Here is a 56472-nt window from a genome sequence, read left to right as displayed (position 1 = left end):
TTCAACCCGGTTCACCGTATGCCGCTGGTTGAAATCGTCCGTGGGGCCAAAACTTCCAAAAAAACGCTGTCGCGCATCGTCTCTTATGCTCTGAGCATGGGGAAAACGCCAATTGTGGTGAATGACTGCCCGGGCTTCTTCGTCAACCGCGTGCTGTTCCCTTACTTCGCGGGCTTCAGCCTGCTGCTGCGCGACGGCGCGGACTTCCGCCAAATCGACAAAGTGATGGAGAAGCAGTTCGGCTGGCCGATGGGCCCGGCTTACCTGCTCGACGTGGTGGGTATTGATACCGCGCACCACGCCCAGGCCGTCATGGCGGCAGGCTTCCCGGACAGAATGGCGAAAGACTATCGCGATGCGATCGACGTGCTGTTTGATAACCAGCGCTTTGGGCAGAAAAACCAGCTGGGCTTCTATCGCTACAGCGAAGACAGCAAAGGCAAGCCGCGCAAAGAGAATGACGAGCAGGTGGATAAGCTGCTGGCGGGCCAAAAAGCCGAGTTCGCGCCGGATGACATTATCGCCCGCATGATGATCCCGATGATCAACGAAGTGGTGCGCTGCCTGGAAGAAGGCATTGTCGCCAGCCCGGCCGAGGCCGATATGGCGCTGGTGTACGGCATCGGCTTCCCTCCGTTCCACGGCGGCGCGTTCCGCTATTTGGACACGCTGGGCACCGCCGCGTACCTGAAACTCGCCGAACAATATTCGCATCTGGGTGCGCTGTATCAGGTGCCAGAGGGTTTACGCGCTAAAGCGAAAACCAATGACACTTACTATCCGGTCGCAACTCCGCTGGAAGACTTCAGCACCGGCACTCAGGCATAAGGACCGAAATCATGGAAAACGTAGTCATTGTTGATGCAGTCCGCACCCCGATGGGCCGCTCCAAAGGCGGGGCGTTTCGCAACGTGCGTGCTGAGGACCTGTCCGCGCACCTGATGCGCGCCATCGTCAGCCGCAATGCGGCGCTCGACCCGAAAGAAATTGATGATATTTACTGGGGCTGCGTCCAGCAGACGCTGGAACAAGGCTTCAATATTGCCCGTAACGCCGCGCTGCTGGCGGAGATCCCGCGTAATGTGCCCGCTACCACGGTGAACCGCCTGTGCGGATCTTCCATGCAGGCGCTGCACGACGCGGCACGCGCCATTATGGTGGGCGATGCACAGGTCGGCCTGATTGGCGGCGTTGAGCACATGGGCCACGTGCCGATGAACCACGGGGTAGATTTCCATCCGGGCCTGAGCCGCACCGTCGCCAAAGCGGCAGGAATGATGGGGCTGACCGCCGAAATGCTGGCGAAAATGCACAATATCAGCCGCGAAATGCAGGATGAGTTTGCCGCACGCTCTCACCAGCGCGCTCACGCGGCGACCTTAGCCGGGCACTTCGCCAATGAAATCATTGCCACCGACGGCCATGACGCCGACGGCGTGCTGACCAGCTATAGCTATGATGAAGTGATCCGCCCGGAAACCACGGTAGCAACCCTGTCTACACTGCGCCCGGCGTTCGACCCAGTGAATGGCACCGTGACGGCAGGCAGTTCGTCGGCGCTGTCCGATGGCGCTTCGGCGATGCTTATCATGAGCGAGTCCAAGGCCAAGTCTCTGGGTTTACAGGCTCGCGCACGCATCAAGTCGATGGCAGTGGTCGGCTGCGACCCTTCAATCATGGGTTACGGCCCGGTTCCGGCAACGCGTTTGGCATTGAAACGTGCCGGATTGAGCGTGCAGGACATCGGCCTGTTCGAGCTGAATGAGGCATTTGCCGCGCAGGCGCTGCCATGCATGAAGGATCTGGGCTTGCTGGAAACCATGGAAGAGCGAGTGAACCTCAACGGCGGCGCGATTGCCCTCGGCCACCCGTTAGGCTGCTCCGGCTCGCGTATCTCCACCACCCTGCTCAACCTGATGGAACGCAAAGACGTGCAGTTCGGCGTCGCCACCATGTGCATCGGTTTGGGTCAGGGGATCGCCACGGTATTCGAAAGAGTCTGATAATCTGATGAAAAGCAAAAAGCGGGCAATAGCCCGCTTTTTTAATGACGATTTGATGCTCATTCCTGTTGTATCAAGGCGGCAACTGAGAGAACCCCAGGAGCTTACATTAGTAAGTGACTGGGGTAAGCGAAGGCAGCCAACGCCGAGACAGCACGAAGGATGACTCAATCTCTTTCCCTAAATCATTCGTGTTGTATCAAGGCGGCAAATAAGAGAACCCCAGGAGCTTACACAAGTAAGTGACTGGGGTAAGCGAAGGCAGCCAACGCCGAGACAGCGCGAAGGATGACGGGAAAATTAGATGAAAGAGAAAGCGTCTCCAAACATCCGGTCTTCCTGCGCTGCGCGCTCGGCAACAAAACGCTCGCGAGCGATTTTCGCCATTTCAAAACGTCCGGCAATGTAGATATCGTGACCCGCCAGCGAGGAGAAGTCCTGTAAAACGGCGCTCAGGACGGTGCCGCTTCGGCCCTGCCAACCTGCTTCCGGCTGCTCGACCACCGGGATCACTTTCAGATTCGGGTGATTCACGCTCAGCGCTTCCAGCTCGCCCAAGTCATAAAGATGCTTCAGCTCGCGGCCACCCCAGTAGATGGAGATATCACGGTTTGGCTGCTGCTCGAGCGCGGCGACCAGAATGGAGCGCGCATAAGAGAAGCCCGTGCCACCGGCAATCAGCACCAGCGGACGCTCGCCGTCTTCACGCAGCCAGGCATCACCGTGGGGAATATCCACGGTAATAGATTTCTCTTTCAGGATGCGATCCATTACTGCCATGGCATACAAATTCAGCTCGGAGGCACCGATGTGTAACTCGATATCGCTCCCCTCGCCCGGCGTAGAAGCCAGAGAGAACGGGCGCTTGTCGCGCTCGTCCATCACCACCATCAGATACTGACCGGCACGGAAAGAAAAAGGCGTTTCCGGCGATAACCGAACCCGATACACAGTATCAGTAATGGCCTCAACCGAGGTGACTTTACAGCTCAATGTGGTCATGCATTCCCTCTGTGGGTCATTTTGCAAAGCGTTAGGGCGCGGCGAGAGTGATCACCAAGCCGCAACCTGCGTTATTTTTTAGGCTTAGGCGCTTTATGCGCGTATTTCTCGTCAGCGAAAATACCCAAGTCATCCCAAATCGCGTCTACTCGCGCAGTCACTGCGGGATCTTTCACAATCGGACGTCCCCACTCGCGCTGCGTCTCACCCGGCCATTTGTTGGTGGCATCAAGCCCCATCTTGGAGCCGAGCCCGGAAACCGGAGACGCAAAGTCGAGGTAGTCGATTGGCGTATTTTCTACGAGCACCGTGTCGCGCGCAGGGTCCATCCGCGTAGTGATTGCCCAGATAACATCATTCCAGTCACGAGCATTCACATCGTCATCACAGACGATAACAAACTTGGTGTACATAAACTGACGCAAGAATGACCAAACACCCATCATGACGCGCTTGGCATGGCCTGCGTACTGTTTCTTCATCGTAACGACAGCAAGGCGGTAAGAGCAACCCTCTGGCGGCAGATAAAAATCAACAATTTCTGGGAACTGCTTTTTCAGAATGGGCACGAAGACTTCGTTTAGCGCCACACCCAGCACTGCTGGCTCATCCGGCGGACGGCCGGTATAAGTCGAATGGTAAATCGGGTTTTTACGCTGCGTGATGTGCGTGATCGTAAAGACCGGGAAGCTGTCTACTTCATTATAGTAGCCCGTGTGGTCGCCATAAGGCCCTTCGGGTGCCGTTTCGGCTGGGTCAATATAGCCTTCAAGCACGATTTCAGCACTGGCGGGCACTTCGAGATCGTTGGAAATACACTTCACGACTTCGGTTTTATTGCCGCGCAGCAAGCCCGCAAAGGCATATTCTGACAGGGTATCTGGCACTGGCGTGACCGCACCGAGAATGGTGGCCGGGTCGGCACCCAAGGCGACGGAAACCGGGAAACGCTGCCCCGGATTTTGCTGGCACCACTCTTGGAAGTCTAACGCGCCGCCTCGATGGGACAGCCAGCGCATAATGACTTTGTTCTTGCCCAGCACCTGCTGGCGATAAATACCCAAGTTCTGGCGCTGCTTGTGCGGGCCGCGAGTGACCGTCAGGCCCCAGGTGATCAGCGGCGCGGCATCTTCTGGCCAGCAGTGCATAACCGGAATGCGCGTCAAATCAACGTCATCCCCTTCCCAAACCTGTTCCTGACAAGGTGCTGAGTGCAGCACCTTGGTCGGCATATTCATCACTTGTTTGAATTTGGGCATTTTGTCGTAGAAATCGCGGAAGCCGCGCGGCGGCTCAGGCTCTTTCAGAAACGCCAATAATTCACCGACTTCGCGCAACGCACTGACATCCTCCTGCCCCATCCCTAACGCGACGCGCTCGGGGGTGCCGAAAAGGTTGCACAGCACCGGCATGTCGTAGCCTTTAGGATTTTCAAACAGTAATGCAGGGCCACCGGCACGCAGGGTGCGGTCTGCAATTTCAGTCATTTCCAGATAGGTATCGACAGGCTGAGTAATGCGTTTCAGCTCGCCTCGCTTTTCAAGTAACGAGATGAAGTCTCGTAAATCACGGTATTTCATGCTGATTTTTATCGCCAAATTGAAGGAGAGCATTATAGAGCCTCTCCAGGGTTGTTGCTGCCTTTTTGTTATCAGTAGGTAAAAAGTAATAACAAAAAGGCAGTGTAACCGTCAGTCAGCAAGCTGGCTAAACTGACGGTGCGAAAATTTCATGCGCCTAGCCTATTAGAGACATTCAAATGGAACCAGTGCGCTAAGTGCCTTGGTGTCCTGATATTCCTGCGTCTCGTGGCCATGGCGGAAGACTTTAAAGCCCTGACCTTTGGCGCTGAAATAGCTCAGTTGATCACCCGACACGTGTAGCAGGCTGCCTTCACGCAGCGCCACCACGGACTCACTTGGGTTTACCGCGCAGAACTCGGCAAGACGCTCGTCGCGCGTCTCGCCCATGTGACCACTTAGGTGGGCATCTATGTAGTGCGGATTGATTTGCACCGGAAACAGGCCCAGCGCGGGCAGCACGACGGAGTTGCTGACGGGCATATCATTGGTGGTGCGAATGCTTGGCGTAGCCACGTTGCAGCCCGCACTCCAGCCAATGTAAGGCACATTGCGCTCACGCACGGCGCGCTGGATCGGCACGATCAGGCTGTTGGCGTGCAGCATATGGTTCAGCATCCAGGTATTCCCGCCGCTAATCAAAATACATTCCGCGCTGGCGATAGCCTCTGCGGGGGAATCAGCGTGATGAATACTTTGCACTTGGATACCCAGCGCCTGCTCGAGATCTTGCGCTCGGGCGTCGTAATCGCTGCGGATTAAGGCGTAAGGGATAAGGATGGCTGAGGAAATCTTGCGGGCTTTCAACATCGCCTGAATGTGTTCGCTAGCGTAACCTAACAGGGTTGACTCATCTGAAAGCTTACCGTTACTCAGCAAAAACAACTCCATGATGCTTCTCCGTATTGTCATTTGATTCAGAATGTAGAGACCAGATCTCGCGAGTTGGCGAGGCATCTGTCTATCGCTAGCCACTTTTGCTATGCTTCATGGCTAAGTTTGAAGGCGTATGAAACTATGGAATCCTGGTACTTATTATATTGCAAACGCGGTCAGCTTCTGCGCGCTAAAGAACATTTAGAGCGCCAACAGGTTAACTGTTTAACTCCAATGATCACACTGGAAAAAATGGTGCGTGGCCGCCGTACTCCGGTCAGTGAACCCCTGTTTCCAAACTACATGTTCATCGAGTTTGACCCAGAGAGCATCCATACCACGACCATTAGCGCCACGCGCGGCGTTAGCCACTTTGTTCGTTTTGGCAACCGACTGGCGACGGTACACCCCGAGGTTATCAAACAGTTGATGACCCAGCCTATGCCGGATGTGCAGGACCCTGATACCCCTCACCCCGGTGACGTGGTGGTTATCACCGAAGGGATGTTCGAAGGTCTTGAAGCCATTTATACCGAACCGGACGGCGAAGCCCGCTCGCACCTCTTGTTGAATTTGATTAACCAGCAAGTGAAGCAAAGTTTAGATAACAAACACTTCCAAAAACTCTAACCAGCTCTAAGGCGCATGATTGCGCCTTTGCCTCGATTACAGGCCAAACAGGCCGCGCGCATTACTCTCTGTTTTCTCTGCCAGCCACGCTGGATCCTCTCCGCGCCACGTCGCGACCTGCTTAATGATATGCGGTAAGAACGCTGGCTCATTGCGGCGGTTCTTCGGCTTTTCGGGCATATCACGAGGTAATAGATAGGGCGCGTCGGTTTCCAGTAATAGCCGGTCAGCAGGAATGCAGCCGAGCATGTCGCGCAGTTCCAAACCGCGCCGCTCGTCGCACACCCAGCCCGTGATGCCGATATACAGCCCCAGCGATAGATAGAGCTCCAGCTCTTTCTGGCTGCCGGTAAAGCAGTGAACCACCGCGCCGGGAATTTTTCGCAGCCAAGGGGTTAACAGTTCAGCAAAGCGCGGATGGGCATCGCGGCAATGCAGAAACAGCGGCATGCTCAGCTCCGCGGCTAAAGCCAACTGGGCGCTAAAGGCAGACTCCTGCTGGTCGGCCGGGGAGAAGTTACGGTTGAAGTCCAAACCACACTCACCCAAGGCGACCACCTGCGGCTTAGCGGCAAGCTCCCTTACGGCTTCTTCAGTTTGGATGTTCCATTCACTGGCCTGATGGGGATGAACCCCCGCCGTCGACCAGCAAAAGTCAGGATACTGCGCGGCAAGCCGTTGAGCCTCAAGGCTCTCTTCGGCCGATGTCCCGGTGATTAACATCCCAGAAAGCCCAGCCTGTCTTGCTCGCGCAACGACATCATGGCGGTCTTTATCAAACTGATTGCTGGTCAGGTTTACGCCTATCTCAAACATATAACGTCCTAAAAAAGAAACCGCCCTGCTGGGCGGTTTTTTACTTCAATGATTCTGTTACGATGCTGAGTCTTGCTCATCATCTTCGACGTCTGAACGACGGCGTTTACCCACATAGAAACGGGCAAAGAACACGCCGATTTCAAACAGCAGGTACATCGGGATCGCCAGCAGCGTTTGCGAGAAAACGTCCGGTGGCGTCAGCAACATACCGACAACGAAAGCACCTACCAGCACATACGGACGCTTTTTCTTCAGATCTTCCGGCGTGGTCACGCCGCTCCAGCACAGCAACACGATAGCAATCGGCACTTCAAACGACACGCCGAAGGCCATAAACAGCGCCATGACGAAATCGAGATAGTTGTTGATGTCGGTCGCTATCTGCACGCCGGCCGGGGCCGTTTTCGCAAAGAAAGCGAAAGCCAGTGGGAAGACGATGAAGTAGGCGAAAGCCATACCGAGATAGAAGAGCGCGGAGCTGGAAAACAGCAGCGGCATCATCAGGCGGCGTTCATGCTTGTAAAGAGCCGGCGCAACAAAGCCCCACACCTGATACAAGATGAAAGGGGCAGACACGAACACCGACACAATCATCGTCAATTTTATTGGCGTGAAGAATGGCGATGCCACGTCGGTGGCAATCATGCTGGCGCCCAGCGGCATCTGTTTGATCAGCGGAGCAGAAACCAGATAGTAAATGTCGTTAGCAAAGTAGGCCAACGCCAAGAACACCACCAGAATACAGATGATGGAGTTCAGCAGACGCTTACGCAGTTCTATCAGATGGCTGATAAGCGGTTGGGTATCTTCAACAGCCATGTTTTAACGTTCGCCTGTAGATTGAGTGGAAGGAGCCGGTTTAACCGTGGCGGCCACTTCTTCAGTAGCGACTGGGGTTTCAACCGTTTTTGGCTTATCCGCAGGGGCTTCTGGTGAAGCTTCTGGCGCGTGAGCCGCCTGATGTTCAGCAGCTTGCGCGGCATGCGCCGCCTCAGCCTGTTGCACAGGTTTATGCGAGGCTACGGCAGCTTCAACGGCATTGCTTGGAGCCTGTGCCGGAGCAGAAGCCATGTGTTCCGCCGTCGCAGGTGAGATACCTTCGTCATGCAGCGCTTCTGCTTCCTGAACAGCCGGATTGTGAATGGTATTGCCTGCGGACTTAGCAGCCTCGATAGATTGCTCCAGCTCGCTCTTTTCCGTGGCGAAAGAGCGTTTCATTGACTCAGCGGCTTCTTTCAGCTCATCCATTGAGGCTTTGATTTCTGGCGTCAGATTCTTAAGACCGGCTTCTTCAGCTTTCTTAAGGCTATCCTGCAATTCCTGAAGTTTCAGTTCTTGCGATAACTCATTCTGTACAGAGGCGGCCATGGCGCGCAGTGCGCGGATCCAGCCAGCGACTGTTCTGACGGCCACTGGTAAACGTTCCGGCCCCAGTACTACCAGGCCAATCACCAATACCAGTAACAGTTCACTAAATCCAATGTCGAACACGGCTTATACCTGCTCTTTGTTTTGGCTCTTGGTCTCTTCTGCTTTAACTTCCGGTTTTACCTCGATAGGTTTTGCCGTGAAGTCAGCATCAGCACTCTTTATATCGCTCTCTTTTTGCGCTTTGGTGGTGGTGTCATCGTCATTCATGGCTTTCTTAAAGCCTTTGATTGAAGACCCCAGGTCCGAGCCCAAGCCACGCAGTTTTTTGGTACCGAACAGAAGTACCACGATCACCGCGATGATCAGAAGTTGTGTAATGCTAATACCGCCCATTTTCTTCACCTCAATATGAAGGGAACTACATCCATTACCGCCAGAGGCGGCGCTTAATTTCACAATCGAAGAGTTACCGCGCGCGAAACTCAGTTAGCGGCTGCGTCTCCAGCCGATAATCCATGAAACGACTCCTGCGGCGATAAGCCAGGCAGGATAAACCTCTACTTTACCTAGCAACAGCGCAGTACCGCTAAGCAGCAGGGTGGCACCAATACCCAAAAGATATCTTGATTGCCCCTGCCTCACTCCCTGTTGTTGCATCTGCGTAGAGAGTTTTTCGAGGTTGAACTGCAAAAGCTTGTGCTGCTGAAGGCTTTGGTACACCAGGTCTGGAAGTTCCGGCATTTTCTCTATCCAGAATGGCGCTTTCTCTTTGAACGCTCGCAGCATGGCGGGTAAACCCACCTGGTCTTTAACCCAACTTTCAAGGAAGGGTTTTGCCGTGGTCCAAAGATCGAGCTGAGGATAAAGCTGACGCCCTAAGCCTTCAACATACAGCAGTGTTTTTTGCAGAAGAACCAGCTGCGGCTGTACTTCCATATTAAAGCGGCGTGCCGTGTTAAACAGGTTTAACAAGACATTACCGAAAGAGATTTCCGCCAGCGGCTTCTCGAAGATAGGTTCACAAACGGTACGAATAGCGAACTCGAACTCTTCGACATTGGTATCACGAGGAACCCAGCCAGAATCGACATGTAACTCTGCCACTTTACGGTAGTCGCGGTTAAAGAACGCGATAAAGTTCTCAGCCAGATAACGTTTGTCATCTTTGTTCAAAGAACCAACTATGCCGCAATCAATGCCTATGTAGCAAGGGTCTTCCGGCGTGTCGTAGCTGACGAAAATGTTACCGGGATGCATATCAGCATGGAAGAAACTGTCGCGGAAAACTTGTGTAAAGAAGACCTGCACGCCGCGTTCTGCCAGCAGTTTCATATTGGTACCCTGCTTTTCTAATGCAGCAATGTCAGAAACCGGGATACCGTAAATACGCTCCATGACCATCAAGCGCTCGCTGCAATAATCCGGATAGACTTCCGGTACATAGAGCATCGGGCTGCCGCTGAAATTTCGGCGCAGTTGAATGGCGTTAGCCGACTCGCGCAGCAGGTTCAACTCATCCAGCAGCGTCTTTTCATATTCACGCACCACTTCACGCGGTTTAAGGCGACGGCCATCAGGCAGCAGGACCGGCACCCAGCCCGCCAAGCGCGACATCAGGCGAATATCGGCCTTAATGATTGGCAATATATCCGGGCGAATCACTTTCAGCACCACCGGCTTGCCATTCTCTTTCAGCGTGGCGGTGTGCACTTGGGCAATAGAGGCTGATGCCAGAGGAGTTTGGTCGAAATCGTCGAACCAATTTTCCAGCGGGCCACCCAAGGCCACCTCAATTTGCTTACGGGCCAAGGCACCGTCGAATGGCGCAACGTGGTCTTGCAATAGCGCCAGTTGGTCAGCGATATGAGGAGGGAAGAGGTCGCGGCGAGTCGAGAGCATTTGGCCGAACTTGATCCAAACCGGGCCAAGCTGCTCCAACGCCATACGCAGACGCGTGCCCAGCGGCTTATCTTTGTGGCGATGGGGCAGCCAGAAGAACAGGTATCTGCCTAAACGTAACGGCAGCGTGAGGCGAATCTTGGGGATTAGCTCATCCAGGCCGTAAGTCAGAAACATGCGAATGATCAGGTACAGGCGTCGCATTTCACCTGGAGTCATAGTTTGTCCTCCAGTTTTTCGAAGCGTTTATCCAGCGCGTCCAGTTCGCGGGTTAATGCAGAGACTTCTTCACTAAACCAGACGACTTCTAACGGGCCGGGCGCCAGCTTCCACTCTTCCGTCAAGGTCTGAGCAACATAGCTTTGCTGCTGCTTAACGCCATGACGCAGAAAACGTAAACCACCGCTGATAGCTTGCGAAATGCCCTGAGCCGCAACATCCCCCAGATAAGGAGCCAGCAGCTCGGCAGGCTCCCACTCGACCAGTTCAAACAACGCAGAAAATTGCTGCACGACGGAGATATCACCTTCAACGATAAGCTCGCCGCTGCGCATGAGAGGAGAAAGCTGCTGTCTGTCGCGCAGTTTTTGCAGGACGGAGAGCTTTGTTGACACGGTGCAATCCGCCTCGCCGTCCCACTGCCCGAGCACATCGATTTTCTGCTCGCTGAACACGAAGGTCAGCGGAGCATTCAGCTCTTGCAGCTCAATTCGCAGCACTTTTCCTACTAAGCGAGTGCGTGCAGCCTTCAGCCCACGCTCTCTGAACAGCAGATAATTCAGCGAGGTTTCAATCCCAGCGGTCAGTAACGGCGTCAACAACATCGGCTTATCCATCTTAGAACTTGAAACCACGGTGCAGAGCTACGATGCCGCCAGTCATGTTGCTGTAGGTCACATTCTCGAAACCGGCATCCGCCATCATCCCTTTCAGAGTTTCCTGATCAGGGTGCATACGGATAGATTCCGCCAGATAGCGATAGCTTTCCTCGTCCTGAGCAACCCATCCGCCAATACGCGGTAAAATATGGAAAGAGTAGGTGTCATAGGCTTTGCTCAATGGGGCCAGCAGGGGCTTGGAGAATTCCAGCACCAGCAGGCGGCCACCTGGCTTCAGCACGCGGAACATCGAGCGCAGAGCTTTTTCTTTTTCGGTGACGTTACGCAAGCCGAAAGAGATGGTGATGCAGTCAAAGTAGTTGTCTGGGAACGGCAAGGCTTCGGCGTTGGCCTGCACGTAATTGACGTTACCGACGATGCCCAGATTGCGTAGCTTCTCACGTCCCATTTTCAGCATAGAGTCATTGATATCAGCCAAAACGACTTCGCCCTGCTCGCCCACTAAGCGCGAGAACTTGGCCGTCAGATCGCCGGTACCGCCAGCTAAATCCAACACGCGCTGGCCGCGACGAACACCGCTGCTATCAATGGTGAAACGCTTCCAGATACGGTGGATGCCGAAGGACATCAGGTCATTCATCAAGTCATATTTAGCGGCAACGGAGTGAAAGACCTCTGCGACCATTTCTGCTTTTTCATCTTTGGCTACGGTACGAAAACCGAAATGGGTGGTTTCCTGCGTCTGCTTTTCCATATTTTATGCCCGCTTATTCAGTCAAACTGTTGGGGAAAGTGTACCAGAACCCCAAGGAAAGCCCCATCACCGATGCTGATAGAAAAGCCAAAGATATTCACTAATCGCATCCTTGGCTAATAGCAGTGAGTGAAGCCGTTATTCGCGCGCCGGGAAGTTCTCCTCCGGCTGCTGGTCTGAACGACTCAATGGAAGATTGTTTTCGTCATCGGCCAGCGGCTCGTCGAGAGCCTCCGTGGCTTCTGGCTCATGCTCAGAAACAGCCTGTTCAGCCAGAGAAGGGCTGATGGGGCGCTTAACTTCCACACCCAGGGTACGGAAACTTTCCACCTGCCCGACCAGATTGCCCCTGCCCTGCGCCAATTTATTCATAGCCAGTCGATAACTGCCCTGCGCTTTCTCAAGGCTTTGACCAATAGACTCCATGTCATCAACAAATAGCCGAAGTTTGTCATAAAGCTTGGCGGCGCGGTCGGCGATGCGTTTGGCATTCTGACTTTGATGCTCGTAGCGCCACAGGTTGCTGATGGTGCGCAGGGCCACCAGCAGGGTGGTTGGGCTGACCAGCATAATATTGTGCTTGAGCGCCTCGCTGATAAGCTCCGGCTCGCGGTCAATCGCCAGCAGGAACGCCGGCTCCACCGGGATAAACATCAAGACGTAATCCAGACTGCGTAGCCCCGGCAGCTGCTGATAATCTTTACGGCCCAGAAGGCGAATGTGCCCGCGCACCGAAGCAATATGCTCGTTCAGGGCGATTTCACGCTCGGTGTCGTCCTGACTGTTGAAGTAGCGCTCATAGGCTACCAGCGTCATTTTGGCGTCAATCACCACGTCTTTGTTTTGTGGCAAACGGACAATCACGTCCGGCTGCATGCGGCTGTTGGTATCAACCTGCACGCTGACCTGCGTTTGGTACTCATAGCCTTCGCGCAGGCCAGAGGCTTCGAGCACCCGGCTGAGTACCACTTCACCCCAGTTACCTTGCGTTTTATTGTCGCCTTTTAAGGCCTTGGTGAGGTTGATAGCTTCGCGCGCCATCTGCTCATTCAGCTGCTGGAGGTTGCGAATTTCATGGGAAAGGGTATGGCGCTCGCGCGCTTCCTGCCCAAAGCTATCCTGCACCTGACGGCGGAACCCATCGAGCTGTTCGCGCAGGGGCAGCAGAAGCTTATCGAGGCTCTGCTTGTTTTGCTCGTCGGCCCGACGCCCATTGTGTTCAAAGATACGGTTAGCCAGATTTTCAAACTGACTGGTGAGGCGTTGTTCACTGTTGATCAGCAAACGCTGTTTATCTTCCGCGGCCATGCGGGTTTCATCCAAACGGGTAGAAACTTCGCGCAGCTCCGCCTCTTGGGCGCTGTTAATTTCGCGCTGGGCGCGTAGCTCCTGATTGAGCTGCTCACACTCACTTTGCCAGTGAGCCAGCCCTTGCAGCTTTTCACGGTTAGCCGCGACTTGGCTATGCAGTTGGCGAAGCTCAAGCTCGGCCTCGCGCTGTTGCTGCTGCGACTGCTGGCGCTCGGCTTTCAGCTGGTCGATCTCCGCCTTTTGCTGGTCAACGGTTTGCTGAATCAGCCGACGCTGAGTCTCATGCTCACTTTGATTCTTTTGTTGGCGCAAACTGGCAATCAGCCAGCCTAATAGCAAGCCCGCCAAAGCCCCGCCCACGAGGTATAAAATGCTGATATCCACGCGCTCTCCATCTCAATCGATTCTTGCGGTCAAGGTAATGTCACACTGTATGCATGTCCAGCACATTATGCATCAGTGAGAAGCTTTGCGAGGCGTCTCGCAAGAGTGGATTTATCCCACTCTTCCCTCTTGTGCCGCAGCATTCCCGACGGCAGGATTAGAACCAGTGACTGAGCCACTGGATGCCAAAAGCGCCCGGCGCCAGCACGCCAAAGGCCCAAATCAGTGCTGATGAAATGTTGGCGATTTGGAAATAACGTTGCGGCATGCCGCAAATTCCCGCCACCAGCGGCACCACGGCGCGCAGTGGTCCGAAGAAGCGGCCAATAAAGGCCCCCGGCATACCCCACTTTTCAAAGAAGGCGTGCCCGCGTACCAGCATTTGCGGGTGTTTGGAGAAGGGCCAGAAGTTGCCGACGCGATCCTGAAAATGTGCGCCAACCCAATACGAGAGCCAATCGCCGAAGAAAGCACCGGCGGCCGCAGCTGCCCAAATCGGCCAGAATGGGATGCCGCTTTCGCCAATCAGCGCCCCAAGCCCGAGCAAAATCACCGTGGCAGGCAAAAGCAGTGAGAGGAAGGCCAATGACTCACCGAATGCCAGAAAGAAGACAATGGGTATGGCCCACGGCTCGTGCGCCCGAACAAACTCAGTAGTGAGGTGGATTACGTCATTAATGGTCAAAGGGCTTCCTTGTGAGTATCGTCAGGCAATATCAATAATATCAGCAAAATAGAGGCAGTTACTCGAGATAACGGTCGCGCAGGTTCTGGCGCAACTCAGCCGTTAATCCGTACTCTTTCTCTAACCAAAGGTCGGTTGAGCCATAGAGGTCATCAATGGATTTTAACGCCGTGTCCATAAACGCTTCCCGCACGGAGAGGACATAACCGAACTTCTCCAGCGCCTTGTCATTCAGTTTTATCGACATTTTGTTGAGCATGTAGGTGCGGAAAGGCGTGAGGGTGGTTTCTGTCAGCAGATAATCTTCCAGCACCGTGTTGCGATCGGCCCCCAGCGCGAACAGCACCAGCGCCGAGCCTATGCCCGTGCGATCTTTACCCACGGCGCAGTGCTGAACAATCGCGCCGCCGTTTGGCTGGGTCAGCAGGGTTGCCAACTGCTGATAAGCCGGATTATTAAAAGGCAAGCGACGATACAGCTCGAGCATAAAGGTTTCAGGGTCGAAGGCGTCGATGGTCTGCTGGGTCAAATGTTCGAGGTTGGCGCTCACTTCGTGACTCAGAGGGTTGGCGGGCGCGTGGTGATACTGGACACCTTGCCAAAGCACGTCGGGCTTGGCCGCCACTTCGTCGGCGTCGCGATAGTCGAGAATATGGGCCACCGGCACCTTGCTTAAGAAGTCGCAATCTTTCGGCGTGAGTGAGTCGAGGGAGCCTGAACGATAGAGCCAGCCGCGCTTGATGCGTCGGCCATCGGCAGCCGTGTTGCCGCCAAGTTCGCGAAAGTTAATGCCTCCCTCAAGAGGAGTCAGCGAAGGATGAAGCAGGATAGTTGCTGTCATAACAGGCCCTTTTGTTGGAATTTTTCTTCCCAGACCTTAACAGATTCGGTTTATAAGATAAAAAAATGGGCCGCCGAAGCAGCCCATAGAAATGTTACATTTCGCTTAGATCAGGCGACGTGCAGCTTCAACAACGATTTTAACCGCGTGGCTCTCGGTCTTTTTCATGGTTTCAGCATTTGGGATCTCTTGCTGAGTACGGTTGACGATAACGCCCGCCACCATACCGGCACGTAAGCCCTGACTTGCACACATGGTCAGCAAGGTGGCTGATTCCATTTCGTAGTTCATCACGCCCATCTCCTGCCACTCTTTCATCGACTCTTTAAAGCGACGAACCACGCGGCCGGAGTAGGTGTCGTAACGTTCCTGACCCGGATAGAAGGTGTCAGAAGAAGCCGTCACGCCAATGTGAGGTTCAGCGCCCACTTCTTTGGCTGCTGCCACCAGCGCAGTGGTACAGGCGAAATCAGCCACCGCTGGGAATTCCATTGGTGCAAAGTGCAGGCTCGCGCCATCAAGACGGACAGCCGCGGTAGTCACCAGTACGTCACCGACATTGATGTGTGGCTGAATGGCACCCGTAGTCCCGACACGCAGGAAAGTACGGATACCCAGCTGGGCCAACTCTTCAACCGCGATAGAAGTGGATGGGCCACCGATACCAGTAGAACACACGATCACTGACTTGCCATCCAGCTCGGCACGCCATGAAGTAAATTCGCGATGAGAAGCCAGACGCACAGGGTTCTCCATCAGGTTGGCGATTCTTTCAACGCGCTCAGGGTCACCTGGGACGATTGCCAAGGTAGCGCCATTCAAATCTTTTTTGGTCAGGCCAAGGTGGAAAACATCAGATTGAGACATAACAAACTCCTCTTATTTAAGGTCATCTTTTCGCAGGAGGACACCCAGCTACTCTACCGTTCATTGTGACGCTTTTTCGTGACAAAGGTCACTTTGATGTAATAACCAAAACATCGCATACATTAAAAATGTGATTAAAATCACATTAGAGAGCTGATTTGATGATTTTTCAAACGGCGTCAGACACTGCATCCAGACAAACAATTAAGGCATTGGCGTTAGCCGCCAATGCCTTGTCCTTGTAAAACAGAGAGTATAGAGATCTTAATGCTAGAAATCAGGCTGGAACGCTTTCAGCCTTAGCACTTCTGGACCAAATGCGGTGTTTTGCCATCTCTTGCAGGAAGCTTTTTAGTAACGCCCCCTCGGCTTTATTCGCTTCTACTATCCCCTCTTCCGCCGCCTTATCTTCAAGACCCAGCAAAGGTTTGAAGCGACGAGCATCACCACTTAAACCAATGACTTTCAGGTGCTTATAAGCCTCGAGGACATAATGGCGCGCATCACCACTCATCAGCAGCGCATCAATATGACCATGTGGCACCAGCACGGCGTCAACGGTAATGGACGGCGAACCGGCAAAAGTGGCATCAATCGGCAAGGTTGAGCCATCGTCCGCAACAATATTGCCTAAGTGACTGGCTAACAGTTTCGGATGTACGCCCTTGGCCTGAAGAGCCTGCAACGCATTGAGCACGTCGGCGGCATTCACGCCGTCGCTGAGCAGAATCGCCACCTGACGCCCTTTGATCACCCCTTTGCCACTGGCATACAGGCTGAGCGATTCATCCTTGGTCAAACCATTAACCGGCTTCGGCGGCTGAGTCTTCAACGCGTCGTCAGACAGCGCGATACCCAGATTTTTCGCCACTTTTTGTGCCAGCGTGACATCAATGCGGGTCAGCAAATCGACCACGCGTTCGCGAATATAAGGCCGGGCCACTTTGGATAACTCAAAGGAGAACGCCGCGACAATGTGATCCTGCTCGGTTGGCGTCTGGCTAAGCCAGAACAGGCGCGGCTGTGAGTAAAACTCGGCAAAGGATTCGCTGCGCTGGCGCACTTTGTCGCCATCGACTCGCTCATGGTAGCTCTCAAAACCGCCACCTTTAGCCGCCGGAGGGGTTTCGCGCGGCCAGTTGTCATTGAGTGAATTCGGCTCGTAGTTGGCCGGATTGGTATCAATGTCCTGCCGATGCATGCCGTCGCGCTGGAAGTTGTGGTACGGGCAGGTCGGGCGGTTAATCGGGATTTCGTGGAAATTCGGCCCGCCAAGTCGGCTGATTTGGGTGTCGGTGTAAGAGAACAGACGCCCTTGCAGCAGTGGGTCATTACTGAAATCGATGCCCGGCACTACGTGGCCTGGGTGGAAAGCCACCTGCTCGGTTTCCGCAAAGTAGTTGTCCGGGTTGCGGTTGAGCACCATTTTGCCGACGATTTCGACTGGCACCAGCTTCTCAGGGATCAGCTTGGTGGCGTCGAGCAAGTCAAAATCAAATTTGAATTCATCCTCTTCCGGGATCAGCTGCACGCCCAGCTCATACTCTGGGTAATCCCCGGCTTCAATGGCTTCCCACAGATCACGGCGATGGAAATCAGCGTCTTTCCCCGCCAGCTTCTGCGCCTCATCCCACAGTAGCGAGGCTTTACCCGCCAGCGGCTTCCAGTGGAATCGCACGAAGGTCGATTTCCCTTCGCCATTGACGAAGCGGAAGGTGTGAATGCCAAAGCCTTCCATGGTGCGATAGCTGCGCGGGATACCGCGATCTGACATCGCCCAGAACACGTTATGCAAGGTTTCAGGTTGCAGAGAGATGTAATCCCAGAAGCTGTCGTGGGCGCTGGCCCCCTGTGGGATTTCGTTGTGCGGCTCGGGTTTAACCGCGTGGACGAAATCGGGGAATTTGTGCGCATCCTGAATAAAGAACACCGGCGTGTTATTGCCGACTAAGTCATAGACGCCTTCTTCGGTATAGAACTTAGTGGCCCAGCCGCGAATATCGCGCACTGAATCCGCCGAGCCGCGCGAGCCTTGTACCGTGGAGAAACGGACAAAAACCGGCGTTTTCTTATTAGGATCGGAGAGGAAATCCGCCTTGGTGACATCGGCAAGGCTGCGATAAGGCTGGAAATAGCCGTGAGCCGCCGCGCCGCGCGCGTGAACGATACGCTCGGGGATGCGTTCGTGGTCAAAATGGGTGATTTTCTCGCGCAGGATAAAGTCTTCGAGCAGCGTCGGCCCGCGCGAACCTGCGGTTAATGAGTTCTGATCGTCAGAGATTTTGGTGCCTTGGTTGGTGGTCAGGGCACGCTTTTCACCATTCTTACGGTGGACTTCAAGGGAATCTAATTTTGCGTTGCTGTTCTCAGGGCTTTTGGCACTGCCGGGAGCAGTGGGTTCTTTTCCTGGCGGTGTAGGTTTAGCGCTGGGCTTCTGTGAGCCGTCAGCCGGGGCAAGGCTTCCTAGACCGGGTTGTGTAGATTCAATGCCCGTGGCGGGGGCGCGGCTGACCTGTTTCTTCTCACTCTTTTTATTAGATGTAGATTTCGACATTGAACATGACTCCTCTTGTTTCGGCTTCTATTCGTTCGGGATTTGTGAGCACCTGTCTTGAGACTTTTTTTGCTCAATCTCTAACTATAGGATATGTCTAGTACCTTGCCGTCGTAGGTTTGCAGCTATAGTTTAAAAACAATAGCGCCACTCATTAGATAAGAAATGCATGGAGACCGAGATGAAGAACGACGATTTACCTGTACCCACTCCACAAGTAAAACAGGCTCCAACAAGCTTCGCACCTGCCGTAACTCCCGTGGCCAGCACCACGCTACACACAGATACTGAAGGGCTGCACGCCGGGCAAACCACTATTCCCTCTCAAGGAGAGGACATGCCGGCCTATCTGGCGCGCCCGGAAAACTACACCGGAAAATTACCTATCGTGCTGGTGGTACAAGAAATTTTTGGCGTCCACGAGCACATTCAAGATATTTGCCGCCGACTGGCGAAACAGGGCTATATGGCGATCGCGCCTGAGCTTTATTTCCGTCAGGGCGACCCGCGTGACTACACCGAGGTCAGCGATATTATCAGTAAAGTGGTCGGCAAAGTGCCGGACAAACAGGTGCTGGCTGACCTCGACCACACCGCGCACTGGGCCACTCAGCACGGCGGCGACAAGTCAAAACTGGCGATCACCGGCTTCTGCTGGGGCGGTCGCATCACTTGGCTGTATGCCGCACACAACCCGCAGCTGAAAGCCGGCGTGGCGTGGTACGGCAAGCTGGTGGGCGATAAAACCCTGACAAGCCCGAGCCATCCGGTTGATAAAGCAGTGGATTTGAGTGCGCCAGTGCTGGGCCTCTACGGCGGCGCGGATGCGGGTATTCCACTCGAAAGCGTAGAAACCATGCGTCAGGCATTGCGCGCGGCAAACGCCACGGCTGAAATCGTGGTCTATCCAGAAGCAGGTCACGCTTTCCATGCTGACTATCGCCCAAGCTACGACGCAGAAGCCGCCGCCGATGGCTGGCAGCGTATGTTGCAGTGGTTCGCGCAATACGGAATCAAGTAAAACGTGGGAAGGGCTGCCCGCCGGACAGCCCTATTAACCAGATTAAGTCACCTGATTAAGCCTGCTGCGGCTGGCCGTTGGAGGCCATCAGGCCACCATCGACCGGCAGGTTAACCCCGGTAACAAAGCGCGCATCGTGGCTTGCCAGGAAGGCAATCACGTCGGCAATCTCTTCTGGCTCGGCGCCGCGCCCCATCGGAATGCGTTCTGCAAATTTATCCAACAGCGGCTGGTTGTCTTTAATGTCTTCAGCCATATCGGTAAAGGTCAGCGACGGACATACCGCATTGACCCGCACGCCGTCTTTGCCGTGGTCCATCGCAATTGAGCGCGTGAAGTTGCTCACCCCGCCTTTCGCCGCATTATAGAAGCTCATGCCCCAGTCGCCGCCCATGCCCGAGACCGACGAAATATTCACAATATTGCCCCTGCTCTTAATAAGCGCTGGCATGAAGAAGCGGGTGCAGTAAAAGACGCCGCTGAGATCGATTTCAATCACCTTATGCCAGTCTTCGAGGCTGGCCTCGGTGACTTTACCCTGCGCCACCACGCCCGCGCCGTTGACCAACACGTCAACCCGGCCAAATTTATCGTTGATAACCGCCGCCATGCGCTCGACGTCCTGCGCTTTCGACACGTCGGCGATATGAATGTAGTACTGCGTGCTGCTCAATGACTGGGCGACTTTTTCCAGCTTCTCTTTGGTGCGCCCGACCAGCACCACAATCGCACCCTCACTGGCAAAACGCCTTGCCGTTGCTGCCCCCATACCTGAACCAGCCCCGGTCACGACGACAACTTTGTCTGTGAATCTGCTCATTGTTCTCTCCTTGGTTAGTCTCAGTAAAGTCTTTACTAAGCCTAGCGGGGAATAAGGGAAAACGAGCGAAAACGGCGGATTTTGGGAGCATTCCGGCCCATAAAAAAGGAGCACCGGCGTGCTCCTTAACATTCATAGGGACGGTTTTAGTGCCAGATTAGAGCTGCTCGGCGCGCAGGCGTTTTGCCGCTTTCACCATGTTTTCCAGTGACTCGCGGGTTTCGGCCCAGCCACGGGTTTTCAGGCCGCAGTCTGGGTTAACCCACAGCCGCTCGGCCGGAATGCTGTCGGCGGCTTTGCGCAGCAGGTTCTCAATCCACTCGACGCTTGGCACGTTGGGTGAGTGAATGTCGTAAACTCCCGGCCCGATTTCGTTGGGGTAATCGAACTCTTTGAAGGTTTCGATCAGCTCCATATCCGAACGTGAAGTCTCAATGGTTATCACATCCGCATCCAGCGCGGCGATGGAATCCATGATGTCGTTGAACTCGCAGTAACACATATGGGTGTGGATCTGCGTGTCATCTTTGGCAATCGCGGCGTTCAGTTTGAAGGCGTCGACGGCCCAGCGCAGGTAGGCATTCCACTCCGACTGGCGCAGCGGCAGCCCTTCGCGCAGCGCGGGTTCGTCAATCTGGATGATGCCGATACCGGCGTTTTGCAGATCTTCCACTTCGTCGCGCAGCGCCAAACCAATCTGCTTGGCGATGGTTTCGCGGCTGACGTCTTCACGCGGGAAAGACCAGCAGAGAATGGTGATGGGGCCAGTCAGCATGCCTTTCACCGGGCGCTCGGTCAGAGACTGGGCGTACTTGGCCCACTCCACGGTTATTGCCTGCGGGCGGCTAACGTCACCAATAATCACCGGCGGTTTAACGCAGCGGGAACCGTAGCTCTGCACCCAACCGTTTTGGGTGAAGACGAAACCGTCCAGATGCTCACCGAAGTATTCCACCATGTCGTTGCGCTCGGCTTCGCCATGAACCAGCACGTCGATATCCAGACGCTCCTGCTCTTTAATCGCCTGTTTGATGTGCTCGCTGATGCCAGTGCGGTAGTTGGCGTTGTCCAAGCGGCCTTGTTTGAAGTCCAGGCGCAGGCCACGGATTTCAGTAGTTTGTGGGAAAGAGCCAATGGTGGTGGTTGGCCATAAAGGCAGTTTGAAGCGCGCCCGCTGGGCTTCGGCGCGTGTGGTGTACACACTCGGCCGCTCAATGTCTGCGGCAGTGATGGCGGCGACGCGTTGGCCAACGGCGGCGTTGTTCACACGCTTGGAGTCACGGCGGGCGCGGATTGGCGCGCTGTATTGGGCCAGTTTATCCAGCGTCTCTGGTTTAGGGTCATTGAGAGCAGACGCCAGCAGCGCCAGCTCGGCACATTTTTGCAGGCCGAAGGCGAACCAGCTTTTCACTTCTTCATCCAGACGCGTTTCCACGCTCAGGTCGATTGGGCTGTGCAGCAGTGAGCACGAGCTGCCTAGCCAGACATTGCGGCCAGCCACCAGCGGCTTGAGGCGCTCGAACCAGGTGCTCAGGTCGGCGCGCCAAACGTTACGGCCATTGATCACCCCAAGAGAGAGCAGCCACTCTTTTGGCAGTTGGTCAGCCACGGCGGCGAGATCGTCGCGCCCCGCCACGGCGTCGATGTGCAGCCCCTGCACCGGCAGTTGGCGAATGGTATCAATGTTGTGGCCCACGCTGTCGAAATAGGTAGTCAGCAGCAGTTTGGTTTTGCCCTGAAGCTGCTGGTAAGCAGGCTGGTAGGCATCCAGCCAGGCTTTTGGCAGTTCCAGAACCAGCGCGGGTTCGTCGATTTGGACCCACTCGATGCCGCGCTTAGCCAGTTCAGCCAGCACTTGCTGGTAAACCGGCAGAATGTCGTTGATCAGGGAAAGACGGTCAAACTGCTCGCCTTTCACTTTACCCAGCCACAGATAAGTCAGTGGGCCGAGAAGCACGGGTTTTACTTTGTGGCCGAGCGCCAGCGCCTCGTCCACTTCCTCCAACAGTTGGGTCCAGGTCAGTTTGAATTGCTGCCCCTTCACGAATTCAGGGACCATATAGTGGTAGTTGGTATTGAACCATTTGGTCATTTCCGCCGCCGCAGCGGGTTTCCCAGTAGGTGCGCGACCGCGCCCCAGACGGAACAGGGTATCGAGATCGACAGAGCCGTCGGCGTTCTGATGACGCGCTGGCACGTTACCCAGCAGCAGGCTGGTGGTCAGAACGTGGTCGTACCAAGCGAAGTCGCCGACGGGGACCAGATCCACGCCAGCGTCGGCCTGTTGCTTCCAATGACGGGCGCGCAGTTCGCGGCCGGTAGCCAGTAATTCTTGCTGAGTGCTGTTGCCAGCCCAGTAACTCTCTTGTGCTTTTTTCAGTTCACGACGCAGACCGACACGAGGGAAACCGAGGGTATGGTTCAAAATGGTCATCTTTATCTTCCTGTTTAGCCGTCCAGATGTTTACACATCCATAATCCGCAGGTACTGTATATTGCACAAGCGCAAATAATTCATGACACGGTGAAGGACTCTCATGATTGAACTGAAACACCTGCGGACCTTACAAGCTCTACGTAATACCGGGTCGCTGGCCGCTGCCGCCGCGCAGCTACACCAGACACAGTCTGCCTTATCGCATCAGTTCAGCGATTTGGAGCAGCGTCTGGGTTTCCGCCTATTCGTGCGAAAAAGCCAGCCGCTACGCTTTACGCCGCAGGGTGAAATCATGCTTAACTTGGCTGAACAGGTGCTGCCGCAAATCCAGCAGGCGCTACAGGCTTGCAGCGAGCCGCATCAGGCGTCATTGCGTATCGCGATTGAGTGCCATAGCTGCATTCAGTGGCTGACACCGGCACTGGATAACTTCCGCCTGCGCTTCCCCAATGTGCTGATGGATTTCAAATCTGGCGTCACTTTCGACCCGCAGCCCGCGCTACAGCAGGGCGAGCTGGACTTGGTGCTGACCTCCGACATCCTGCCGCGCAGTGGTCTGCACTATTCGCCAATGTTTGATTTTGAAGTGCGTCTGGTGCTAGCGCCGGACCATCCGCTGGCCAAGCAGGCGATTATCACGCCGGAAGATTTAAGTGCGGAAATCCTGATGATCTACCCGGTTCAGCGCCAGCGTCTGGATATCTGGCGTCACTTCCTGGAACCGGCAGGCGTCAGCCCGGCGCTGAAAAGCGTCGATAACACGCTGTTGTTGATTCAGATGGTGTCGGCCCGCATGGGGATTGCCGCGCTGCCCCACTGGGTGGTGGAGAGCTTTGAACGTCAGGGACTGGTGGTCACTAAAACGCTGGGAGATGGCTTGTGGAGCAGGTTGTACGCCGCCGTGCGCGATGGCGAGCAGCGCCAACCTATTGTGGAAGCTTTTATTCGTTCGACCCGGCAGCACGCGTGCGACCATCTGCCGTTTGTCCGTGATGCCCTAAAACCCAACGTCGGTGCACCCACAGTGAAGCCATTATCACTGCCGCACCAATAATAAAGCTCGGCCAGTGCGGCTGCTGTTGCCAAATGGCGAGGTTAACCAGCAGCCCGGCCGGGACGTGGAAGTTGTTCATAATCCCCAGCGTTCCCGCGTCCACCTGCGTCGCGCCGTAGTTCCACATGAAATACCCTAAAGCCGAAGCCCCCACGCCGAGCCAGATCAGAATGCCCCATTGCAGGCCGGTGGTGGGCAGCTTTTGCGGATTGCCCCACAGGAACCACGCCACCACGGCGCAAATCAGCGCGCCGATGTAGAACCATGAAAACGCCGTGTGCTGCGGCATCGGGTGGGTTTCCATCAGGCGTTTATAGCCGACTTGACCAATGGCGAAGCAGATATTCGCCGCCTGCACCAACAGCAGGCCAATGATGAAATGTTCGCTGATATGGTCGTAGCGAATGATAGCCGCGCCGACCACCGCCAGCAGCGCGCACAGGGCATAGCCTTTGCGGATTTTACGCCCGCTGATCAGGTCATAAATCAGCGTCACGTAGAGCGGCGTCATCACCGTGAACAACAGGAATTCCGGCACCGACAGGTACAAATAGGCTTCGAAGCTAATCAAATACATGATGCCGAGCTGCATCGCGCCGACGGCCATGTACATCAGCAGGGTTTTTACCGGATAGCCCTTCCAGCGCAGAAACGGCAAAAACACCAGCGCGGCGAGGCTTAGCCGCACCAGCACGGAAAATACGCTGTCAACCTGACCCGCCAGATAGACGCCGATGAGGCTAAATGAAAAAGCCCACAAAATGGTGGTAATAACGAGTAACGGCACGAAGTTCAGCCTGAAAAAGTAAAAGATAGGCTGATTGTAACGGATGTTGCAAAGTAGAGAACCTTAAAGTGGGTTTACCACTGTGCGTTTATTGACCTAACGAGACCTGACCCACGCTTTGAGCGTTCCGTGCCATGGGGGACCACACAACCCGGTGATATGTCGTAGACTTAAATCATGACTGACTGGAGGATCACCTGATGAAACGTTGTTATGGGCTCGTAGCCGCTATTCCCCTGCTTTTCGCCGTTCAGGCCGCCTCGGCGAACACCGTGTCAGTGCCTGACCGCAACCAACAGCTGCTGAGTAACCCTTCGCAAGAACGGATGCAGCAGCAGCAACAAACCAATTCGCAGATCCAGCAGCAGAAATTGCAGCAAGACCTGCGCAATAACCAGCAGCAGCAACAGCTCAAACTGCGCTCGCAAATTCAAAGCAACCAGCAGCGTCTGCAGACCCAGCAGCTAAATCGTCCGGGCCAGCCGCTGCAGCAGAATTAAGTCAGAGTTTTACCCCGCTGTTTAACGCGGCGGGGCAATTTAATATGACGCCCTACTTCCCCCATCCTGAACGCGTTTCCCTTCCCCCTGTATATAAATACTTTTCCATGCAATTAAGTTATTGATATATTAATCTATTTTCACTAAATTCTTTAGTTTATTTAACTCATAAGGAAATTACAGGAAATGAATAATAAAACTACGTCGAATTATTTTAAAAGAAAAAAAGATCACTATTTTGAATTAGTAAAAAAAGACTATAATCACAATCCTAAAAACGAGGAAATGGAAGCTTTAGATAAACTAAAAAAACATTTCTTTAATTATTTTTTTCATTATGGGATTTTCGCATTAGTATTAAGTTATTTTATTTCTCCACTTTTAAAATATGCAAATCCAATAGCACTCTTCATTGCTGGAGCATTTTTAGGCGGCTCAATAATATCTTCATACAAAGCTATAGTAATAAGCACCGTGAGCCCTTTTATTTCAAAGAAAAGGGCTTTCATTTGGTCCTTCGTACATTTATTAATATTTGCAATTTTATCATTACTTATCCTTTTATCTTGCACACAGGCTGCAACAGAGCATGAAGAATATTGTTTTAATTTGCAGAAAAAAGTCGAATCAGGCTATGAAACAGAGAAAAACAGTACAATTTTTAATAATATGTCATGCCGAATACAGCCAATTAATTAAAGAATAAGTTTTTAAATTATTAAGGCGCGGCTTCCGCGCCTTTTGTTATTTTTTAATATCCTTTTTTTCTGGTAAGAATACGTTCACCGCCTCCAGCACATGTTCCCGCTGCTCATTTTTCCGCGTCGCCAAATAGACATCAATATTCAGCTGGCTCGAAGTCTGCTCATCCAGTTTGCGATAACACAGCCCTTCTCTGGTCGATAAACACATGGATTGTGGCATCAGCGCCATACCGTTTCCCCGCGCCACGTTGGCCAAAGTCAGCAATGAATCCTCGGACTCTGGTTTGAACTGCAAAGCAAAAGGCAGCGCGTTAAACACCTGCTCGCATTTGTCGTAAAAACTCGGATTTGCACTGCGCGAAAACCAAAACAGGGCTAAGTCGGCGACGTCCTTCAGCGACACCCGCTCCTGAATACTTGCCGGGTGCGATGAAGGCAAAGCCAGCATCAGCGGCTCCTGGTGCAGCCAGAAGAAGTCGAACTCGTCGTCATGCCCCGAGGACTTTTCTCCCGTAAAGACAATGTCCAGACTCTGGCTATCGAGCATTTTCAACAGCTGGCGAGAATTCAGATGGTAAGAGAGTACCTCGTCGATATTCATCAGGGCGGCCAGATGCGCATGAATCGAGGGGATGAGGGTGAAATCCAGCGCGCGGGTCACGCCCACTCTGAGCTTTTCACTTTCTACTTTGATCTCTTTTACCAAACGTGAAAGTTGTTCAATCAAAGGTTTAGCTTGACGCTGCAACTGCTTACCGGCCTCGGTTAGCTGCACCTGATGGGTATTGCGGATAAACAGCGGCTGACCAAGAAGGGCTTCGAGGGTCTGAATCTGCCGGGTCAGCGGCGGCTGGCTCATTTTCATCTGCTCGGCGGCACGGCGAAAATTCAATTCATGCGCCACGGCGATAAAGCACTGTAACTGCTTAATCGTAGGCAGATTTACGCTGAAATCATTCACGTGCAACTCCCGCTGTTATTCACTGAGACCCAATGTCCCCAAATTAGCACTTGTCTCGCCCTTGGTGATACCTAATTGATATTACAAAACTAACAATTCTCTAAAAAATCACGCTGCGTATGGTGGGAGGTGAAGATTATTGGTTTCTCAGCATCCAAGGAACATCATGAAAACCTCTCAAGATACTCACCCGTCTCTGGGCATAAAAACGTGGCTGGCGCTGCTTATCCTCGCCATCTCCGCCTTCACTATTGTTACTACTGAATTGGCCCCTATTGGGCTTTTAACGCCTATGGCGCGAGGCTTACAGCAATCAGAATCCATGATTGGGCTAACCGTGACGCTGTTCGCGTGGGTGGGGGCCATCAGTGCCCTGCTGTCATCGATTTTTCTCGGAAATTTTCCAAAGAAAAGGCTGCTGCTGATTCTTATGTCGGTGATGTTTATCTCCAACAGCCTGTGCGCCACGGTAGATAGTTACTCGTGGCTGCTGGTCGCGCGAGTCATTGGCGCACTGGCCCACGGCGCGTTTTGGGCGATGATTGGCGCGACGACGGTCGCGATGGTGCCCGCCAGCTATATCGGCGTCGCTACCTCCGTGGTATTTGGCGGCGTGTCGGCCGCCAGCGTGTTCGGCGTCCCCTTGTCGAACTATATCGGGCTTAACTTCGGTTGGCGTCCGGCATTTTGGATGATGTCATCACTGAGCATCGTGGCTTATCTGGGTATCGCGCTGATGGTGCCACAAGTCAAAAGCGCCAGCACATTAGGGCTTGAAGCCATGCGCCGCGTGCTGCGTTCAAGCACCTTATGGAAAATCTATGCCGCAACGCTGCTGGCCATTACCGCGCACTTTGCCGCTTTTACCTTTATCGAGCCTTGGCTTCAGGGCCTACACGCTCTCTCTTCCCGCCTGATCCCGCTCATGCTGCTGATGTTTGGCGTCGCGGGGCTGGCTGGCAATTTCATCACCGGCATCTTCATCGACAAATGGCTTAAGCCCTTGGTTTCACTCTCTATCGTGATGATTACAGCCACGCTTCTCGTGCTCGGGTTATGGGGAGCCGCGCTGACGGGTAGCCAGATCATGGCGCTGATTGTGGTGTGGGGATTGGCCGTATCGGGAATTTTTGTCGGTTTCCAAACTTGGGTATTACGCACCGCCGCCGAGAACGCTTTCCCCGCCACGGCTATTTACGTCTCCTGCTTTAACGCCGCCATCGGCTGTGGCGCGCTGGTCGGCGCATGGCTGGTTGCTGCGATGAGTATTCCCGTCTTGATGAGCATCGCTGGCGTGGCTATGGGCCTGTCATTGCTGCTGGTCGCCATTATCCCCGTTAACACCCGTAACATTTCCCACTTATCAGGAGAAGCAGCATGAAATCAGGTAACGAACTCACCGAGTATGGCCGTGCGATTATGGAAAAACTGGAGCCGGGTTTGGCAGACGCCGTGAGTGCGCGTTTGTGCGAGCTGGACCCCGACCTGCCGCGCCTGATCACTGACTACGCCTTTGGCGCGGTGGTCGGACGGCCGGGCATTGATTTGAAAACGCGCGAGATGCTGACCGTGGCGTCGCTGATCACGCTAGGCCATGCCCAGCCTCAACTGGAGCTGCACATGCGCTGCGCGATGAATGTTGGCGTGACCAAGGAGGAGTTGCTGGAGATCGTGATTCAGATGGCAATTTACGCCGGAGTGCCCGCCTGCATGAATGCGATCACCGCTTATCGTGCCGCACTGGCGCAGTCTCAAGCCCGCTAATAAAATGAAAAAGGGGATATCAGCAGTGCAGATATCCCCTCTTTTCGAACTCAATTTTTACGCAAAATCTGGGCCGATATCGTCAATAGCATCAGTACAGATGCAGTCAACGCCCCATGCCAGCAGGGTGCGGGCGCTTTGTGGCGAGTTAACGGTGTACACCAGAATGTGCAAACCGGCGTCTTTCAAGGCTTTCACCCGCGCTTCGGTCAGCTCTTTATGGTTGATATGCAGGGAAACGCATTCCAGTTGGTCAGTCAGCGTTTTCCAGTCATCACGCCACTCGTCGAGCAGTAAACCGCGCGGCAGCTCGGGAACGGCCTGCTTGGCCGCCAGCAGAGCGTCGAACTCGAAAGAAGAGAGCAGCGGCGGCGCAGGGTGGTCGCGCCATAGCTCTTTGGCCGCCAGCGCCACTTTGCTCCCCGTCTCGGTATTCGTGCCGGTCGTCGGTTTAATCTCAATGTTCGCCATCATGTTGTGGCGCGCGCAGCGCTCGGCCACTTCGGCCAACAGCGGCAGTTTTTCACCTTTGAACGCCGCGCCGTACCAGTCACCGGCGTCCAGTTGGCGCAATTTGTCCCAGCTCAGCTCACCCGCCACGCCCCAGCCGTTGCTGGTGCGGTTCAGTGTGTCGTCGTGCAACAGGAAAATTTCGCCGTCCTGCGCCAGCTTGGCGTCGAACTCAATCATGGTGTGGCCGTACTTGGCGCCGACATCAATGGCAGCAAGGGTGTTTTCCGGGGCCAAAGAACCACCGCCCCGATGCGCCACAATCCGTGGATAAGGCCAAACTGTCATGTTTACTCCATTCTTAAACCGCTGTTTGAATCGAAAAAGTGTAACGCGTTCGTCGGCAAAACCAAACGCAACTGCGTGCCCGGCTCAGGGCAAACTTCGTGATTAAGACGCACCACCACCCCCGCACCGGCCCATTTGCCGTGCGCCAGGTTGTCAGCGCCGAGCAGTTCCAACGTGTTGAGGTTCATTGGAATACCGGCCTGCGGGTCGTCAGTCAGCTGAATATGCTCCGGTCGAATACCCACCGTCAACTCTCGTCCGCCCCACTCCGGGCGCGGCTGGCTGAGGGGCAGCTCGAAACCGCCCTCCATCACCAGCGAACTGCCGTTGCTGGCTAGCGTGCCCGGCAGCAGGTTCATGGCCGGGGAGCCAATGAAGCTGGCAACAAATAGCGTTGCCGGGCGGCGATAAACTTCTGACGGCGTACCAATCTGCTCGGCAATACCTTTGTTCATCACGATCACCCGCTCGGCCAGCGTCATGGCCTCAACCTGATCGTGGGTCACGTACAAGCTGGTAGTGCGCAGGCGGCGGTGCAGCTGTTGCAGCTCGAGACGCATCTGCACGCGCAGCTTGGCGTCAAGGTTCGACAGCGGTTCGTCGAACAGGAAGACCGCCGGTTCACGCACGATGGCACGACCCATGGCGACGCGCTGACGCTGGCCGCCGGAGAGTTCGCGCGGCTTGCGTTTTAGCAACGGGCCAAGCTCCAGAATACGCGCCGCTTCTTCAACTCGCGCCTGAATCTGCGCCTTGCCGAAGCCGCGAATTTTCAGGCCATAGGCCATGTTGTCATACACGCTCATGTGCGGGTAAAGCGCGTAGTTCTGGAACACCATCGCGATGCCGCGATCTTTGGGTTCCAGCTCGGTAACGCGCTGATCATTAATATAAATATCGCCGCTGGTGGTGCGTTCTAAACCGGCTACCATGCGCAATAGAGTAGATTTCCCACAGCCCGACGGACCGACCATCACGATGAATTCGCCATCGGCGACGTTCAGGTCGATGCTTTTAATAATCTGATTTTTACCGTCGTAGGACTTAGTGACTGCCTGTAGTTTTAAATTTGCCATGTCGTATTACTTCTCACTGTCTACCAGACCGCGCACAAACCAGCGCTGCATCAGGAGCACCACCGCAAGCGGGGGCAATAAAGTCAAAATCATCGCTGCCATGACCTGATTCCACTGGGTGGAACCGTCGCCGGAAGAGATCATGCTTTTAATTCCCGCCACCGCCGTGCCCATCGAGGCGTCGCTGGTGATGAGGATCGGCCACAAATACTGGTTCCAGCCGTAGATAAAGGTGATAACGAACAGCGCCGCCAGATTGGTTTTCGATAACGGCAGGACGATGTCCCAGAAAAAGCGCATGGCGCTCGCGCCGTCGATACGCGCGGCTTCCAGCAGTTCGTCCGGCAAGGTCATAAAGAACTGGCGGAACAGGAAGGTGGCGGTGGCCGAGGCCATCAGGGGCAGCGTCAGGCCGGTGTAGCTGTCCATCATGTTCAGGTTGGAAATCACCTGAATAGTCGGGAAGATACGCACTTCTACCGGCAGCATCAGCGTCAAGAAAATCAGCCAGAAGAATAGGTTACGCAGCGGGAAACGGAAGTAGACGATGGCGTAAGCCGACAGCATCGACACCGAAATCTTACCGATAGTGATGACCATCGCCATGATAAAGCTGTTCACCAGCATGCGACCAAAGGCCGGGCTGCCGTCGCCCACGCCCTGCGTCCAGATAGTGCGGATGTTGTCCCACAGGTGTGAACCCGGAATGAGCGACATCGGCACTTCAAAAATCTGTTTGTTATCCAGCGTTGCCGCGACAAAAGCCACGTACAGCGGGAACAGGATCACCAGCACGCCGAGGATAAGCATGGTGTGGCTGAAAATATCCAGCCCTCTACGGTTCTCAATCATTGGTAACGCACCTTACGCTCGACAAAGCGGAACTGAATAAACGTCAGGCCGCATACCAGCACCATCAACACCACTGACTGCGCGGCGGAGCTGGAGAGATCCAGACCGGCGAAACCTTCGCGGTAAACCTTATAAATCAGGGTGGTAGTGGCCTGAACCGGGCCGCCCGCGGTCGCCGCATCAATCACCGGGAAGGTGTCGAAGAAGGCGTAAACCAAGTTAACCACCAGCAGGAAGAAGCTCACTGGCGAAATCAGCGGCAGCACCAGATTGAAGAAGCGGCGCACCGGGCCCGCGCCGTCAATGGCGGCGGCTTCAACCAGAGATTTAGGGATAGATTGCAGCGCGGCGAGGAAGAACAGGAAGTTGTAGCTGACCTGCTTCCAGACCGAGGCCAACACCACCAAGAACATCGCCTGTCCGCTGTTCTGCGCGTGGTTCCAGTCATAGCCGATTGACCCAAGGAAGTGGGTGATAAGGCCGAGGCCGGGGCTAAACAGGAACATCCAGAGCACGGCGGCCACGGCGGGCGCGACGGCGTACGGCAGGATCATTAGCGTCTGGTAAATGCGGCTAGCGCGCACCACGTGGTCCACCAGCGCGGCAAAAAATAGCGAAACAGCAAGACCGATAAACGCCACGAGGAAACTGAATTTCAGCGTGGTGTAGAAAGAGTCGAGGTAGTAGGAGTCATGAAACAGCTGTTTGAAGTTGCTCAGTCCGACAAACTCACTCGATAAACCGAAAGGATCCAGCGTTTGCACCGAATACCACAAGGCTTGACCGGCAGGCCATAAAAAGAAAATCACGGTGATCAGCAGTTGCGGCAACACCAGCGCGTAAGGCAGCCAGCTACAACCAAAACCGGGGCGATGTGAACTCATAGTGGGTTACTCGTTAAAGCGAAAAGACAAGAGATAGAATCGAAGAAAGGCAACTCGGTACGAGGCGTAGCGAGCAAAGCCAGACTGGGTGCGGACAGCGCGCAGAAACCACAGTGGACATTGAGTCCATGAGGATTTCGAGCACTGCCCAATCCCAGACTGGCGAAGCGCAGTAGCCGATAGTTACTTAGTGGAAGCTTCGAAGCGACGCAATAACAGATTACCGCGCTCTACAGCTGAATCCAGAGCCTGCTGAGCCGTCTTCTTGCCGCTCCACACGCTTTCCAACTCTTCGTCTACGATGGTACGAATCTGTGGCATGTTGCCCAGACGCAGACCTTTAGTGAACGGCAATGGTGGCTTGTTCAGCATCTGGCGAGTCGCTACGTCAGAACCTGGGTTCTTCTCGTAGAAGCCTTGTTGCTTAGTCAGCTCATAAGCCGCGGTCGTCACTGGCAGGTAACCGGTTTTCTGGTGCCATTCAGCGGCGATAGCCGGAGTAGTCAGGAATTGCAGGAACTCAGCAACGCCTTTGTAAGTTTCTTTATCTTTACCGTTCATCACCCACAGGCTTGCGCCGCCGATGATGGCGTTCTGTGGCGCATCTTTCACGTCTGCGTCGTAAGGCATCATGCCCACGCCGTAGTTGAATTTAGCGTACTGACGGATGTCAGCCAGTGAACCTGAAGACGCGGTGGTCATCGCGCAGTCACCGTTGTAGAACTTGGCGGTGGACTCGTCTTTACGACCCAAGTAGGTGAAATCACCCTTCTTGTTCATGTCTTCCAGCATCTGGATGTGCTTGACCTGCAACGGTTTGTTGAATTCCAGAACCGCGTCAGTGCCATCGAAACCGTTGTTTTTGGTGGCGATTGGCAGAGCATGCCATGCGCTAAAGTTCTCAATCTGAATCCAACCCTGCCAGCCGCTGGCGTAGCCACATTTCACGCCTGACTGACGCAGCTTCTCAGTGTAAGCCGCCATGTCCTGCCAAGTTTTTGGCGGTTGATCAGGGTTCAGGCCAGCCTTCTTAAAGGCGTCTTTGTTGTAGTACAGCACCGGCGTGGAGCTGTTGAAAGGCTGTGACAGCAGGCGCCCTTTAGAATCCGAGTAATAGCCCGAGACAGTCGGAACGAACTGGGAAACGTCTTCTTTGATGCCCGCGTCGGAAAAGACTTCGTAGACCGGCTTGATCGCTTTACTCGCCATCATGGTCGCCGTGCCTACTTCATAAACTTGCAGAATGGCTGGCGCTTTGCCGCTACGGTAAGCCGCGATGCCTGCTGCCAGACTTTCATCATACTTGCCTTTGTAAACCGGCACGATTTTGACGTCAGGATGAGCCTGATTAAAACGGTCGGCCAGAGAGTTCACCTCTTTGCCCAACTCGCCGTCCATTGAGTGCCAGAAAGGTATTTCCGTTACCGCCATCGCCTGGGTGCTGAACGCGAATGCCAGTGCAATGCAAAGTGTCGTTTTTGTAACAGCGTGCTTAAGCATGCTTGTCTCCTGAAGAGGGCTGTGTAGTGACGGTGTCGTAAGGATCTTCTTATTCGGGAGCTAACATGACATGCATAAATGACAGAAAAATAATGATTTGGTTACAGGCAGGTGACAGCAGAGTTACGAAAGAGAGAAAAATAAAAGTAAAAAGGACATCCGAAGATGTCCTTAAGATTTAAGCCTTCTACCACTTACCCAAAATCATTTGCGTTGCATCCAGGCGGCAACTGAATGAATCCCCAGGAGCTTACACAGGTAAGTGACTGGGGTGAATGAAGGCAGCCAACGCAGAGGCAGCGTGAAGGATGCAGGGTAAGCTAAGCGCCGAGATAGGCAGAGCGTACAGCTTCGTTGGCTAATAGAGCTGCGCCACTGTCCTCCAGCACCACGTGGCCGTTTTCCAGCACGTAGCCACGGTCCGCCAGCTTCAAGGCCTGATTGGCGTTTTGCTCGACCAGGAAGATAGTCATCCCCTCTTCACGCAGCTGTTGGATAGTGTCGAAAATCTGCTGAATGATAATTGGTGCTAAACCTAGCGAAGGCTCGTCGAGCAGCAGCAGGCGCGGCTGGCTCATCAATGCCCGGCCAATCGCCAGCATCTGCTGTTCCCCGCCGGACATGGTGCCGGAACGCTGAGCGCGACGCTCTTTCAAACGTGGGAACAGCTCGAACACGCGCTGGAGGCGCTGCTGATACTGGTCGCGGGTGGCAAAGAAGCCGCCCATCGCCAGATTCTCCTCTACCGTCATGCGCGAAAACACCCGACGCCCTTCCGGCACGATGGCGATATCGCCACGCATGATTTTGGCGGTCGGCCACTGGGTGATGTCCTGACCTTCAAAAACAATAGAGCCATGGCTGGCGCGAGGCTCGCCGCACAGGCTACCCAGCAGCGTGGTTTTGCCCGCGCCGTTGGCCCCGATAAGGGTAACAATTTCACCCTTATTGATGTGCAGGCTGACTTCGTGCAGCGCCTGAATTTTGCCGTAATGGGCGGATACCTGATTAAATGACAACATCGCGTTCTGCCCCTTACCCTTCGCCCAAGTACGCACGAATGACGTCTGGGTTATTACGAATTTCTGCCGGAGTGCCCTGTGCCAGCGGCGTTCCCTGATTCACCACATAGATGCGGTCCGAAATGCCCATCACCAGCTTCATGTCATGTTCGATCAATAAAACTGACACATTGTGCTGGTTACGCAGCTCGGCGATCAGCTGGTTTAGCTCTTCCGTTTCGCGCGGGTTAAGCCCGGCGGCGGGTTCGTCGAGCATCAGGATTTCAGGGCGCGTCACCATACAACGGACGATTTCCAGACGGCGCTGCTGGCCGTAAGCCAGATTCCCCGCCTGACGGTTTGCCAGTTCGAGCAAGCCGACGCGCTCCAGCCAGTCTGCGGCGCGGTCCAAGGCTTCTGCCTCGGCTTTACGAAAGCCCGGCGTCTTAAACAGGCCAGCCAGCATGCCGCTTTTAAGGTGTTGATGCTGGGCTACCAGCAGGTTTTCAATCACGGTCATTTCGCGGAACAGGCGCACATGCTGGAAGGTTCGCACCACGCCCATGCGGGCAATCTTCTGGCCCGGCAAACCCTCGAGATGCTGGTCGCGCAGCTTGATGGTGCCGCCGCTTGGCTTATAAAAACCGGTCAGGCAGTTAAACACCGTGGTTTTACCGGCGCCGTTGGGGCCAATCAGCGAGACGATTTCGCCCTGATTGAGGTTTAACGCCACGTTGTTCACCGCCAGCAGGCCGCCAAAACGCATCATCAAACCTTCTACTGACAAGAGAGGTTGCCTACTCATGCTTGCTCTCCTTTGTCGGCGATTTGTCTTTTAGACAATTTTAATTTCAACTGTGGGCGTTTCATCGGCAACAGGCCCTGTGGACGCCAGATCATCATCAGAACCATCAATGCACCGAGCAGCAACATGCTGTATTCATTCAAATCACGCATCAGTTCGCGCGACACCACCAGCAAAATCGCCGCCAGAATAACCGCAAACTGCGAGCCCATACCGCCCAATACCACGATTGCCAGCACGAAGGCGGACTCGACGAAGGTGAAGGATTCCGGGCTGACGAAGCCCTGACGCGCGGCGAACAGCGTCCCGGCGAAACCGGCAAACGCGGCGCTGATAGTAAAGGCGGTGAGCTTGATGCGCGTCGGGTTAAGGCCCAGCGAGCGGCAGGCGATTTCATCTTCACGCAGGGCTTCCCACGCGCGGCCCAGCGGCATGCGCAGCAGGCGGTTGATGACGAACAGGGTCAAGACCACCAACAGCAGCGCCACCATATATAAGAAGATGATGCGATCGCTCGGGTCATAGGCCACGCCAAAGAAGTTACTGAAGGTGTCCCAGCCGCCGTCGCGCGGGGTGCGGCTAAATTCCAGACCAAACAGCGTCGGTTTTGGAATTTGGCTAATGCCGTTCGGCCCGCCGGTGATCGAGGTGTTGTTCAGCAGCAGAATACGGACAATTTCCCCAAAGCCGAGGGTGACGATCGCCAGATAGTCGCCGCGCAGCCTGAGCACCGGGAAGCCAAGCAGGAAGCCAAAGGCGGCAGAAACCAGACCGGCCAGTGGTAACGCTTCCCAAAAACCGATGCCGTAATAGTGATTCAGCAGCGCGTAGGTGTAGGCACCGATGGCGTAAAAACCGCCGTAGCCCAGCACCAGCAGGCCAGACAGGCCAACCACCACGTTCAGCCCAAGGCCAAGCATGATGTAGATCAGGGTCAGGGTGGCGATGTCCACCGTGCCGCGTGAGACAATAAAAGGCCACGCGATAGCGGCAATAATCAGCACCAGCGCCAGCAGTTTCTGCTTCGGCGTTGAACCATCAAAGCTCGGCAGGACAAAGCTTGGGCCAGAAATTTTCTTCAGGCCGCTGCTCATTAACGGGCGGAACAGCTGGAAGACGAACACCACGGCGCAGCCGATGGCAATCCACGTCCAGCGCACTTCGCCTGCGCCGTTCACCACCAGCTTGGTGCCATCAAGGCTCAGTTGCAGCCCCATGATAAAGGAGGCTAAAACCAGTAAAACGAAGGCGGAGAGCAGCGCGTTAAACAGGTTGAGATGCTTCATACTTTCTCAACCTCCGGGCGACCCAAGATGCCAGTTGGCAACACCAGCAACACCACGATCAGCAGGGCAAACGACACCACGTCTTTATATTCGGTGCTGAGATAGGCCGAGGTCAGGGCTTCGGCTACGCCTAAAATCAGGCCGCCAATCATCGCGCCCGGAATGCTGCCGATGCCACCGAGAACCGCCGCGGTGAAGGCTTTCATCCCCGCCATAAAGCCAATGTACGGGTTAATCACGCCGTAGAATTGCCCCAGCAGCACGCCCGCCACCGCCGCCATTAATGCGCCGATAACGAAGGTCAGGGAGATCACGCGGTCAGTGCTAATGCCCAGCAGGCTGGCCATTTTCAAATCTTCGGCGCAGGCGCGACAGGCGCGACCCATGCGGGAATAGCGGATAAACAGCGTCAGGGCCAGCATGGCGACAAAAGTCACAATCCAGATGATGAGCTGCATGGTGCTGATAGTCGCGGCAAAGCCGTTGGCGACGCCAAGCGTCCACTGGCCCGTCACCAGGCTTGGCAGCGCGAGGTCGCGCGAGCCTTGGGTCAGGCTGACGTAGTTTTGCAGGAATATCGACATCCCGATGGCGGAGATCAGCGCAATCAGGCGTTTAGAATTTCGCACTGGCTTATAGGCCACGCGCTCAATGCTCCAGCCGTAGGCACTGGAGATCACAATCGCGGCGATGAATCCGGCGCCGATCAGCAACCAGCTGGCGTCGATCCCCATCATCATTAACGCGGCGATGACAATAAAAGAGACATAGCTGCCGATCATATACACCTCGCCGTGGGCGAAGTTGATCATGCCGATAATGCCGTAAACCATGGTGTAGCCAATGGCGATCAGCGCATAGGTGCTGCCCAACGTCACGCCGTTGAACATCTGCTGAATGAAATATAGGAACTGCTCTGACATACCCTATCCTTTTACTTCAAGGGTTTGATAACTGGTGCAACTCCCTCCCCTTTTCAGAAGAGGGAGGGAAGAACCACTTTGCTGCGGTTATGGTTTAATTGGGGTAGAAGTACCGTCTTTGTGCCACTCGAAAATACCGAACTCGAAGCCTTTCAGGTCGCCCTTCTCATCCCAGCTCAGTGGGCCCATCACGGTGTCCACCGATTGAGACTTCAGGTTTTTGGCGATGTCAGCCGGTTCCATACTTCCGCTGCGTTCCATACCGGTCGTCAGAGCTTGCAGCGCAGCGTAAGTGGTCCAGACGAATGGGCCAGTTGGGTCCAGTTTCTTGGCTTTCAGCGCATCAACGATTGGCTGGTTAGCAGGAACCTGATCATAACGTTTTGGCAGAGTCACCAGCATGCCTTCGGAAGCATCACCGGCGATGTTGGACAGGGAAGAGTTACCCACGCCTTCCGGACCCATGAATTTCGCATTCAGACCGGCTTGTTTTGACTGACGCAGGATCTGGCCCATTTCCGGGTAGTAACCGCCGAAGTAAACGAAATCGACGTTCTCTTTCTTCAGACGCGCCACCAGCGTGGAGAAGTCTTTGTCGCCTGCGGTGATACCTTCGAACAGCACCACGTTACCGCCGTTTTTCTTCAGGCTATCCTGCACGGAGCGCGCCAGACCTTCGCCGTACTGCTGCTTGTCATGAACCACGGCAATGCGCTGTGGCTTGATAGTATTGAGGATGTATTTCGCCGCCGTAGGGCCCTGATCGGAGTCCAAACCGGTAGTGCGCATAATCAGCTTGTAGCCACGGGTGGTCAGGTCAGCGTTGGTCGCGGCAGGGGTGATCATCAGCACGCCCTCATCTTCATAAATGTCAGAAGCGGGCTGAGTAGAAGAAGAGCACAGGTGGCCGATAACATAACGGATACCGTCGTTAATCACTTTGTTGGCCACCGCCACGGCTTGTTTCGGGTCACAGGCATCGTCGTATTCCACGCCAACCAGTTTGTCACCCTTGATGCCGCCTTTAGCATTGATATCAGCGATAGCTTGTTTTGCGCCGGTGAACTCCATGTCGCCGTATTGCGCTACCGGGCCTGACATGGCGCCGACGATGGCGACTTTGATGTCTTTCGCCACGGCGGCTTGGCTCATTGCCAATGCGATACAGCCGGCCAGCAATACTTTTCCTGATTTCATATTCATCCTGATACCCCATCTAATGATTTGTGATGTGTGTTTGTTGTGTTGTTTTGGCATTTCTCGCCTGCTTAAAATATCGTCACTTAAGAAATTTGTTATAAGTTATAATACGTTAGCGGCTTATCGGGTCTTATTTTCAAATAAGACTTTATTTTTCATGCCATTAAACAGGAATATTCTGCTGCAAATCAAATGTCACAATCAGAAACAAGAGGTGTAAACAGAATTTTATTTGGGTATAAATGCGGCTATGGCCAACGACTACAGCGGTTAACGCTGCCTTTACTGATTAAAGCCAACATTTATCGCTTATAGTTGGATCGCCGAAAAAGTTTTTGCTCTGTTACTGTACAAAAAAAGTTACGCGCCCCGCTGGCGGTCAATCCGCTATAATGTGCGCCTGTTTATCTGCCTGTTCGCCTCATGAAATTAACCATTCAAAAACTCGATTCGCTTAGTGCGCAAGACTTGATAGATCTGGCAAAAATCTGGCCGGAGCATTCTCCTGCCGAGTGGCAAAGCTGGCTCAGTGGGAACCGCGCCCTGTTCGCTGCAAAATTTAACGAGCGTCTGTTGGCGGCGGTTAAAGTCAGCCTGACAGGCGAAAGTGCTGAACTGCAGGATTTGCTGGTGCGCGAAGTGACCCGTCGCCGCGGCGTGGGTTTATATCTGGTAGAGGATACGCTGGCGCAGATGCCGGAAATCACCCACTGGACGATGAAAGCCGAAGCTGACCCAGTCCTCGATGCCTTTATGCTGGCCTGTAAATTCCATAAAACCGCCGATGGCTGGGAATGGAATCGCTAAACGGCTTGAACGCTGAAATTTAGGCATAAAAAAAGCGACCCGCAGGTCGCTTTTTCTTTATTTGCTGAAGTACAGCGGCTGAAGAGCTGCTTAGGCTTCAATCGCCAAACGCAGTTTCTTCATCGCGTTCTTCTCAAGCTGACGAACACGCTCTGCGGAAACGCCGTACTTGTCGGCCAGCTCCTGCAAAGTGGTTTTGTTGTCGTCATCTAACCAGCGGGCGCGGATGATGTCCTGGCTACGCTCGTCCAAACCTTCCATTGCATAGCTCAGTTTGTCGGTCGCGTCGCGATCCCAGTTATCTTCCTCGATACTTTCTGCAAAGTCTGAACTCTTATCTTGCAGATAAAGCATCGGCGCCATCGCGGCACCGTCGCGTGGTTCATCGTCCGGAGTCGGGTCAAACGTCATGTCCTGTGCGGCCATGCGAGATTCCATTTCCAGAACGTCTTTGCTGGTGACACCCAGCTCGCGAGCAACGTGCTCCACTTCGTCATGGCTGAACCAGCCCAGACGCTGTTTGTTTTTACGCAGGTTGAAGAACAACTTGCGCTGCGCCTTAGTGGTAGCGACTTTCACGATACGCCAGTTACGCAGCACGTATTCGTGAATCTCTGCTTTGATCCAGTGCACCGCGAAGGAGACCAGACGCACGCCCACTTCTGGGTTAAAGCGGCGAACCGCTTTCATCAGGCCGATATTACCTTCTTGGATAAGGTCAGCCTGTGGCAGACCGTAGCCTGAATAGTTGCGGGCGATGTGAGCAACAAAGCGCAGGTGAGACAGGATCAGATGTTTCGCTGCTTCCAGATCACCATCGTAATGCAGCCGTTCAGCCAGCGCCCGTTCTTCCTCTGCGGTGAGCATAGGATAAGTATTGGCGGCCCGAATATAGGCTTCCAGACTACCTTGGGGAACTAATGCTAAAGTTTGCATTTCTTTTGTCATTCAAAGCCTCTCATGTATGACGTTATGCAGGTTTTATACTGCGTTGCTGCGGAGTGAATACCGCATTGCCCTAACGGCGTACTAACAAAAACAACGCAGAGCCCTTCATATTTACTGCTTTTCTGAATACTGCTTTTCTCACTCATCTTTGCTGCATGTCTGGTGAGAGTCAGTGCGCCCATTCACCGCCAGCAGGTAAATTTTTACCACACTCTAAGACCGCGAATTGCACGTAAAGTTCCTAATCTGCGCAATTGCAGCTTAGCGACTTTATGTGACGAACTGGCTACCGGATAGGGAATTCGTGCTTTCAGGGAGGAAGAGATGTAAGACAAGATGTTGGAACGCTAAATCAGCTCTTCCCCTGCACAGGATCCTTTGCAGCAGGAGAAGAGTATACCAAAAAATCGCTATTGTGGTGTAAATCGCCGTAAATGTTGTACGGTTGCCAGCCAGGCTGCGATCCAGCCAATCATCGCGGAAATCAGCAGTAATAGCAGGCTTTCATCCCACGCGAGACCGTGCAGGTCAAAGGTGGTGCCGAACACTTTCGCCACCTGCGTCACCACGCTTTCTAAGCGCAAGACTAAGGCTTCGGAAAGGATCAGTGACAGCAAGGCACCACAGAAACCAAGCATCGCGCCGCCGTTAAGGAAAGGCCGCAGGATAAAGCCGTCGGTCGCGCCGATGAGCTTCATCACGTTAATGGTGTCGCGGCGGCTAAAGATGCTTAACCGCACGCTGTTACCGATAACCAAGAACACCGCGACAATCATCAGCACGCCAATCATCGCCGCCACCTGCCCGACGAGGCCAGTGAGCGCCGCCAGCCTTGCGAACCAGCTGTCATCCATTCGCACTTCATCGACCCCCTGCACGGCCGCCACGCGGTCGCGTAAGGTATTGAGCGTGTTGGAGTCCTGGAAATTCATCTTCGGCGTAATGATCGCCACGGCGGGCAGTGGATTCTGCTCCAGCATGTCCATCGCGCCGCCAAAGCCAGACCAGTTGCGGAACTCGCCCATGGCTTCGTCGCGTGACAAGTAGTTGACCTTGTCGACACCCGCCTCGGCTTTCAATGCCTTAATGACATTTTCGGCCGCGTTGTCATCCAGCGCTTTGTCTAGGTAAACCGTCAGCTGTGGTGTCGGATACCACTGCTCGGCGGCGGTACTGACGTTTTTCCACACCAAATAACAGACGCTCGGCAGAGTCAGGGAAATTGCGATAACCATGATAGTCAGCAAGGTCGCCAGAGGCTGACGCATCATGTCGGCCAAGGCGTTCATCCACGCGTAGCGCCACTGCTCACGCCAGCCGCCCTGTAGGGCTTTGCTTTTCGCGACGCGCGCGCTTTTGGCTGTTTTGGTCGGCTTAGGGCTATTGGCCATAATGCGAGCCTCCCGCCATACGCCCCTGACTCAGGGTCAGTGTACGGTAGTTACGACGGGCAATCAGTGCCATATCATGAGTTGCCATTAAAACGGTCACGCCTACACGGTTGAATTCTTCAAACAAACGCAAAATGCCTTCCGAAAGCGCATCATCAAGGTTACCGGTCGGTTCATCCGCCAGTAATACCGCAGGTTTATTCACCACGGCGCGAGCGATGCCGACACGCTGCTGTTCACCACCGGAGAGTTGAATCGGGAAGCTCTTCGCTTTGTCGAGCAGCCCCACTTTGTCCAGAGCGGCGGAGACGCGGCGGCGAATATCTTCACTGCTGGCCCCGGCGATGATCAGCGGCATCGCCACGTTGTCATACACCGTGCGGTCCATCAGCAGGTGGTGGTCCTGGAAAATCATGCCAATCTGGCGGCGCAAAAACGGCACTTCGCTGGCTTTCAGGCGGCTGATGTCGTGACCGCCAAACAAAATGTGTCCGGCACTTGGGCGTTCAATCCCACATATCAATTTCAGCAGGGTACTTTTACCCGCGCCGGAATGACCTGTCAGGAAAGCCATCTCAGCTTGCTGGATGTGAAAATCGACGCCTTGCAGCGCCTGTCGCCCGCCTAGATAAGCTTTACTGACCTGTTCAAAGCGAATCATCCGTATTAATCCTCTCGGGCAAAAAGTGCCTCAATAAAATCGTCAGCCTTAAATGGCCGTAAATCTTCGATGCCTTCACCTACCCCGATGTAACGGATAGGAATTTCAAACTGGTCGGCGATGGCGAAGATAACCCCACCTTTGGCAGTACCGTCCAGTTTAGTCAAAGTAATACCGGTCAGACCCACGGCTTCATTGAATAATTTTGCCTGACTTACCGCATTCTGGCCGGTGCTGGCATCGAGCGTCAGCATAACCTCATGAGGGGCGTCTTCGTCCAGTTTTTTCATGACGCGGACAATCTTCTTCAGCTCTTCCATCAGGTGCGATTTATTCTGCAAACGCCCGGCGGTGTCGGCGATCAACACGTCGATGCCACGGGCCTTGGCGGCCTGAATGGCGTCGAAAATTACCGAGGCGGAATCTGCACCAGTATGCTGGGCAATCACCGGGATCTTGTTGCGCTGTCCCCACACTTGCAGCTGTTCTACTGCCGCCGCGCGGAAGGTATCGCCCGCCGCCAGCATCACCGATTTGCCTTCGGCTTCAAACTGGCGCGCCAATTTACCGATAGTGGTCGTCTTACCCACGCCGTTTACGCCAACCATCAGAATGACATACGGGCTTTTGCCACTGACATCCAGCGGTTGATCGACTTTGGCCAGAATTTCGGACATTTCTTCCTTCAGCTTGCCGTACAGCGCGTCCGCGTCTTTCAACTGCTTGCGGCTAGCGTGTTCGGTCAGCGAAGTGATGATTTTACGGGTGGTTTCGACGCCCACGTCGGCAACGATCAGCTGCTCTTCCAGCTCCTCGAACAGATCGTCATCGATCTTCTTGCCGCGGAACAGGCTGATAAAGCCTGAGCCAAGATTTTGCTTAGTTTTAACCAGACTGCGCTTAAGGCGGGCGAAGAAGCCCTCTTTGGTCGGGCGATCTTGCTCAGTTTCGCTGGCTGGCAGGGTGATGATAGGTTCCAGCGCGACAGGCAGCGGCTCTTCTTCCGCCAACTCTTTGGCAATGATGGCATCGTCGATGGTGTCGAGGTCGTCCTGATGCTGGTCAGCGGCGATTTCCTCAGCGGATTCAACGAACTCGTCTTCCACCAGTTCTTCATGCTGCTCGACGGCAACCTGCTCGGTGACGGCAACAATCTCTTCTGCCAACTCTTCAGCGGCTAAATCTTTAGCCACTGCTTCTTCGGCAGACAGTTCATCAAGCACCGGCTCGGCAGGAAGTTCATGCACGGGTTCATAGATAGGTTCGATTTCCACCGCGGCTTCGGCGCTGGTGGTGGTGTCCCACTCGCCGGGGCGATCCTCGACCGGAACCCCGGGAGCTTCGACTTGTTGAGTCTCTTGCGGATGGGCTTCTACAGGGTGAGCGTCATCTTGCAGAAGTTCTTTTTGCGGCAAGCTGTCTGACGAAGGGGATTCAACAACCGGCTCTGGCTGTTCAATGTGAGCTTCTTGTTCCTGCGCTTCGGTTTTTTGCTGCTCTTCTTCCTGACGGCCACGCCCAAACCAGGAGAAAAAACCGCGTTTTTTATCTTTTGCCATTTTACAACTTCACTCCTCGCCGTTAATTCAGGGCGAACGGATTGTTAATAGGATAATGCCTTGCAGTCTATCACTTTCCACCCGCCCCCTACACACCCGCGTATTGATTTACGGAGAGTATTCAATCAGGAATGTTAAATGTTTCCCCAACGGCGGCACACCAGTAGAATAGCGGCAACTGATTTACCAGCGCGCTGCACAGGCGGCGTAATATTGAAGTGAAATATGGCGAAAAAACCTAATACCGCCGCCGCAGGTCAAATTCGACTGATTGGCGGCCAGTGGCGCGGACGAAAATTGCCGGTGCCGAACAGCCCCGGCCTGCGCCCGACCACCGATCGCGTGCGCGAAACCTTATTTAACTGGCTGGCGCCGATGATTCAGGGAGCACGCTGTCTGGACTGCTTCGCGGGCAGCGGCGCGCTGGGTATCGAAGCCCTCTCCCGCTATGCCGGCAGCGCCACCCTGCTGGAGTTCGAACGCCCGGTTGCTCAGCAGTTGGAGAAAAACCTGGCGGTGCTCAATGCCAAAAACGCCACGGTGATGAACACCAACGCGCTAAGTTGGCTGGCCAAGAACGGCACGCCCTTTGATATCGTGTTTATCGACCCGCCTTTCCGCAAAGGCATTTTGCTAGAAACGCTGACTTTGCTGGAACAGCAGGGCTGGCTGGCTGACGAAGCCTGGATTTATGTCGAAGCGGAAGTCGAGCACGGCGCAATCCCAGTGCCTGCGGGCTGGCGTCTGCATCGTGAAAAAGTCGCCGGGCAAGTGGCTTACCGTTTGTACCATCGAGATATAGCGCCGAACGCTGGCGAAGAAGATTCTGAACAGGAGCAGTAATATGTTAATTAACGTGGGTCGCTTGTTGATGCTGTGCATCTGGGCATTTTTGCTGATGAATATCATTCATCCGTTTCCAAAACCGATGAAGTATTTCCTCGACGTCGCCATGGTGTTCATGTTCTTCATGCACGGCCTGCAAATCATGCTGCTCAAAGCCACTCAGGGTAAAGATCAGAACAAGATTGGTGGCTGGCTCCAGCTGCGCATCTTCCTGTTTGGCGTGTTCGAGCTGCTGGCGTGGCAGAAAAAGCAGCCGCCGCTGCCGCCGAAGAAGTAATTATTTCAACAGGTTATCGCTTTGCGTGCCATCCTCGGCGGTAAAAGCGATAAACCTTGTGCCTTTTACCTGCAAGACGCCCTTCTGGCCCTTCGCCAAGCCGTCGTACTCTTTCATTTCGATTTTTAACTTTATCTCACTGCCGCCGGTCAGGGGCTTAAAGTAAGCTTCATAGTTGCGGTCTTCCACTGGAATCTCCTCCCGCTGGCGCGAGCGACGATTGGGGGAGAGATAGTCCCGCTTGGCCGACACTTCCACGGCAATCTCTTTGAGCGGAGCCGCGTCGTTATCCGCATTTTCGCGGCGCTGGTGCAGGTATTGGCGGGTGGCAAAAAAGGCAATCACCACCAAAACCAGCAGGAAAATCATCGGCGGTTTGCTCATGGTTCAGGTTTCTTCTCTGATGATGGGAACAGTTATTTTGCGTCACTTTAGCGGCAAATGCAGGGCAATTGCACTAATGCAGGGTGGATTCTGATTGTCGGCGAGGCGCGCAGTCTCCTACACTGAAATCAACACAGGACGGTTTCCTGACAGGCAGCTGTTTGCCTAGGTTTTATTTTAAATAAGGATAAACAATGAGTTGGCCATTTCTTGCCGTATTTTTCTCTGGCTGGTTATACGTGGATGCCAGCTACCGTGGGCCGCGCTGGCAGCGCTGGCTGTTCAAACCCGTCACCTTATTACTGCTGCTGCTTTTAGCCTGGCAAGCGCCGGAGCTGAATGTTTACAGCTATCTGATTTTACTGGGTCTGGCGGCGACGCTGGTGGCAGACGGCCTGTTGCTGCTGCCGGAGGAGCGATTCCTCTACGCCATCGGCGCCTTCTTCCTGTCGCATCTGCTCTATACCCTGAGCTTTGCCAGCCAGATGACGCTGACCTTTTTCTGGCCGCTGCCGCTGGCGCTGATTGTGATTGGCGCGGTACTGCTGGCGGTGATCTGGTCGCGGCTGGCGGAACTGCGCTGGGCGGTGTCCACTTACATCGGCATGACGCTGCTGATGGTGTGGCTGGCGGGTGAGCAGTATTTCGCGCGCAGTACCGATCTGGCTTTCTCCCTGCTGTGCGGCACCCTGCTGCTGTTACTTGGCAACGTGTTCTGGCTGGTGAGCCGCTATCGCTTCAAGTTTAAAGCGGCAGCCGCGCTGGTGGCAGCCTGCTATTTCGGCGGCCACTTCCTGATTGTTCGCTCGCTCTACCTCTAATCTTCTGCGCGGAGCCGCCCGGCTCCGCCATTTCACGTCTCCCATAACGTCCTGTGCTATTTTTCCTTGACCTTGGAGTTGACTCCAAGGATTAGACTGTCGGCAATCCCACTCTGTTTCGACAGGAGGCAGTATGTTACAGCCACAAAAACACGCCACCAGCCGCTGCGGCTGCGCGTCAGACAAATGCGCCAAGCCAACCATGCTGCGCATTAATAAAATCAGTGAAAAGGCCCACAGCGAGCCGCATCCGGCTACCTGTTGCAGTGATAAAGCGCCGCTCGCGGCGTCAGCTTGCTGCGCATCCGACAGTTGTGCGACACAACCCAGTGAGCACTCATCAACTTCTACAGAAGACGACGGCGGTGGTTCGGCCGACGAAGAGAGCGATCCCAGCGAGCTTGGCCAGCAATTAAGCTGGAAAGTGTCCGGCATGGACTGCCCCGCCTGCGCCCGCACCATTGAAACCGCGGTGGGTAAAATCACCGGCGTAAATAGCGTTAAGGTGCAGTTCTCCACCGAGAAACTGCTGGTGAACGCCGCCACAGACATCTCCCCGCAGGTCCAACAAGCCGTGACGGGTGCCGGTTTCACCCTGCAATCCCTGAATTCGCAGTCTGCGTCGGCACAGGTCGCGCCGGAGAAAACCCCTTCTTTCCTGCAAGAGTATGCACCGCTGCTGGCGTTAATCGCCCTGATGGCGGTGAGCTGGGTGCTGAGCAAAGTCAGCCCGCGCCTGGGAGAAATTGCCTTTATCGCTACCACGCTGGTCGGCCTGTGGCCGGTGCTGCGTCAGGCGATTCGCTCTACCCGCTCCGGTTCGCCATTTACCATTGAAACCCTGATGAGCGTCGCCGCGCTCGGCGCACTGTTTATCGGCGCGACGGCGGAAGCCGCGATGGTCCTGCTGCTGTTTATGATTGGCGAGCGGCTGGAAGGGTTCGCCGCAAATCGCGCGCGCAGCGGCGTGAAGTCGCTGATGGCGCTGATCCCCGATAGCGCGGTGAAAGTGGTCGCAGGCAAACCTGTCAGCGTGGCGGTGAGCGACCTGCGCCCCGGCGATGTGATTGAAGTCGCCGCCGGCGGGCGTTTGCCAACCGACGCCCTGCTGCTCGACAGCGCGGCCAGCTTTGATGAAAGCGCCCTGACCGGTGAGTCCGTCCCAGTCGAACGCCAGCCCGGCGAGAAGATCCCCGCCGGTAGCCTGTGCGTGGACCGCGTTGCAAGGCTGAGCGTGGCGTCAGCGCCGGGAGCCAGCGCCATTGACCGGATTCTGCAATTGATTGAAGAAGCCGACGAGCGCCGCGCGCCCATCGAACGCTTCCTCGACACCTTCAGCCGTTACTACACGCCAGCCATCATGCTGATGTCGCTGCTGGTGATTTTGATCCCGCCGCTGGCGATGGGCCTGCCTTGGGAAACCTGGATTTATCGCGGCCTGACGCTGCTATTGATTGGTTGCCCGTGCGCGCTGGTGATCTCCACTCCGGCGGCCATTACCTCCGGGCTGGCGGCGGCCACCCGACAGGGTGCGCTGATTAAAGGCGGCGCGGCGCTGGAGCAGTTAGCCGTAATTCAAACCGTGGCGCTGGATAAAACCGGCACCCTGACCGAAGGTAAGCCAGAAGTCACCGACGTTCAGACGTTCGATGGCGCGAGCGATAACGAGATGCTGAGCCTGGCGGCGGCGGTGGAAGCGGGTTCGCATCACCCTCTGGCGCTGGCCATCATCAACCGCGCGGCTCGGGAAAACCCTCTGCCACTCAATGCGCAAGATCGCCGCGCCTTAGCGGGTTCTGGCGTCGAAGGGGTGGTGTCCGGCAAGAAGATTCAGGTATTAGCGCCGAAGCATCTGGCGAGTGAAAATGTCACTGAGGAGCGCCTGAGCCAAATCGCCGAATGGGAATCTGCCGGTAAAACAGTGGTTGCCGTGCTGCAAGATGGCAAGGCCATCGGCCTGATCGCCATGCAGGACAAGCTGCGCGACGACGCCGTGAGCGCGCTGGCCGAGCTGAAAGCGCTAGGAGTTTCTGCCGTCATGCTGACCGGCGATAACCCCCGCGCCGCCAAAACCATTGCTGATCGGCTGGGCATTGATTACCGCGCCGGGCTGCTGCCGGCGGATAAAGTCGAGGCCGTGACCGCGCTGAACGCTAAACATCCAACGGCGATGGTGGGTGACGGTATCAATGACGCGCCGGCCATGAAGGCGGCGCGGATTGGGATTGCCATGGGCAGTGGGACGGACGTAGCGCTGGAAACGGCAGATGCCGCACTGACCCACAATCGCCTGAACGGTCTGGCGGAGATGATTAAGCTGTCGCGCGCCACCCGCGCCAATATCCGCCAGAACATCACTATTGCTCTGGGCCTGAAGGCGATTTTCCTGGTGACGACGCTGATGGGGCTAACCGGGCTGTGGCTGGCGGTGCTGGCTGACTCAGGGGCAACCGCGCTGGTCACCGCCAACGCGTTGCGCCTGCTGCGCAAGAAGAAACAGTAAGCAGTTACTCCGGCTGGAGAAGCCCTTTCGCCAGCAAATAGCGGTACGGCAGCTGTTCAGTGTCGGCCGCTAGCAACGTATGTTCCATAAAACGGCAGAAACCCGGAATGTCGCGGGTGGTGGCGGGGTCATCCGCAATCACCAGCAGGGTTTCGCCATCTTTCATGCCACGCACCGTTTTACGCACCATCATCACGGGCTCGGGGCAGCGCAAACCTAAGGCATCTAACTGGTGGTCAGGGTTCAAAAAGGGATCATTCATGGTCTGTCTCACGTCGTAGGCCCGGCTAACATCGCCGCGCTTTGAAGGATGACGAGTATACGCCGCAGATTTTCAGGAGCAACCTGCGCCAACGATTGCGCTAAAATTAACCATTGCATTACCCGTCTAAACAGTTAACATGCGCGCCGCGCGCTTGATTGTTAGTTCACCCTAAGAGTGAATTCACAGAAAGAGTCGCGCACTTAAATCGATAAACATTGGGTTCCCTCACCCCAATCAACCACACTCGACATCATGCGTTGTCGCCCAAAGGCGTCAGCGAGCAGGTGAAGGGTATAAAAAGGCCACAATCTATGTATTCGTTCACTGAGCAACAGCGCTTTAATGCGTTGATATGGCTATCTTTATTCCATATCGCCATCATCACTTCCAGTAACTATTTGGTACAGCTGCCGGTTTCTGCTTTCGGCCTGCACACCACCTGGGGTGCTTTCACTTTTCCGTTCATCTTTCTGGCAACCGACCTGACCGTGCGTATTTTTGGCGCGCCGCTGGCTCGACGCATTATTTTGTCGGTCATGATGCCCGCGCTGGTGATCTCCTATGTGATTTCCGCCCTATTCTTTGAAGCACAGTGGCAAGGGTTTGAAGCCCTGAGCAGCGTCAACATCATGGTTGCCCGTATCGCCACCGCCAGCTTTATGGCCTACGTGCTGGGGCAGATCCTCGACGTGCACGTCTTCAACCGCCTGCGCCAAATGCGCCGCTGGTGGATTGCGCCCGCCGCCGCCATGTTCTTGGGCAACATCAGCGACACTCTGTCTTTCTTCTTCATCGCCTTCTACAAAAGCAGCAATGCATTTATGGCCGACCACTGGGTGGAGATCGCCATGGTGGATTACGCCTTCAAAGTGCTGATCTGTCTGGTGTTCTTCTTGCCGATGTACGGCGTGCTGCTCAATATGCTGCTCAAACGCCTGTCGCAGAGCGGCCATGACGCGCGATTTCCACTGAGTTCACACTAATCGCAGGCGACTCAAGGTTTTTAGCTAAAGTCATTGACGTTGTAGCAAGGCAGCAAACGAGAGAATTCCGATGAGCTGACTTAAGTCAGTGATTCGGATGAAAGAGTGCAGCTAACGCGGCTACAACTTCAAGGACGAAAGATAAATCTGACTTGCATTTGTTTACTGGATGAGTTGCCATAGATGCAGTTAAATCAAGAATCTATGGCGCGTTAAAATCAAAGGATGCCTTATGCGTAACTTAGTGAAATTTGCAGGAATGGCGGTGCTGATTGCCGGCCTGGCGGCATGTGATGGAAATACCAGTGACAAAGCGGCGGCCGATAAAGGCGCACCTGCGGCGGCGGCCAGCACCACGGTGCCAGTAAGCCTGCTCGACGGCAAAGTGACTTTCGCCTTGCCACAGGGAATGAGTGATCAGAGCGGCAAGCTCGGCAGTCAGGCCAACAATATGCACGTTTACGCTGATAAAACCGGCCAAAAAGCGGTGATCGTTATTCTTGGCGATAACACCACTGAGTCACTGGAAGTGCTGGCAACCCGCCTGCAAGACCAGCAGCGCGCGCGTGATACCAACCTGCAAGTGGTGACCAATAAGTCGATTCAGGTCAACGGGCAGACGTTGCAGCAGTACGACAGCATCATCTCTTCAGCAGGTCAGCAAGCCTACTCTTCCATCATTTTGGGCAAAGTAGATAACCACCTGCTGACGATTCAAATCTCACTGCCAGCCGATAATCAACAGCAGGCGCAAACTGCCGCTGAAGCCATTATCAATACGCTTAAAGTGCAGTAAGTCAGATTGCGAATTGCCAGAGCGGGGCTTATTGCCCCGCTTTTTACTTTCCAGCTCCCGAGTTCCTGTCACCCCTCTTCACACTAAAACACTACCCTCTTTATGGACTTATTCGCGCAAAAACGAATAAAACCGCGCCACGGTGATTTTCTGCGCAACATAAAAACCAAAAATGTGATCTCTGTCCGGTAAAATGGGCTATTACGTATTTCCAATTGTTAATCAATCCCGCAAAATCCGCCTCCTGTTTCATAAAACTGTAACAATTCTGTCATCTATCACAGTTCGCATACGCGCATATCGCTAGCATGGCGTTCGTTATAGAACATGAAAGGTTCAGTTTTATCGCCAGTCGCTCACGAGAGTGGCTCTGATCTATGCCATTGGAGGCGTTTATGCTCAGTATCTTTAAGCCCGCAGCCCATAAGGCTCCCGTGGCAGACGACCATGTTGATCCCCTGTACCGCCGCCTGCGCTGGCAGATCTTCATGGGGATTTTCTTCGGCTACGCCGCCTACTATCTGGTGCGCAAAAACTTTGCGCTGGCGATGCCTTACCTGATTGATCAAGGTTTCAGCCGTGGCGACCTCGGCTTTGCCCTGTCCGGCATCTCCATCGCCTACGGTATTTCGAAATTCCTCATGGGTTCGGTTTCTGACCGTTCCAACCCTCGCGTTTTCCTGCCAGCGGGCCTGATACTGGCGGCGGCGGTGATGCTGTTCATGGGCTTCGTGCCGTGGGCGACCTCCAGCATCGCCATTATGTTTGTCCTGCTGTTCCTTTGCGGATGGTTCCAGGGCATGGGCTGGCCGCCGTGCGGGCGCACCATGGTTCACTGGTGGTCGCAGAAAGAGCGCGGGCAGATTGTGTCGGTGTGGAACTGCGCGCATAACGTCGGTGGCGGTATCCCTCCGCTGCTGTTCCTGCTGGGTATGGCGTGGTTTAACGATTGGAAAGCCGCGCTGTATATGCCAGCTTTCGCGGCTATCGCGCTGGCGGTGTTCGCCTTCATCACCATGCGAGACACCCCGCAATCCTGCGGCCTGCCGCCGATTGAAGAGTACAAAAACGACTACCCGCCGGACTACGACAAAGAGAAGTCCGAGGAAGAGCTGACCACCAAGCAGATCTTCATGCAGTACATCTTGCCGAACAAGCTGCTGTGGTATATCGCCCTCGCCAACGTGTTCGTTTACCTGCTGCGCTACGGCATCCTCGACTGGTCACCGACCTATCTGAAGGAAGTGAAGCACTTCGCGCTGGATAAGTCCTCCTGGGCTTACTTCCTCTACGAATATGCTGGGATTCCGGGCACCCTGCTGTGCGGCTGGATGTCGGACAAAGTGTTTAAAGGCAACCGTGGCGCCACCGGCGTGTTCTTCATGGTGCTGGTGACGATCGCCACCGTGGTGTACTGGCTGAACCCGGTGGGCAATCCGGGCATCGACATGGTCTGTATGATCACCATCGGCTTCCTGATTTACGGCCCGGTAATGCTGATTGGCCTGCACGCGCTGGAACTGGCACCGAAGAAAGCAGCGGGTACCGCGGCGGGCTTCACCGGCCTGTTTGGTTATCTGGGGGGTTCGGTGGCGGCGAGTGCCATCGTTGGCTATACCGTTGACTACTTCGGCTGGGATGGCGGCTTTATCGTGATGATTGGCGGCTGCGTGCTGGCGGTTATCCTGTTGATTATGACTATGTTGAGCGAGAACAAACACAAAGCAAACCTAGCAAAAGGAGCATAACGGATGAACCGTTTAACTAAGATAGTAAAAGGCACCCTGTTGGCGAGTTTGATTGCCACGTCTTGTTACGCCAGCGCAGCCGAGCCGATTGTTATCGCGCATCGCGGTGCCAGCGGCTATCTGCCGGAACATACCCTGCCAGCGAAAGCCATGGCTTACGCACAGGGCGCTAACTTCCTTGAGCAGGATTTGGTGATGACCAAAGACGACCAGCTGGTCGTCTTACATGACCACTATTTGGATCGCGTCACTGATGTCGCCCAGCGCTTCCCGAACCGTGCGCGTAAAGATGGCCGCTACTACGCCATCGACTTCACGCTGGCGGAAATCAAATCGCTGAAATTCACCGAAGGCTTTGATATTAAAGACGGTAAGCAGGTGCAAACCTATCCGGGGCGTTTCCCGATGGGCAAGTCTGATTTCCGCGTCCACACCTTCCAGGAAGAGATTGAATTCGTTCAGGGTCTGAACCATTCAACCGGCAAAAACGTCGGGATTTACACCGAGATCAAAGCGCCGTGGTTCCACCGTCAGGAAGGCAAGGACATCTCCGCCAAGGTGCTGGAAGTGCTCAAACAGTACGGCTACACCAGCAAAAGCAGCAATGTCTATCTGCAATGCTTCGACCCGAACGAGCTGAAACGCATTAAGAATGAGCTTGAGCCGAAAATGGGGATGGACCTGAAGCTGGTTCAGCTGATTGCCTACACCAAGTGGGATGAGACGCAGGAGCAGAAAGACGGCAAGTGGGTGAACTACAACTACGATTGGATGTTCAAGCCGGGCGCCATGAAGAAGATTGCCGAGTACGCCGACGGTATCGGGCCTGACTACCACATGCTGGTGGAAACCGACTCCACGCCGGACAACGTGAAGCTGACGCCAATGACGGCGGAAGCGCACGCCAGCAACATGGTGGTGCATCCGTTTACCGTTCGCGCCGACGATCTGCCGAAGTACGCCAAAAACGTCGACTCGCTGTATAAGATCCTTTATCAGCAAGCCCATGTAGACGGCCTGTTCACTGACTTCCCGGACAAAGCGGTGAGTTATTTAGAACACCAGCAGACTCAGCCACAGCAGTAAAACGCCATTAAAAAGCGGGCAAGGTTTTCACCTTGCCCGCTTTTTTTTTGCTTTCGTAGAGCCGAATTTACGCTGGTTCGGACAGATACATTTTGCGCAGATAGTGCGGCACGGCGTCATCGGCGTTGGAGCCAATGATTTCAGCATCCGGCATTGCGGCTTTCAGGCGCGGCAGTGAACCACTCATCAGGCAGCCTTTGCCGGACATGGTCAGCATTTCCAAGTCATTCAAGCCATCGCCAAAGGCGATACAGTCTTGCAGCGAATACCCCATCAGCTTAGAAACCTGCTCCAGCGCGTGGCCCTTAGAGACGCCTCCCGCCATCACTTCCAGACAGGTCGGCAGCGAGAAGCTGACGTTCACGCGGTCGCCCCAGCGAGCATTGATCGCCTCTTCCAACGGCAGCAACTCTTCGTGACTGTCGCAGGTGAAATAGACTTTGCAGATGCCGTCAGTTTCCAGCAGGCCAGGCTGATAGAGCTTGTATTTGAAGACCGACTCGCGGAAGAACTGGTCCTGATCGTCGCGATCGTGGTTCATAAACCACTCGTCGTTGCGATACACGTTAGTCAGGATATTTGGATTGTCATGAACGATGCCGAACAGGTCCCCGGCGATGTCTTCGTCCAGATTGTGCGAGAAGATCAGCTCGCCTTCGGTATTGTGCACCCGCGCACCGTTGGAGGTGATCATGTAGGCGCTGATCTCAAGGTTGTCGCGGATTTGCGCCACGTCGATATGGTGACGGCCAGTGGCAAAGACGAAGTGCACGCCGCGCTGGGTCAACATCTTCAGCGTCTCTTTGGCATACGGGCTTAGAGTGTGGTCGGGTGACAGCAGTGTGCCATCTAAATCGGAAGCAACAACATGATACATAACGGTAAATTCTAACCTCAGATGGAGTTGTGCGCGGCAGTCCGCCGCGAGTTAATGCCGCGCATAAAAGCGCATAATGGCATCGAGCGCCTTTGCCCGCAGGTCGTCCCGTTCAAACAGGATCTCGTGGCGCGCGCCTTCAATGACCAAGGGTCCATCCCCTTCACAGGGGTGCCCCGCCACGGCCATTGCCTGACAAAAAGCAAGATGCGACCGGTTATCCACAACCCGGTCTTCGCTTGCCTGTAATAATAGCAGGGGCGTGGTGATATTTTCGGCTTGTTGCAGAATATGCATCCCCGCCTCGATACCTTCCTTCACCCAGTGATAAGTTGGCCCGCCCACCTGTAGCTCGGGGTAGTCGGCGTAAAAACGCAGATTACGGCGATAACGTTCCCGGCTGTGGGTTAAGCGATTCACCACAAACGGCAGCGGCCGCCAGTGGCCGGTGCCCATCGCATAGCCGTCACGGCGCAGCGGTCGGCGCTCGGCCCAGTGGAGGATGCGGCGCGATATCCAGCCCGGAATGGGCAGATAAATCCCGGTCATCGGCGCACAGAGCGCGGCGGCGTCAAAGGTTTGCGGATACTTGGCGAGGAACAGCGCGGCAATCGCGCCCCCCATCGAATGGGCCAAAATGTACTTTTTACTGTAGTGGCGCGGAGCAATTTCACGCTGGTAAAGCTGGTGAAAATCTTCAATATAATCATCGAAATGCTGCACGTGCCCGCGATGCCGGTCATCCAGCATTCGCCCGGAGCGCCCCTGCCCACGGTGATCGACAATAATCACGTCGAAGCCGCACTGGAACAGGTCATAGGCCAGCTCGGGGTACTTTACGTAACTTTCAATACGGCCGGGTGACACCAAAATGATGTTGTCATTACCGATGGCGCTAAAGCGAACATAGCGGATAGGCACGTCGTCCACGCCGGCAAATTCACCTTCTTGGCGCTCGCGCCAGAAATCAAGCAACGGACCCGTAGCAAAGGCAGAAAATTCCTTCTCTCGCGTTAACCACTTTGCAAAATTCGATGCCATGAAATGGTTCCAGAACCCCGTTACAGGAAGGTGAATTAAGTTAATTGTCCGTTTTTAGACAATAGCGTATTGTGCCATACAATGGTCTGTTCAGGGAGTCGCTCGATGACGTTGCACTGGTGGTTAACCTATCTTCTTACCACAATCATTCTCAGTCTTTCCCCCGGCGCGGGTGCGATAAACACCATGAGCACCGGTATTAGTCACGGCTATCGTGGGTCGGTGTTCTCGATTGCCGGCCAGCAAATCGGCTTGGCCTGCCATATTGTGGTGGTTGGCGTCGGCTTGGGCACGCTGGTTTCGCAGTCGGTCATGGCATTTGAAGTGCTGAAGTGGTTCGGCGCGGCTTATCTGATCTGGCTGGGTATCGGCCAATGGCGAGCGGCGGGCGCGGTAGACCTCAATGCCATGGCGAAAACGCTGTCGCCGAATCGGCTATTCAAACGGGCTGTATTTGTGAATCTGACCAACCCGAAAAGCATCGTGTTTCTTGCCGCGCTCTTCCCGCAGTTCATCCTGCCAGAAGCGCCACAGGCGGGTCAGTACATGGTGCTGGGCGTGACAACCATTGTGGTGGATATCATCGTCATGAGCGGCTACGCCATGCTCGCAACCCATATCTCGGGCTGGATTAAGTCCGCCAAACAGATGAAATTGCTTAACCGTATCTTCGGTTCGCTGTTTATCTTAG

At 54.7% G+C, this 56472-nt stretch carries 56 protein-coding genes (2 of these 56 running past the window's edge); 19 read left to right on the top strand and 37 right to left on the bottom strand.

What is annotated here, in order from left to right; genetic code table 11:
- Positions 1-828 carry the final stretch of a fatty acid oxidation complex subunit alpha FadB gene (fadB, locus tag V2154_RS24725; protein ID WP_353504428.1) on the top strand. 1353 nt of this gene lie to the left of the window's left edge, so only the last 828 of its 2181 coding nucleotides appear in the window; the start codon falls outside the window, past its left edge; its stop codon occupies positions 826-828.
- A gap of 11 nt (positions 829-839) precedes the next feature.
- Positions 840-2003: an acetyl-CoA C-acyltransferase FadA gene (gene fadA, locus V2154_RS24720; protein ID WP_353504427.1), complete on the top strand. Its 1164-nt coding sequence runs from the start codon at positions 840-842 to the stop codon at positions 2001-2003.
- Between the two features lie 300 nt (positions 2004-2303).
- Here fadA and fre read toward each other — a convergent pair whose 3' ends face one another.
- The 3 genes from fre to pepE all read right to left on the bottom strand — a co-directional run bounded on the left by fre (position 2304) and on the right by pepE (position 5476).
- Positions 2304-3005 carry an NAD(P)H-flavin reductase gene (gene fre / locus V2154_RS24715; RefSeq protein WP_353504426.1) on the bottom strand — a complete coding sequence of 234 codons (702 nt, stop codon included), beginning with the start codon at positions 3003-3005 and terminating at the stop codon, positions 2304-2306.
- 71 nt (positions 3006-3076) lie between these two features.
- On the bottom strand, positions 3077-4585 hold the full coding sequence (gene ubiD, locus V2154_RS24710; RefSeq protein WP_353504435.1) for a 4-hydroxy-3-polyprenylbenzoate decarboxylase: 1509 nt from the start codon (positions 4583-4585) through the stop codon (positions 3077-3079).
- Positions 4586-4750: 165 nt separating this feature from the next.
- Positions 4751-5476, bottom strand: coding sequence for a dipeptidase PepE (pepE, locus tag V2154_RS24705; protein ID WP_353504425.1), 726 nt, complete (start codon positions 5474-5476; stop codon positions 4751-4753).
- 126 nt (positions 5477-5602) lie between these two features.
- Between pepE and rfaH the strand changes: the two genes are divergently transcribed.
- The gene (gene rfaH, locus V2154_RS24700; protein WP_034794942.1) at positions 5603-6091 is read left to right on the top strand and encodes a transcription/translation regulatory transformer protein RfaH; all 489 of its coding nucleotides are present in this window, start codon (positions 5603-5605) and stop codon (positions 6089-6091) included.
- Positions 6092-6127: 36 nt separating this feature from the next.
- Here rfaH and tatD read toward each other — a convergent pair whose 3' ends face one another.
- From tatD to katE, 12 genes are all read right to left on the bottom strand, one after another.
- Positions 6128-6907, bottom strand: a complete 780-nt coding sequence (tatD, locus tag V2154_RS24695) for a 3'-5' ssDNA/RNA exonuclease TatD (RefSeq protein ID WP_353504424.1) — start codon at positions 6905-6907, stop codon at positions 6128-6130.
- A gap of 57 nt (positions 6908-6964) precedes the next feature.
- The gene (gene tatC / locus V2154_RS24690) at positions 6965-7729 is read right to left on the bottom strand and encodes a Sec-independent protein translocase subunit TatC (protein WP_353504423.1); all 765 of its coding nucleotides are present in this window, start codon (positions 7727-7729) and stop codon (positions 6965-6967) included.
- 3 nt (positions 7730-7732) lie between these two features.
- Positions 7733-8401, bottom strand: coding sequence for a Sec-independent protein translocase protein TatB (tatB, locus tag V2154_RS24685; protein ID WP_353504422.1), 669 nt, complete (start codon positions 8399-8401; stop codon positions 7733-7735).
- Positions 8402-8404: 3 nt separating this feature from the next.
- On the bottom strand, positions 8405-8674 hold the full coding sequence (gene tatE / locus V2154_RS24680) for a twin-arginine translocase subunit TatE (RefSeq protein WP_353504434.1): 270 nt from the start codon (positions 8672-8674) through the stop codon (positions 8405-8407).
- 93 nt (positions 8675-8767) lie between these two features.
- Positions 8768-10399: a ubiquinone biosynthesis regulatory protein kinase UbiB gene (gene ubiB, locus V2154_RS24675; RefSeq protein ID WP_353504421.1), complete on the bottom strand. Its 1632-nt coding sequence runs from the start codon at positions 10397-10399 to the stop codon at positions 8768-8770.
- Positions 10396-11004 (bottom strand): ubiquinone biosynthesis protein UbiJ, encoded by a 609-nt coding sequence (gene ubiJ, locus V2154_RS24670; protein ID WP_353504420.1) that lies wholly within the window; start codon positions 11002-11004, stop codon positions 10396-10398. Before ubiJ ends, ubiB begins: the two co-directional genes overlap by 4 nt.
- A gap of 13 nt (positions 11005-11017) precedes the next feature.
- On the bottom strand, positions 11018-11773 hold the full coding sequence (gene ubiE, locus V2154_RS24665; protein WP_353504419.1) for a bifunctional demethylmenaquinone methyltransferase/2-methoxy-6-polyprenyl-1,4-benzoquinol methylase UbiE: 756 nt from the start codon (positions 11771-11773) through the stop codon (positions 11018-11020).
- 138 nt (positions 11774-11911) lie between these two features.
- Complete coding sequence (gene rmuC, locus V2154_RS24660; protein ID WP_353504418.1) at positions 11912-13468, bottom strand: DNA recombination protein RmuC; 1557 nt, start codon at positions 13466-13468, stop codon at positions 11912-11914.
- Positions 13469-13625: 157 nt separating this feature from the next.
- Entirely contained in the window at positions 13626-14153 is a 528-nt protein-coding gene (locus V2154_RS24655; RefSeq protein WP_353504417.1) for a DedA family protein, read from the bottom strand.
- 58 nt (positions 14154-14211) lie between these two features.
- Entirely contained in the window at positions 14212-14994 is a 783-nt protein-coding gene (locus tag V2154_RS24650) for a tyrosine-protein phosphatase (protein WP_353504416.1), read from the bottom strand.
- Positions 14995-15099: 105 nt separating this feature from the next.
- Positions 15100-15861 (bottom strand): uridine phosphorylase, encoded by a 762-nt coding sequence (gene udp, locus V2154_RS24645; protein WP_185688811.1) that lies wholly within the window; start codon positions 15859-15861, stop codon positions 15100-15102.
- Between the two features lie 277 nt (positions 15862-16138).
- Complete coding sequence (gene katE / locus V2154_RS24640; protein WP_353504415.1) at positions 16139-18415, bottom strand: catalase HPII; 2277 nt, start codon at positions 18413-18415, stop codon at positions 16139-16141.
- Positions 18416-18596: 181 nt separating this feature from the next.
- Here katE and V2154_RS24635 point away from each other — a divergent pair, with 181 nt between their 5' ends.
- Positions 18597-19436, top strand: a complete 840-nt coding sequence (locus V2154_RS24635) for a dienelactone hydrolase family protein (RefSeq protein WP_353504414.1) — start codon at positions 18597-18599, stop codon at positions 19434-19436.
- Positions 19437-19491: 55 nt separating this feature from the next.
- On the opposite strand, the gene budC is transcribed toward V2154_RS24635, so the two are convergent.
- Positions 19492-20256, bottom strand: a complete 765-nt coding sequence (gene budC / locus V2154_RS24630; RefSeq protein WP_353504413.1) for a meso-2,3-butanediol dehydrogenase — start codon at positions 20254-20256, stop codon at positions 19492-19494.
- Between the two features lie 157 nt (positions 20257-20413).
- A complete protein-coding gene (metE, locus tag V2154_RS24625; protein ID WP_353504412.1) occupies positions 20414-22690 on the bottom strand; it encodes a 5-methyltetrahydropteroyltriglutamate--homocysteine S-methyltransferase in 2277 nt (758 codons plus the stop codon).
- A 103-nt stretch (positions 22691-22793) separates the two neighbouring features.
- Here metE and metR point away from each other — a divergent pair, with 103 nt between their 5' ends.
- Entirely contained in the window at positions 22794-23747 is a 954-nt protein-coding gene (metR, locus tag V2154_RS24620) for an HTH-type transcriptional regulator MetR (protein ID WP_353504411.1), read from the top strand.
- Here the strand turns inward: metR and V2154_RS24615 are convergent.
- Positions 23635-24534, bottom strand: coding sequence for a carboxylate/amino acid/amine transporter (locus V2154_RS24615; RefSeq protein WP_353504410.1), 900 nt, complete (start codon positions 24532-24534; stop codon positions 23635-23637). The two genes, metR and V2154_RS24615, sit on opposite strands and share 113 nt — an antisense overlap.
- Before the next feature lie 200 nt (positions 24535-24734).
- Here V2154_RS24615 and V2154_RS24610 point away from each other — a divergent pair, with 200 nt between their 5' ends.
- On the top strand, positions 24735-25034 hold the full coding sequence (locus V2154_RS24610) for a DUF2756 domain-containing protein (RefSeq protein ID WP_353504409.1): 300 nt from the start codon (positions 24735-24737) through the stop codon (positions 25032-25034).
- 186 nt (positions 25035-25220) lie between these two features.
- Positions 25221-25733 (top strand): hypothetical protein, encoded by a 513-nt coding sequence (locus V2154_RS24605; protein WP_353504408.1) that lies wholly within the window; start codon positions 25221-25223, stop codon positions 25731-25733.
- Positions 25734-25778: 45 nt separating this feature from the next.
- Here V2154_RS24605 and V2154_RS24600 read toward each other — a convergent pair whose 3' ends face one another.
- Complete coding sequence (locus V2154_RS24600) at positions 25779-26699, bottom strand: LysR family transcriptional regulator (protein WP_353504407.1); 921 nt, start codon at positions 26697-26699, stop codon at positions 25779-25781.
- A gap of 166 nt (positions 26700-26865) precedes the next feature.
- Between V2154_RS24600 and V2154_RS24595 the strand changes: the two genes are divergently transcribed.
- Positions 26866-28080, top strand: coding sequence for an MFS transporter (locus V2154_RS24595; protein WP_353504406.1), 1215 nt, complete (start codon positions 26866-26868; stop codon positions 28078-28080).
- Positions 28077-28463, top strand: coding sequence for a carboxymuconolactone decarboxylase family protein (locus V2154_RS24590; protein ID WP_353504405.1), 387 nt, complete (start codon positions 28077-28079; stop codon positions 28461-28463). The genes V2154_RS24595 and V2154_RS24590 overlap by 4 nt, the downstream gene beginning before the upstream one ends.
- A gap of 57 nt (positions 28464-28520) precedes the next feature.
- On the opposite strand, the gene ugpQ is transcribed toward V2154_RS24590, so the two are convergent.
- The 10 genes from ugpQ to V2154_RS24540 form a co-directional block, all read right to left on the bottom strand.
- Positions 28521-29261 carry a glycerophosphodiester phosphodiesterase gene (gene ugpQ / locus V2154_RS24585; RefSeq protein ID WP_353504404.1) on the bottom strand — a complete coding sequence of 247 codons (741 nt, stop codon included), beginning with the start codon at positions 29259-29261 and terminating at the stop codon, positions 28521-28523.
- 2 nt (positions 29262-29263) lie between these two features.
- On the bottom strand, positions 29264-30337 hold the full coding sequence (locus V2154_RS24580; RefSeq protein WP_353504403.1) for a sn-glycerol-3-phosphate import ATP-binding protein UgpC: 1074 nt from the start codon (positions 30335-30337) through the stop codon (positions 29264-29266).
- Positions 30338-30343: 6 nt separating this feature from the next.
- Positions 30344-31189 carry a sn-glycerol-3-phosphate ABC transporter permease UgpE gene (ugpE, locus tag V2154_RS24575; protein WP_034794869.1) on the bottom strand — a complete coding sequence of 282 codons (846 nt, stop codon included), beginning with the start codon at positions 31187-31189 and terminating at the stop codon, positions 30344-30346.
- Positions 31186-32073 (bottom strand): sn-glycerol-3-phosphate ABC transporter permease UgpA, encoded by an 888-nt coding sequence (gene ugpA / locus V2154_RS24570; protein WP_353504402.1) that lies wholly within the window; start codon positions 32071-32073, stop codon positions 31186-31188. Before ugpA ends, ugpE begins: the two co-directional genes overlap by 4 nt.
- Before the next feature lie 183 nt (positions 32074-32256).
- Positions 32257-33573, bottom strand: a complete 1317-nt coding sequence (gene ugpB, locus V2154_RS24565; RefSeq protein WP_185688829.1) for a sn-glycerol-3-phosphate ABC transporter substrate-binding protein UgpB — start codon at positions 33571-33573, stop codon at positions 32257-32259.
- Positions 33574-33893: 320 nt separating this feature from the next.
- Complete coding sequence (livF, locus tag V2154_RS24560) at positions 33894-34595, bottom strand: high-affinity branched-chain amino acid ABC transporter ATP-binding protein LivF (RefSeq protein ID WP_353504401.1); 702 nt, start codon at positions 34593-34595, stop codon at positions 33894-33896.
- A gap of 13 nt (positions 34596-34608) precedes the next feature.
- Positions 34609-35379 (bottom strand): high-affinity branched-chain amino acid ABC transporter ATP-binding protein LivG, encoded by a 771-nt coding sequence (gene livG, locus V2154_RS24555; protein ID WP_353504400.1) that lies wholly within the window; start codon positions 35377-35379, stop codon positions 34609-34611.
- Entirely contained in the window at positions 35376-36665 is a 1290-nt protein-coding gene (locus V2154_RS24550; RefSeq protein WP_100935238.1) for a high-affinity branched-chain amino acid ABC transporter permease LivM, read from the bottom strand. The genes livG and V2154_RS24550 overlap by 4 nt, the downstream gene beginning before the upstream one ends.
- Positions 36662-37588: a high-affinity branched-chain amino acid ABC transporter permease LivH gene (gene livH, locus V2154_RS24545; RefSeq protein ID WP_034794855.1), complete on the bottom strand. Its 927-nt coding sequence runs from the start codon at positions 37586-37588 to the stop codon at positions 36662-36664. The genes V2154_RS24550 and livH overlap by 4 nt, the downstream gene beginning before the upstream one ends.
- An 87-nt stretch (positions 37589-37675) precedes the next feature.
- Positions 37676-38791 carry a branched-chain amino acid ABC transporter substrate-binding protein gene (locus V2154_RS24540; RefSeq protein WP_100935237.1) on the bottom strand — a complete coding sequence of 372 codons (1116 nt, stop codon included), beginning with the start codon at positions 38789-38791 and terminating at the stop codon, positions 37676-37678.
- A 420-nt stretch (positions 38792-39211) separates the two neighbouring features.
- Here V2154_RS24540 and panM point away from each other — a divergent pair, with 420 nt between their 5' ends.
- Positions 39212-39595 carry an aspartate 1-decarboxylase autocleavage activator PanM gene (gene panM, locus V2154_RS24535; RefSeq protein ID WP_353504399.1) on the top strand — a complete coding sequence of 128 codons (384 nt, stop codon included), beginning with the start codon at positions 39212-39214 and terminating at the stop codon, positions 39593-39595.
- Positions 39596-39685: 90 nt separating this feature from the next.
- Here the strand turns inward: panM and rpoH are convergent, their stop codons facing one another.
- The 4 genes from rpoH to ftsY all read right to left on the bottom strand — a co-directional run bounded on the left by rpoH (position 39686) and on the right by ftsY (position 44154).
- Positions 39686-40543, bottom strand: a complete 858-nt coding sequence (gene rpoH, locus V2154_RS24530) for an RNA polymerase sigma factor RpoH (RefSeq protein WP_353504398.1) — start codon at positions 40541-40543, stop codon at positions 39686-39688.
- A gap of 410 nt (positions 40544-40953) precedes the next feature.
- Positions 40954-41934, bottom strand: coding sequence for a permease-like cell division protein FtsX (gene ftsX / locus V2154_RS24525; protein ID WP_353504397.1), 981 nt, complete (start codon positions 41932-41934; stop codon positions 40954-40956).
- Positions 41924-42595 carry a cell division ATP-binding protein FtsE gene (gene ftsE, locus V2154_RS24520; RefSeq protein WP_353504396.1) on the bottom strand — a complete coding sequence of 224 codons (672 nt, stop codon included), beginning with the start codon at positions 42593-42595 and terminating at the stop codon, positions 41924-41926. The genes ftsX and ftsE overlap by 11 nt, the downstream gene beginning before the upstream one ends.
- 5 nt (positions 42596-42600) lie before the next feature.
- Complete coding sequence (gene ftsY, locus V2154_RS24515) at positions 42601-44154, bottom strand: signal recognition particle-docking protein FtsY (RefSeq protein ID WP_353504395.1); 1554 nt, start codon at positions 44152-44154, stop codon at positions 42601-42603.
- Between the two features lie 225 nt (positions 44155-44379).
- Between ftsY and rsmD the strand changes: the two genes are divergently transcribed.
- Complete coding sequence (rsmD, locus tag V2154_RS24510) at positions 44380-44997, top strand: 16S rRNA (guanine(966)-N(2))-methyltransferase (RefSeq protein WP_353504394.1); 618 nt, start codon at positions 44380-44382, stop codon at positions 44995-44997.
- Between the two features lies 1 nt (position 44998).
- On the top strand, positions 44999-45277 hold the full coding sequence (locus tag V2154_RS24505; RefSeq protein ID WP_034794836.1) for a DUF1145 family protein: 279 nt from the start codon (positions 44999-45001) through the stop codon (positions 45275-45277).
- Here the strand turns inward: V2154_RS24505 and V2154_RS24500 are convergent, their stop codons facing one another.
- A complete protein-coding gene (locus tag V2154_RS24500) occupies positions 45278-45661 on the bottom strand; it encodes a DUF2500 domain-containing protein (RefSeq protein ID WP_353504393.1) in 384 nt (127 codons plus the stop codon).
- A gap of 194 nt (positions 45662-45855) precedes the next feature.
- Between V2154_RS24500 and V2154_RS24495 the strand changes: the two genes are divergently transcribed.
- Both V2154_RS24495 and V2154_RS24490 read left to right on the top strand, forming a co-directional pair.
- Positions 45856-46482 carry a lysoplasmalogenase gene (locus V2154_RS24495; RefSeq protein WP_353504392.1) on the top strand — a complete coding sequence of 209 codons (627 nt, stop codon included), beginning with the start codon at positions 45856-45858 and terminating at the stop codon, positions 46480-46482.
- A gap of 133 nt (positions 46483-46615) precedes the next feature.
- The gene (locus tag V2154_RS24490) at positions 46616-48985 is read left to right on the top strand and encodes a zinc/cadmium/mercury/lead-transporting ATPase (protein ID WP_353504391.1); all 2370 of its coding nucleotides are present in this window, start codon (positions 46616-46618) and stop codon (positions 48983-48985) included.
- Between the two features lie 4 nt (positions 48986-48989).
- Here the strand turns inward: V2154_RS24490 and tusA are convergent, their stop codons facing one another.
- The gene (gene tusA, locus V2154_RS24485; protein WP_100935231.1) at positions 48990-49247 is read right to left on the bottom strand and encodes a sulfurtransferase TusA; all 258 of its coding nucleotides are present in this window, start codon (positions 49245-49247) and stop codon (positions 48990-48992) included.
- A gap of 314 nt (positions 49248-49561) precedes the next feature.
- On the opposite strand from tusA, the gene V2154_RS24480 reads away from it, so the two are divergent.
- The 4 genes from V2154_RS24480 (at position 49562) to glpQ (ending at position 53863) form a co-directional block, all read left to right on the top strand.
- On the top strand, positions 49562-50233 hold the full coding sequence (locus V2154_RS24480) for a 7-cyano-7-deazaguanine/7-aminomethyl-7-deazaguanine transporter (protein WP_034794831.1): 672 nt from the start codon (positions 49562-49564) through the stop codon (positions 50231-50233).
- 232 nt (positions 50234-50465) lie between these two features.
- Positions 50466-51029, top strand: a complete 564-nt coding sequence (locus V2154_RS24475; protein ID WP_353504390.1) for a DcrB family lipoprotein — start codon at positions 50466-50468, stop codon at positions 51027-51029.
- Positions 51030-51424: 395 nt separating this feature from the next.
- On the top strand, positions 51425-52777 hold the full coding sequence (gene glpT / locus V2154_RS24470; RefSeq protein ID WP_353504389.1) for a glycerol-3-phosphate transporter: 1353 nt from the start codon (positions 51425-51427) through the stop codon (positions 52775-52777).
- A 3-nt stretch (positions 52778-52780) separates the two neighbouring features.
- Positions 52781-53863 (top strand): glycerophosphodiester phosphodiesterase, encoded by a 1083-nt coding sequence (glpQ, locus tag V2154_RS24465; protein ID WP_034794827.1) that lies wholly within the window; start codon positions 52781-52783, stop codon positions 53861-53863.
- A 67-nt stretch (positions 53864-53930) separates the two neighbouring features.
- Here the strand turns inward: glpQ and yigL are convergent, their stop codons facing one another.
- Positions 53931-54740 (bottom strand): sugar/pyridoxal phosphate phosphatase YigL, encoded by an 810-nt coding sequence (gene yigL, locus V2154_RS24460; protein ID WP_034794824.1) that lies wholly within the window; start codon positions 54738-54740, stop codon positions 53931-53933.
- A 51-nt stretch (positions 54741-54791) separates the two neighbouring features.
- On the bottom strand, positions 54792-55781 hold the full coding sequence (pldB, locus tag V2154_RS24455; RefSeq protein WP_353504388.1) for a lysophospholipase L2: 990 nt from the start codon (positions 55779-55781) through the stop codon (positions 54792-54794).
- A gap of 105 nt (positions 55782-55886) precedes the next feature.
- Between pldB and rhtB the strand changes: the two genes are divergently transcribed.
- A protein-coding gene (rhtB, locus tag V2154_RS24450) for a homoserine/homoserine lactone efflux protein (RefSeq protein ID WP_034794819.1) crosses the window boundary here: on the top strand, positions 55887-56472 show its 5' portion. The gene runs 35 nt beyond the window's last position; only the first 586 of its 621 coding nucleotides appear in the window; it begins with the start codon at positions 55887-55889; its stop codon lies beyond the right edge, outside the window.

Source organism: Ewingella sp. CoE-038-23 (genome assembly GCF_040419245.1).
Taxonomy (GTDB): Bacteria; Pseudomonadota; Gammaproteobacteria; order Enterobacterales; family Enterobacteriaceae; genus Ewingella; species Ewingella allii.
Note: the sequence above shows the minus strand (reverse complement) of the source record. Positions and strands in the feature narration are given on the sequence as shown.

What these genes read in the sequence shown, in the direction of transcription:
- fadA (WP_353504427.1), top strand. Translation starts at nt 840, where the DNA reads ATGGAAAACGTAGTCATTGTTGATGCAGTCCGCACCCCGATGGGCCGC.
- fre (WP_353504426.1), bottom strand. Translation starts at nt 3,005, where the DNA reads ATGACCACATTGAGCTGTAAAGTCACCTCGGTTGAGGCCATTACTGAT.
- ubiD (WP_353504435.1), bottom strand. Translation starts at nt 4,585, where the DNA reads ATGAAATACCGTGATTTACGAGACTTCATCTCGTTACTTGAAAAGCGA.
- pepE (WP_353504425.1), bottom strand. Translation starts at nt 5,476, where the DNA reads ATGGAGTTGTTTTTGCTGAGTAACGGTAAGCTTTCAGATGAGTCAACC.
- rfaH (WP_034794942.1), top strand. Translation starts at nt 5,603, where the DNA reads ATGGAATCCTGGTACTTATTATATTGCAAACGCGGTCAGCTTCTGCGC.
- tatD (WP_353504424.1), bottom strand. Translation starts at nt 6,907, where the DNA reads ATGTTTGAGATAGGCGTAAACCTGACCAGCAATCAGTTTGATAAAGAC.
- tatC (WP_353504423.1), bottom strand. Translation starts at nt 7,729, where the DNA reads ATGGCTGTTGAAGATACCCAACCGCTTATCAGCCATCTGATAGAACTG.
- tatE (WP_353504434.1), bottom strand. Translation starts at nt 8,674, where the DNA reads ATGGGCGGTATTAGCATTACACAACTTCTGATCATCGCGGTGATCGTG.
- ubiB (WP_353504421.1), bottom strand. Translation starts at nt 10,399, where the DNA reads ATGACTCCAGGTGAAATGCGACGCCTGTACCTGATCATTCGCATGTTT.
- ubiJ (WP_353504420.1), bottom strand. Translation starts at nt 11,004, where the DNA reads ATGTTGTTGACGCCGTTACTGACCGCTGGGATTGAAACCTCGCTGAAT.
- ubiE (WP_353504419.1), bottom strand. Translation starts at nt 11,773, where the DNA reads ATGGAAAAGCAGACGCAGGAAACCACCCATTTCGGTTTTCGTACCGTA.
- V2154_RS24650 (WP_353504416.1), bottom strand. Translation starts at nt 14,994, where the DNA reads ATGACAGCAACTATCCTGCTTCATCCTTCGCTGACTCCTCTTGAGGGA.
- udp (WP_185688811.1), bottom strand. Translation starts at nt 15,861, where the DNA reads ATGTCTCAATCTGATGTTTTCCACCTTGGCCTGACCAAAAAAGATTTG.
- katE (WP_353504415.1), bottom strand. Translation starts at nt 18,415, where the DNA reads ATGTCGAAATCTACATCTAATAAAAAGAGTGAGAAGAAACAGGTCAGC.
- V2154_RS24635 (WP_353504414.1), top strand. Translation starts at nt 18,597, where the DNA reads ATGAAGAACGACGATTTACCTGTACCCACTCCACAAGTAAAACAGGCT.
- budC (WP_353504413.1), bottom strand. Translation starts at nt 20,256, where the DNA reads ATGAGCAGATTCACAGACAAAGTTGTCGTCGTGACCGGGGCTGGTTCA.
- metE (WP_353504412.1), bottom strand. Translation starts at nt 22,690, where the DNA reads ATGACCATTTTGAACCATACCCTCGGTTTCCCTCGTGTCGGTCTGCGT.
- metR (WP_353504411.1), top strand. Translation starts at nt 22,794, where the DNA reads ATGATTGAACTGAAACACCTGCGGACCTTACAAGCTCTACGTAATACC.
- V2154_RS24610 (WP_353504409.1), top strand. Translation starts at nt 24,735, where the DNA reads ATGAAACGTTGTTATGGGCTCGTAGCCGCTATTCCCCTGCTTTTCGCC.
- V2154_RS24605 (WP_353504408.1), top strand. Translation starts at nt 25,221, where the DNA reads ATGAATAATAAAACTACGTCGAATTATTTTAAAAGAAAAAAAGATCAC.
- V2154_RS24595 (WP_353504406.1), top strand. Translation starts at nt 26,866, where the DNA reads ATGAAAACCTCTCAAGATACTCACCCGTCTCTGGGCATAAAAACGTGG.
- V2154_RS24590 (WP_353504405.1), top strand. Translation starts at nt 28,077, where the DNA reads ATGAAATCAGGTAACGAACTCACCGAGTATGGCCGTGCGATTATGGAA.
- ugpQ (WP_353504404.1), bottom strand. Translation starts at nt 29,261, where the DNA reads ATGACAGTTTGGCCTTATCCACGGATTGTGGCGCATCGGGGCGGTGGT.
- V2154_RS24580 (WP_353504403.1), bottom strand. Translation starts at nt 30,337, where the DNA reads ATGGCAAATTTAAAACTACAGGCAGTCACTAAGTCCTACGACGGTAAA.
- ugpE (WP_034794869.1), bottom strand. Translation starts at nt 31,189, where the DNA reads ATGATTGAGAACCGTAGAGGGCTGGATATTTTCAGCCACACCATGCTT.
- ugpA (WP_353504402.1), bottom strand. Translation starts at nt 32,073, where the DNA reads ATGAGTTCACATCGCCCCGGTTTTGGTTGTAGCTGGCTGCCTTACGCG.
- ugpB (WP_185688829.1), bottom strand. Translation starts at nt 33,573, where the DNA reads ATGCTTAAGCACGCTGTTACAAAAACGACACTTTGCATTGCACTGGCA.
- livF (WP_353504401.1), bottom strand. Translation starts at nt 34,595, where the DNA reads ATGTTGTCATTTAATCAGGTATCCGCCCATTACGGCAAAATTCAGGCG.
- livG (WP_353504400.1), bottom strand. Translation starts at nt 35,379, where the DNA reads ATGAGTAGGCAACCTCTCTTGTCAGTAGAAGGTTTGATGATGCGTTTT.
- V2154_RS24550 (WP_100935238.1), bottom strand. Translation starts at nt 36,665, where the DNA reads ATGAAGCATCTCAACCTGTTTAACGCGCTGCTCTCCGCCTTCGTTTTA.
- livH (WP_034794855.1), bottom strand. Translation starts at nt 37,588, where the DNA reads ATGTCAGAGCAGTTCCTATATTTCATTCAGCAGATGTTCAACGGCGTG.
- V2154_RS24540 (WP_100935237.1), bottom strand. Translation starts at nt 38,791, where the DNA reads ATGAATATGAAATCAGGAAAAGTATTGCTGGCCGGCTGTATCGCATTG.
- panM (WP_353504399.1), top strand. Translation starts at nt 39,212, where the DNA reads ATGAAATTAACCATTCAAAAACTCGATTCGCTTAGTGCGCAAGACTTG.
- rpoH (WP_353504398.1), bottom strand. Translation starts at nt 40,543, where the DNA reads ATGACAAAAGAAATGCAAACTTTAGCATTAGTTCCCCAAGGTAGTCTG.
- ftsX (WP_353504397.1), bottom strand. Translation starts at nt 41,934, where the DNA reads ATGGCCAATAGCCCTAAGCCGACCAAAACAGCCAAAAGCGCGCGCGTC.
- ftsE (WP_353504396.1), bottom strand. Translation starts at nt 42,595, where the DNA reads ATGATTCGCTTTGAACAGGTCAGTAAAGCTTATCTAGGCGGGCGACAG.
- ftsY (WP_353504395.1), bottom strand. Translation starts at nt 44,154, where the DNA reads ATGGCAAAAGATAAAAAACGCGGTTTTTTCTCCTGGTTTGGGCGTGGC.
- rsmD (WP_353504394.1), top strand. Translation starts at nt 44,380, where the DNA reads ATGGCGAAAAAACCTAATACCGCCGCCGCAGGTCAAATTCGACTGATT.
- V2154_RS24505 (WP_034794836.1), top strand. Translation starts at nt 44,999, where the DNA reads ATGTTAATTAACGTGGGTCGCTTGTTGATGCTGTGCATCTGGGCATTT.
- V2154_RS24500 (WP_353504393.1), bottom strand. Translation starts at nt 45,661, where the DNA reads ATGAGCAAACCGCCGATGATTTTCCTGCTGGTTTTGGTGGTGATTGCC.
- V2154_RS24495 (WP_353504392.1), top strand. Translation starts at nt 45,856, where the DNA reads ATGAGTTGGCCATTTCTTGCCGTATTTTTCTCTGGCTGGTTATACGTG.
- V2154_RS24490 (WP_353504391.1), top strand. Translation starts at nt 46,616, where the DNA reads ATGTTACAGCCACAAAAACACGCCACCAGCCGCTGCGGCTGCGCGTCA.
- tusA (WP_100935231.1), bottom strand. Translation starts at nt 49,247, where the DNA reads ATGAATGATCCCTTTTTGAACCCTGACCACCAGTTAGATGCCTTAGGT.
- V2154_RS24480 (WP_034794831.1), top strand. Translation starts at nt 49,562, where the DNA reads ATGTATTCGTTCACTGAGCAACAGCGCTTTAATGCGTTGATATGGCTA.
- V2154_RS24475 (WP_353504390.1), top strand. Translation starts at nt 50,466, where the DNA reads ATGCGTAACTTAGTGAAATTTGCAGGAATGGCGGTGCTGATTGCCGGC.
- glpT (WP_353504389.1), top strand. Translation starts at nt 51,425, where the DNA reads ATGCTCAGTATCTTTAAGCCCGCAGCCCATAAGGCTCCCGTGGCAGAC.
- glpQ (WP_034794827.1), top strand. Translation starts at nt 52,781, where the DNA reads ATGAACCGTTTAACTAAGATAGTAAAAGGCACCCTGTTGGCGAGTTTG.
- yigL (WP_034794824.1), bottom strand. Translation starts at nt 54,740, where the DNA reads ATGTATCATGTTGTTGCTTCCGATTTAGATGGCACACTGCTGTCACCC.
- pldB (WP_353504388.1), bottom strand. Translation starts at nt 55,781, where the DNA reads ATGGCATCGAATTTTGCAAAGTGGTTAACGCGAGAGAAGGAATTTTCT.